Origin of the sequence: Aquimarina amphilecti (genome assembly GCF_900109375.1) — a bacterium.
Classification (GTDB): domain Bacteria; phylum Bacteroidota; class Bacteroidia; order Flavobacteriales; family Flavobacteriaceae; genus Aquimarina; species Aquimarina amphilecti.
In genome coordinates, this window is the sequence record NZ_FOAB01000005.1 from 461,374 (window position 1) to 519,044 (window position 57,671).

The following is a 57,671-nucleotide window of genomic DNA, read 5'->3' on the forward strand; positions in this document are numbered from 1 at the left end:
GAATCTCAATACCTATATTGGTGCAGAATTCGGTAAAACTGGATATATAAGGCAAAGAGAGCAGGAATTTTCTTTAAAAAATGTTTCTAGAATAGAACTACTATCTATGATAGATGATACGATGAAGATTGTAATGGATTCATTAGATATGATAACTAAAGAAGACTTACAGAAAGAATATCCTAGAATACTTATGGATAAGAATCCTAGTACCCATAGATTTCTGGTGCACTTGGCAACTCATTTAACGTACCATTTAGGCCAAATCAATTATCATAGAAGAATATTAGATGTTTAAATTGATAATAATCTGACACCTGATCCAACCGGAAATGTTAAAAAAACTATTGAAAATAATACTTGTTTTGATAATCCTTGTAGGGATTGGTGCAGGGTATCTTTATTTTAGATTACATAATAATATAGATAATGTTTTAGAAGCTGAAGATGATTGGAGAAGCGAGGTTTTAGAATTTCCATTGATATTTGCTGGAGATTTAGAGTACAATGGAGAAGAGCATATACGATTTGCACCAGGTTGGGGAGATACCAATAGTGCAGATTATTTTTCATATGTTTTTTTATGGGTTTTAGAAGAAGATCCAAAATTGAATGCTACAGAACTAGAAAGCATTATGAATATCTATTTTGACGGGCTTATGAATACAGGTGCCGTCACCAATTTTAGTTTTTTTAAAGATATTCCAGAAACTCAGTCTTCAATACGGCAATTAAATGATGATACGTATAGAGGTTCTATAAAAATGTATGATGAGTTTTTTGCTAAAGATATGACTACCTTAAATGCTGATATCCAATATGAATATTGTACTACTAGAAAACAACATTTTGTATGGTTTTATTTATCACCAAAAGATATGGATCATCTAATTTGGAAACAACTTAAAGAAGTTCAATTAAATATTAACTGTAGATAATAATTAGTTTGTATGAAGATGCATTTTTACAAAAATATAATAATTACAAATACGTGAATTCAGAAAAAGAGTTAAAAAAATATTATGAATCATATCTCGAAACATTTCCTGACTTAAACTCAGAAGAATTAGAGTTTTTAGAATCATACCTTACAATAGAAACGTATGAAAAGAAAGAATTTCTTTTTAAAAGCGGAGAAGTTCAAAAAGAAGTTGCTTTTGTGTGCAAAGGTCTTTTAAGACGTTATTATATTAACGAAAAAGGAAATAAGATAACTACTGGTTTCGTAAGTGAAAATAATTATGCAACAGATTATCCAGCTTTTATTAGACAAATACCGTCTAAGTATTTTATTGAATGTCTCGAACCATCAGTAATTATAAAGTTACCGTATAATAAAATTCAGGAAGGGTATAAAAGGTATAAGACAAGTGAAATGTATGGAAGACTAATCGCAGAATATGTATTGACTTTTCAGACAGATAGAGTAGAAAGCTTTTTATTCAAAAATGCTGAAGAAAGATATTTAGATTTTATAGAACACAATAAAGATATTATCAATAGGATAAGCTTATCTCATTTATCTACCTATTTAGGAATTGAACGTCAATCATTAAGCAGAATTAGAAGTAAAATTGCGAAAAGATAGTTTTTGTCACATATGTGTCAGGTATATCATTTAATTATATCTCATTTTTACATTATAATCTTAAACACGGTAAAAATGATTTGTTATAAAGCAGTATTGAATACAACATTCCTCATAGTATTTCTTTTTTGTGGATTGGTAGCTTTTGGACAAGAAGTTTCAATTACATCTTCTATCCATAAAGGCATACAACAACGAACAGATGATATTTTTGATAGTCTTGTGAAAATTCGTAGAGATTTTCATATGAATCCTGAAGTCTCGGAACAGGAAAAAAGAACAGCGCAGAAAATCAAAGAATATTTACTTTCTATAGGATTAGAAGTTGAAACTAATGTTGGAGGAAATGGTGTAGTTGGTATTTTAAAGGGAGCTAAAGAAGGAAAGAAAATAGCTTGGAGAGCTGATATTGATGCAATGCCTTCAGAAATACCTGATGTGGTAGATTTTAAATCTAAGACAGAAGGTGTACGTCATATATGTGGGCATGATGTACATGCTACAATTGCATTAGGAATTGCTAACGTATTAGCAAGCCAAAAAGAACAATTAGAAGGAACAGTTTATTTTATTTTTCAACCCTCAGAAGAGAATTATAAAGGAGCTAAAGCAATGATAAAAGATGGTTTGTTTGATCTGATCAAACCAGATGAGATATATGGAGCGCATATTGCACCATTGCCAGCAACAATGATTTCCACTAAGCCAGAATGGTTATTTGCTGATTATAAAATGATAGAAGTGGTGTATATGAACTCAACTGATAATGATGCAATGATTGAATATACCAAAACATTGCTTAAAAGTTTTCAGAATGTTAAATCAGGTAGTGAGTTTTTTGACCCGCAAAGTTTATTAAGTCCAACTATTGGATTAGCAAACCCCAATACTATTTTTAAAGATTATACAACGGTAAGTGATAATTTCAGTGTTAAAGAAATAGATGATTTAATATCAATTAAAACGTATGTGGGATCTAGTGTTTTTAATGAATTGGATAAGATTTCACCTCTAGTGCAACAGAAAATCAAGTCATCAAAATATAAAACGAAGTTGATAAATGTATCGTATTCTGGAGACCGTGCAAACCTAATGAATGATAAAAAGTTAACGAATGAGGTTATGAATTCTATTTCTAAACTTTATGGCCAACAAAATGTAATTCGATTATATGGAGAAATGCCAGATGGAAGAGGTGATGATTTTGCGTATTTTCAAGAACGAGTACCTGGAGTATATTTTTTCTTAGGAGGGTCTAATTTTGAAAAAGGAATTATCTCGATGCCTCATGCTCCAAATTTTGCCATTGATGAGAACTGTATTAAAACCGGAGTGAATTATTTTTCATCAATGATTGTGGAAAGATTATATGATTAATTTGTTAGAATTAAGTGAAGGTTTTTTGCTATTATGAATAAAACCTAAAAAAAACAATTAAACTACCTCAATGATACGACCCTATAAATTGAAGGATAAAAAAGAATTAATTGATGTTTTTAAGCAAAATATACCAACATATTTTGACCTCAAAGAGGTAAAAGATTTTCAAGATTACTTACAAAAGTATAGTGCCTCTTATTATACAATCTTTTATAAAAAGAAAATAGTAGGAGGAGTTGGATGTTATTTAGAGGGTAAAAATAGAATAGGTAGAATAACATGGATATTTTTTCATCCAAAATATACTGGATTGGGATTAGGAAAAAAAGCAATAGAGCATTCATTATCTATCTTGAAATTAAGTTCGGAATTAGAAAAAGTAGTAGTAACTACATCTCAACTCGCGTATAAATTTTTTGAGAAGTTTGGATTTGTATTGGAAAAAATAGAGAAAGATTATTGGGGACTAGGATTGGATCTGTATCTAATGGAACTATCGTTTAACAATAATTCTTAAGTGATTAAAAGTATCAAAATTTATAATTGATTCTTTGTGGGATTGCAGGGCAGATACAGTATCTTTATCATAAGGTTTTAAAAATAGATGTCCAAGAAAATTTTTTTTCATTCACACAATGATAGATAAACTCTTAGAAGCTGAATTTTCTTTTAATCAGCCCGAAGTTAAAACGTTGAATGGCTACGATAACGTCAATTATATAGTCAAGAATAATTCCACGAAATATATTTTTAAAACATATTCTTATGATAAAGAATTGTTTTCTATTCTTCAAGCAGAAAATGAATTACTTCTTCATCTTAAGGGTAAAGATGTAGATATGTTTCCTGACCCTATTCCGTTTACGGATGGTACTTTTATAAAAGTAATAGAGGTTGATGGGGTTAAAACTATTTGTCGGATGCTTTCGTTTTTAGATGGAAAGTTTTTAGGTGATGTTGAAGCTACAGAAGAACTATTTTATAGTTTAGGAAATTTTCTTGCTGAAATGAATCTTAAGTTTCAAAAATTTGATAGTTATGTTCTAAAAGCTAGACAATGGGAATGGGATATTCAGTATGCACACTTGAACAAGAAATATCTAAATGATATCGTTGATCCGCATAATCGAAATGTAGTTCGTTATTTTTTTCAACAATTTGAAGAAAACGTAATTCCGTTACTGCCAGAATTAAGAAAGCAGGTAATACATAATGATGCAAATGAATGGAATATCCTGACGGAAAAAGGAAAAGTTTCAGCAGTTATTGATTTTGGTGATTTGGCATATTCACAACTAATAAATGAATTGGCAATTGCAATTACCTATGCGTGTTATGATAAAGAAAATCCTTTGGATTGGATACCTTTTATTTTAAAGGGATATCATAGTGTTTCTCCTTTAAAAGATAAAGAAATGAAAGTGCTGTATTACAGTATTGCAATAAGACTTTGTACTAGTGTATGTAACTCTGCGCATTCCCGAAAAATAAATCCAGATAACATATATGCTACTGTAAGTGAGAAATCTGCTTGGAAAATGCTTTATAAATGGTTGCGGATTAACCCAATTAAAGCAGAGAATACTTTTAGAAAAGCGATAGGACTTTTACCAGTTCTAAAAACACTCACCAGTGAAGAAGAAATAAAGAGAAGGCATATGTCTATAAGTTCTGTTATGTCTTTAAGCTATGAAAAGCCTATTTCTATGAGTGGTTCCGCTTTTCAGTTTATGTACGATACAGATGGGAATACTTTTTTAGATGCATATAATAACATTCCTCATGTCGGTCATTCTCATCCAAAAGTTGTGCAAGCAGGACAAAGACAAATGGCAAAACTTAATACGAATACAAGGTATTTATATGATTTGTTACCAACATATGCAGAAACGTTATTGTCAAAATTTCCTGATACTTTGAGCAAAGTGTTTTTTGTAAATTCAGGAAGTGCAGCCAGTGATTTGGCTATGCGAATGGCATACGCACATACCAAGTCTCAAAAGATAATGATTATGGAACATGGGTATCACGGGAATACTCAGGTTTCTATTGATATTAGTGATTATAAATTTAATAGCCCAAAAGGACAAGGTCAAAAAGAACATATCTTAAAAAATCAAATTCCGGATATCTATAGAGGTAAATATACAGGACAAAATGCAGGTGAGCTGTATGCAAAAGAAGCAGTGAAGCAAATAGAGGATTCTAGTAATCCTATTGCTGCATTTATTTCTGAACCTATCGTAGGATGCGGAGGACAAGTTCCTTTGGCTGAAGGGTATTTAAAAAATGTTTATCCAGCCATTAGAAGACAAGGAGGGATTTGTATTAGTGATGAGGTACAAACAGGTTTTGGTCGTTTAGGAGATTGTTTCTGGGGATATGAAGCTCAAGATGTTGTTCCTGATATGGTGATTGTCGGTAAACCCATAGCCAATGGTCATCCAATGGGAGCGGTGATAACAACCAATGAAATAGCGGAATCTTTTAGTAAAGGAGTAGAGTTTTTTAGCTCTTTTGGTGGGAATCCAGTTTCTTGTGCTATTGGATTGTCGGTTTTGGAGGTAATAGAAGAAGAACAATTACAGAATAATGCTACACAAGTAGGAGATTATTATAAATCCCTTTTAACCGAACTTCAAAACAAATATGATTGCGTTGGAGATGTACGAGGATCAGGTCTTTTTTTAGGAGTAGAAATTGTGAACGAGAAAAATCAGGAAACTAATAGAACACTTGCGCATTATATTAAAAATGAATTAAGGAATAAATATATATTAATTAGTACAGATGGGCCGGATGATAGTGTCTTAAAAACAAAACCACCTTTATGTTTTACCAAAGAAAATGCTAAGGAAGTAGTAGATGCTATTGATGAAATATTAAAAATGTATTACAATAAAAATTGAAAGGTGCTAAAAGCTATTTTTATAAAATTTCAGAATTTTAAGTTTAACGTTTTTATAATTATTCTTTTGGTTGTAAGCGGATGTAAACAACCAAAAAGAAATGTAATTAGAATTGCTGCTGCTGCTAATATGCAATATGCAATTGAGGAGATTTCTAATGCATTTACGGAAAAAACAGGAGTATCTTGTGAGTTGGTTGTCAGTTCTTCAGGAAAATTGACAGCCCAAATAATAGAAGGCGCTCCCTATGATATTTTTGTTTCTGCAAACATGAAATACCCAAATGAAATTTATAAGAATGAATTAGCCCTTGAAGCTCCCAAAGTCTATGCATACGGTCAATTAGTATTATGGTCTATGTATCAAGAAATGGAACCTTCTTTAGAAATGTTGACGAATGATACTATTGTACATATTGCTATAGCAAATCCTAAGACAGCACCGTATGGTCAAGCGGCGATAGAGTTATTAAAAAAGAGTAATGTATATGATTTAGTGGAAGAGAAGTTGGTTTACGGGGAAAGTATTTCTCAAACGAACCAATTTATAACATCTAAATCTTCTGAAATTGGTTTTACAGCAATGTCAGTAGTTCTGTCTGCAAAAATGAAAGATAAAGGAGGTTGGATATTATTAAATAAAAAAGAATATACACCAATTGAACAAGGAGCAGTTATTATAAAAAGAGAAAATCAAGATTCTACAAATAGTAGAAAATTTTATAAGTTTCTTTTTTCTAAAGAAGCTAGAGAAATACTAGAAGATTTCGGATATTTAGTAGCTGAATAATGAATGTTTTCTCAGGTCATATATCCGATATACAGATAAGTAAAAATTTATCTATGGTTTCTGTGCAAATAGATGAGCGTATTGAACTCAAAACTATTTTAGTCGAAACTCCTAATACAGCTTCTTATCTAAAGAAAGGAAGTGCCGTAGATGTATTGTTTAAAGAAACAGAAGTGATAATTAGTAAAGGTGATCCCTCTTTTATTAGTATACAAAATAAAATTCCGGCGGTAATAAAAAAATGTGATAGTGGAGTTTTGTTAAGTAAGATTCTCTTAAATACAGCGATAGGAGATATTGTAGCAATAGTTACTACAGAAATTTTAAATGCACTGGTATTGAAAGAAAATGAAGAAGTGATTGTGATGATTAAGGCAAACGAAATAATGCTTTCTAAATGATAGATTGGGCACCAATCATATTAACCACTAAGCTAGCTTTAGTAACTACAATTGTTTTGCTAATAATTTCGATACCGTTGGCTTATTGGTTGGCTTATTCTAAATCCAGAATTAAACCAATTGTAGAAACTCTAGTAAGTATGCCTTTGGTATTACCTCCAACCGTGTTAGGGTTTTATCTGCTTATGGCATTTAGTCCAGGAAATAGTTTTGGGAGTTGGTTACAAGATGTTTTCGGAATTCGATTAATTTTTTCGTTTTCTGGATTAGTTATAGGATCTGTTATTTATAGTCTTCCTTTTATGGTTGGACCTATTCAGTCTGGTTTATCAGGATTGCCTAATTCATTACAAGAAGCTTCGTATGTTCTGGGTAAATCGAAACTAAAAACACTTTTTAGTGTTTTATTGCCTAACATAAAACCTTCATTATTAACAGGGCTTGTGTTGGCTTTTGCTCATACCGTAGGCGAATTTGGTGTTGTTCTAATGATAGGAGGAAATATTCCTGAAAAAACTAAAGTTGTTTCAATTGCTATTTATGATGAAGTTGAAGCGCTGAATTACAGCAATGCAAATATGTATTCTTTATTATTATTCATTATCACATTTATAATTTTATTATTTGTGTATTTGATTAATGGAGGGTACCTAAAACGGTTTTGGAAATGATAAAGGCTACTATTCATAAGGCGCTCAATACAGCGGTAGGAAGCATGAAACTTAATGTCCAATTAAGTATTGAAAGTGGTCAATTGGTTACTTTATATGGACCTTCTGGAGTAGGAAAAACATCAATTCTTAGAATTATAGCAGGATTGCTTTCGGCAGATAGTGGACAGATAGAAGTAGACGGTGTATTTTGGTTAGATCATGAAAAAAAGATTGATTTTAGCCCGCAACAACGTAAGATAGGATATGTTTTTCAGGACTATGCATTGTTTCCAAATATGACAGTTCGAGAAAATCTAGAATTCGCTTTAGAAAAAGGTCAAGATAAAAACATTATTGAAGAATTAATTTCTATAGTAGCTTTAGATGAGCTTCAGAATAGAAAACCAAATACCTTATCGGGAGGTCAGCAACAGCGTGTAGCATTAGCACGTGCATTGGTTCGTAAACCAAAGGTTTTATTGTTAGATGAACCACTATCTGCACTTGATATAAAAATGCGTAGCAAACTACAAGATTATATATTGAAAGTGCATCGAGAATATAAACTCACAACAATTTTAGTTAGTCACGACATAGGAGAAATTATTAAGATGTCGGATAAAGTATATTGCCTTGAAGATGGTAAGGTAACCAAAGTAGGAGATTCGTTATCCGTTTTTACGGATAATCGACTAAGTGGTAAATTTCAGTTTACAGGAGAAGTGATTAATATAGAATCGGAAGATGTTGTATTCATAGTTACAGTTCTTATAGGTAATAATGTAGTTAGGGTAATCGCTCAAGAATCAGAAATTGTAGACCTCGCTATTGGAGACAAGGTTATTGTAGCTTCAAAAGCTTTTAATCCTGTGCTTTTAAAAGTTTAAGAAACATATGAAAGTAGAAAAAGTTAATTTACCAGAGACCTCATTACTTCTTAAGAATGAGTATGATTATTCTGATAGCTTTATAAGTGAGTTTATCGATAAAGAAGACACCATAGATATCTTAGTGGTTACAAAGGCTTTTTTCTCTACCTCCCCAAAATGGATTGAAAAGTTGTTTTTATTAAGAAACAAGATAGTTGCAATTTTTGGTCTTAAAACAGGAGATAGCTTAGAAAAGAGAAAAGAAACATTGAATAATTTTAGAGGAGATATTGGGGATAAAGTAGGAATCTTTAAAGTATTTGATAAATCGGAGAATGAAATTATTCTGGGGGAAGACGATATGCATCTTAATTTTAGAGTTTCTCTACTCTTAGATTCAAAACCTAATTCGAGTAAAAATCTTACTATTTCGACAATTGTAAATTTTAATAATTGGTTCGGGAAATTGTATTTTTTACCTGTAAAGCCATTTCATAAACTCATTGTTCCAACCATGCTTAAAAGTACTATTAGAGGATCAATTGCTCCGAATCAGTAATAGAATTACCTTTATAAACTAGTTTCCATCCTAAGGAATTAGTAAGAATGTAAATCTTTTGTAGCTCACTAATTAAACGATTTTCCGCATTAGTTTTTAGTGTAGAGGCTTCTATTTTCTTGTTAAGTTGTCGTGTAACTTCTTTCTGTATTAGGTTGTGATCTTCAGGATTAAACTGATTAAAAAAATCTTCTTCAAGATCGTGATATTTTATATCTGGGTTGATATTGATTTCAGCTTCAGGAATACTAGTGATTGTAAGTGTTTTGTTATCTTGATTGATATCGTGTCTAATCTTACTTAAGTCGTAAGAAACGGTGACACTAGCATTTACCACAACAATTGCTTTTTTCTCAGCGGTTAACATGTCTAAGTAATATTTCTTAGCATCTTTATAGGTAATAACCTCAGAGAAATGCCCTTCCGTAACAACCAATTTCCCAACATTTTTTATCTGATCTAATATAAGATCAGAGGATTGTAATTCAGTTTTTTGGGATGTAGCTTGATTGATAAAATAATTAATACCTACGGCGATAAATGCGGCAATTAATGCACCAAGAAGAAAATTACGCATATTTTTATAAGTCAGGTTTTGTATAAAAATACATAAAAAAATAGCCTCTCTATTATAGAAAAGCTATTATGGTATTATTAAGGGTAAAATAATTATTCTAATTCAGGAGGGTATTTCTCTAGTATCGCAGACACAATTTGATTCATTTTCTCCTGCTTTTTATCTACTTTTTCAGTTAATGCGGCCGTACCCATCCCTTGCCAAATTAGTTCATTTTTCGAAGCGTCAATAAGATCGATATACAAAGTTCCTTCTGTTGTCCTTGATACGGTGTTAAAACCACTGTTCCAGAACCAAGGGTTCCATCCCCAACCGTAACCAAAACCAAAATTGTTTTGATAAATATTTACATTTTCTTTAGTTTTAGTAAAGATACTTACCAAAACATCCGGATTTTCAGACTTTGTAAAACCTTTAGCAGTCATATCAGATTCGATAGCTCGTAGAATACGTTTCTTGTCCAAATCGCTGATTTCAGCTTTATCTATTCCTGGTTTAAAAAAAGCATAGCTTTTGTAACCGTTAAAATTAGTTTGCTTATCATAATCAGATGCCACTCTAACAGTAGAGCAGGAACTAAGTGTTATGATAAGGATTAGTGATAAAAGAGAGAAAAATTTCATAATCCTGTGTATTAAGTGTTCAACAATATTTTTAAAAAATATGCACAACAATCATACCATGAGTAACATAGAATTACTCTTTAGTATATTTATTTGTTTTTTTATCATAGCCATAGGGACAATGCCTACAACCGCTCTCACAACAATATCCTCTTTTTAGATGATATTGTTCTGTAAAACATCGGTACCCTTCAGGAGTAAGATAATAGTCTCCTTCTTCGGGTTTTAGTATTCTTTTAGGATTGCTCATCGATACAAAAATACTATCTTGCGCTAAGATGCCAATTGTAGTTAACAAATATTTGATAGGTCGTCATTTTGTGGGAATCGCACTTTGGCCTTTTATTGTGGTGAAAAATCGCCATTTGAAAGATGATGTTGTTTTCATTAATCATGAGAAAATTCATTTAAAACAACAATTGGAACTACTGGTAATACCATTTTACTTCTTTTATCTAACGGAGTATATTGTTCGATTGTTCCAGTACAAAAACTCTAAAGAGGCTTATCGTAATATTTCTTTTGAAAGAGAAGCATACGAAATGGAAGCGGAACTTTCTTATCTAAAGAACCGAAAACTCTGGAGTTTTACCAAATACTTATAACTTACTATGAATTTTTTTTCTTCTGAAGTAAGAGAATCAAAAAATGAAGAAATAGTGCACCCTGTTTTAAAACAAGCAGGAGTGTCTATTCACATGAAAAGAGAAGATCTTATTCATGATCACATTTCCGGTAATAAATTCAGAAAGCTTAAATACAATCTTTTAGAGGCTAAAAAAAAGGGTTTTAATACGATACTTACGTTTGGGGGAGCATATAGTAACCATATTGCAGCTACAGCGGCAGCTGGAAAATTAGTTGGATTGCACGCTATTGGTGTGATCAGAGGTGATGAGTTAGGCCATGATTTAGATCATACATTATCAGGGAATGATACACTTCGTTTCGCTTCGGATAATGGTATGCGATTAAAGTTTGTTAGCAGAAAAGATTACAAAGAAAAAGCATCAGAATCTTTTTTAAAAATGTTAAAAAAAGAATTTGGTTCCTTTTATTCTATTCCAGAAGGAGGTACTAATGAGTTAGCAGTAGAAGGATGTAAAGAAATTTTAACTGGTAAGGATGAGATATATGATTATTTATGTTGTGCGGTAGGAACTGGAGGGACTATTTCTGGTATTATAAATGCTAGTCTTGAGCATCAGAATATTATTGGATTTCCTGCCTTAAAAGGAGATTTTCTTTCTGATGAAATTAATAAATATGCTAATAAAGCAAATTGGAGTTTGACAAAAGAGTATCATTTTGGGGGGTATGGTAAAATAAATCCATCATTAATTGAGTTTATTAATAGGTTTTGCAAAGAACAAAATATTGCTTTGGATCCAATCTATACAGGAAAGATGATGTATGGCCTTTTTGATAAAATACAGAAAGGGTTTTTTACAAAAAATACTCGTATTTTAGCCATCCATACTGGAGGATTGCAAGGCATTTCGGGTATGAATAAGAAGCTAAGTAAAAAAAAGCTTCCGCTTATTAGAATTTGATATGAACGTGAGGAGAATTATAACGTTGTTTTGTGTTGCTACATTCATTGTTTCCTGTGGAGGTAGTAAAAAAGCAACTACTTCTAGAAGAACCAAAACTGTTTCTAGAAAAACTGAAGTAAAAAGAGAAGTAAAAGAGGTTAAAGAAGAGGTAACAAAACCGAAAAAGCCGCTTACTACGGTTTCTTACAAAGAAAAAGTTCAGAATTATATATTTGAGTATGTAGGTATTGCCAAGCACGAGATGACCCAGTACGGTATTCCTGCAAGTATAACATTAGCTCAGGGGATTTTAGAATCAGGTGCTGGTTACGGAGATCTTACCAGTAAGGCAAAAAACCATTTTGGGATTAAATGCCATGATTGGACAGGTGATAGAGTGTATCACGATGATGATCGATCTCAGGAATGTTTTAGAAAATATGAAGAAGCAAGTCACTCCTTTAGAGATCATTCTTTGTTTTTAAAGAATAGAAAACGCTATGCGAAACTTTTCACCTACAAGCAAGATGATTATAAATCTTGGGCATATGGATTACGTGCAGCTGGTTATGCAACAGATAAGAAATATCCGGTTAAGCTTATAAGTATTATAGAGCGGTATGAATTGGATAAATACGATGCAGAGGTTTTAGGAAAATCGTATACTGTTACAGAGAAGAAGAAACCTAATGTTAGAACAGCTACTAAATCAAAAAATGGTGAGTATGTGGTTCAAAAAGGGGATACTCTATATTCAATATCTAAGAGGTATAATATGAAAGTTACTGAACTTAAGGCGTTTAATAATTTAAAAGATAATGGGATCGCTATCGGACAAGTGCTTAAGGTACAAGAACCAAGTGAGGATTCTGAAGAATTTTAATCCAATATGATTTATAAAAGAAGTAGTACTCTATTTAGAGAGGCTCAAAAAGTAATTCCGGGTGGAGTTAACTCTCCTGTTCGTGCATTTAAAGCAGTTGGAGGAGATCCAATTTTTGTAAAAGAAGCAAAAGGAGCTTATTTGTATGACGAAGATGGTAATAGATTGATAGATTATATCAATTCTTGGGGTCCAATGATTCTTGGCCACGCGCATCAGCCAGTTGTAGATGCTGTAGTCGAAAAAGCTAAGAAAGGAACCAGTTTTGGAATGCCAACAGAAATTGAAACTAAGATTGCTGAGTTGGCAGTATCGATGGTTCCTAATATAGATAAAATACGTTTTGTGAATTCTGGCACAGAGGCTTGTATGAGTGCGGTAAGATTGGCCAGAGGATTTACTAAGAAAGATAAGATTATTAAATTCGCTGGCTGTTATCACGGTCATAGTGATTCTTTTTTGATTCAGGCAGGTAGTGGTGCAGTTACTTTTGGAAGCCCAAACAGTCCTGGAGTTACAGAAGGTACGGCAAAAGATACGTTGCTTGCTAGATATAATGATCTAGGTAATGTTGAAGAAATTATTAATTCTAATAAGAATGAAATAGCATGTATCATTATAGAACCGGTAGCTGGTAATATGGGGTGTATTCCTCCAGTTAAAGGTTTTTTAGAAGGATTAAGATCCCTTTGTGATGCTCATAATATTTTGTTGATTTTTGATGAAGTAATGACCGGCTTTAGGTTGGCAAAAGGAGGCGTGCAAGAGCTATATGGAATTAAAGCTGATATTGTAACTTTTGGTAAAGTAATTGGAGGTGGACTTCCGGTTGGAGCTTTTGCTGCTAGAGAAGAAATTATGAATCATTTAGCGCCTTTGGGCCCAGTATATCAGGCAGGAACTTTAAGTGGTAATCCATTGGCTATGGCTGCAGGATTGGCTATGTTGACTGAGTTGCATGAGAATTCAAATATCTTTGATAGTATCGCAAAAAAGACTGAATACTTACATGAGGGTATTGCTAAAGCATTAATAGAAAAAAATATTGTGCATACTATTAACAGAGTAGGCTCGATGATTTCTGTTCATTTTTCTGAGAATCCTGTAATAGATTTTGAAAGCGCTGCAGAAGGTAATAATGATACGTTTAAGAAATTCTTTCATGGAATGTTAAACCAAGGGATATATATAGCACCGAGTGCATTCGAAACCTGGTTTATAACCGAGGCCTTAACTTACGAGGATTTAGATACTACTATAAAAGCAGTTTCTGCAATAGCAGAAAATTTATAAAATAAAAAGCCGATCTTATCTAGATCGGCTTTTTATTTTATAAATTATATTTTAATCTATTATTTTTTCGGATCCAATATTAGCGAGATTCTTTCGGCTGCATCCTGTAAGTGATATCTAGTCATTCTATTAGATGTTCGACCTATAGTACTATTTATATTTCTTTGTAAATTCTTTAATTCTGCTCTTACGATCGGTCTGATATCACTTTGTGATACATCCACATTAGTACGTCGCACGAAACGTCTAAAATTAGCAGGAATTGGTGTTTGCTCTTTTGTCATCAAGAATTCTAACCTTTCTAAGTATGCACGTTGTAAATTACGACGATATACATCAATTGTGGTTCCCGTTCGTAACTCTTTCCAAATACCAGATCGTAATTCTGTCATCATATCTATTAACGAATACGCATTAGTTGTATTTAAAGCTTCGTTTTCTATTAATCGTGCCATTCTACCTTGATCCAGTAAATTGTTTAATGTTCTAGTCTGAAAACTACGAACACGTTCTACACTACCTGCAGATTCTATTTTATTAAATATAGTCGCATCTAATAACCAGTTTGGAGTAGTAAATAACTGCTCTTGTAAAAATTTCATCGCACGTTTCTGATTTTCTTTAGTTACGTGTGTGTAAACAGCACCTTCTTGATCGTAGGTTTTGTAATATTCGTATACTCCACCAATATTAGAAGAAACATGCCCCATATATCTGTTGTATTGACTTAAAACTTGCCCATACATGGTTTGTAGATCATTATAATTTTTGCCATCTTCTGCTGTCCATTGGATTAGATTAGGGATAATTCTTTTTAAGTTAGCAATACCGTATGTACTTGCTTTTACAGCATCATCACCAAGATCTTCGGTTTGTGAGCTAGGGTCAATTACGCCAAATTGCTGTCTTCCAAAACGATATTTTGGATCATCAGCATGTTTTAATATCCAGCTATCTAAGGTTTTCTTTTCCTCTTTGGCAGTAGTTTCAAGAATTGGTCGGTACCCCCATTTGATAGAGTATTTGTCATAAATTCCGATTTCTGGCATTAATGCCACATCTCCATCACCTGGCTGTGCAATGTAATTAAAACGAGCATAATCCATAATGGAAGGTGCTGTTCCATACTTTTTTGTAAATGCAGGATCACGTAGTGAATCTACAGGGTATGCTACACTACTACCCATGTTATGAGGTAATCCCAACGTATGACCAACCTCATGTGAGGATACAAATCGGATTAATCGTCCCATAACTTCATCTTTAAAAGCGACTCCTTGGGCGTCTGGATTAATTGCTGCAGTTTGTACAAAAAACCAATTGCGTAGTAATGTCATTACATTATGGTACCAATTAATATCACTTTCTAAAATTTCTCCTGATCTTGGATCACTTACATGTGGTCCATTGGCGTTAGGGATAGGAGAGGCTAAATAGCGAACTACTGAGTATCTTACGTCTTCTGGACTCCAATCTGGATCTTCTTCTTTTGTTGGAGGATCTTTAGCAATAATGGCTTCTTTAAAACCAGCTTCTTCAAAAGCTATTTGCCAATCTTCAATACCTTGTTTAATATATTTCACCCATTTTTTCGGAGTAGCACGATCAATATAATAGACAATCTGTTTTTTAGGAACTACTAATTCACCTCTTTTAAATTTTTCGATATCTTCATCACGAACTTCTAATCTCCATCGATCTAAATATCGTATAGTTTTACTTTCTTGTGCATCTAGTCCATAATCAGTTTGTCCTCTTGCAAACCACCCTACTCGTTGATCAAACATTCTGCGTTTCATCTGTGTTTCTGGAAGTAAAATCATCGAATTACTCATTTCTAATGAAATAGTTCCTGTACTAGCATTAGAAGGAGGTGCTCCAGCATTATATGTTTTTACGTGTCGTGTTTCTATATTAAGAGGATAACTTCTTATTGAGTCGATATATGAAAGGCTAGCGTCTAGTCGAGTAATCTTAAATCGTTTTCTTCTTGAAGCTGGAAAACCAATGGCTTTTACATCTTTCTTAAATAAGTCTGTAACATCAATTACGGTTGCATTATTAACGGAATCTTTATGAAAAGCTTTTATTGGAAAGGAAAACAAAACAGGTTCGAAGTTAGAATTTTCGACTGCTTCATGAATTGGTAAAGAGTCCGCAGCATAAATCTGATGTGATACCACTCTTAGTAATACTTTTTTGTTCTTTCTTTGCCATCTAAGTACCTGTGTATTCTGTTTTCCGCCACCAAAACCAATCCCTGTAGCGGTTTTAGCAATTCTGGTTACCATCAACATCTCTCTGTTAAATAGTGAATCCGGGATTTCATAAAAGTATTTGTCCTCTATGTTATGAACAGTGAAAAGCCCTGGATCACTTTTAGCTTTTTTCGTGATAACCTCTTTATAAGGTTTAATAGCATTTTTGTCTTTACCAGGTTTTTTAGCTGCCGCGGTAGCAGGTTTTTTATTTTTTTTGTTTTGTAATGAAGAGCAACTGGAGAGAGTTACTGTAAATACCAATAAAAGGTATAATGTATTTTTGAGCATGAGTTAATTTTTATCGGCCGAAGATAAAGAAATAACTATGGCATAGTAGTGAAAGGAAAGTTAAAGCCTAAAATCAAGGCAATTAGTATTTTTTCGATTGCTAATTTCTACTTTTCACAATTAGAATAATTGCACTACATTTAATCCGGAATTATAAAATTGTTTATGCAGTACACTTTGCTTCATCGTTTGCTTAGAATATTTTTATATTTATTTGTTTGCATCTATGTTGTTTGGGTTGGAGTAGTTGTAGAGCCAGATACTATGAGTTATGTCGGCCTTTCTTTGATTACACCGCCGGGATATGGAACTTTTCTTTTCGTTTTTAGAAAATTATTTGGTGAAGATAATTATTACTATATCATTGTATTTGTTCAATTAATTCTGTGTTTTGTTTCCTGTGTATATGTGGTCAGAACAATCAAAAAAGTATTTGATTTAGATTATCGATTGATATTGTTGATTGAAGTTATGTTATTGGCTCCTGTGATTATTCCGGAATATTTGACTGTAAATCGTATTGTGACACAAGGATTGGCTTATCCTTGTTTTTTAATGATCTCTGCGTTTTTGATACAATATTTATTTTTGAGCGATAAAAGAATGATCACGCTATTGTTTTTAAGTGTTTTTGCGGGATTATTGATACGAACGCAGTTTTTCTTTATACTACCGATATTATTTTTAATTCTTGTTTATCGATGGTATATAAGTAAAAATTTCAGGCAATATTTAATTCCTATAATATTCTTATTACTGATGCCAATACTGGTTTCTGTAACTCAGAAAACCTTTCATTATGTGGTACACGGTAAATATATTAATATTTCTAGTACAGGACTTCAGGTAATGATTATGCCATTTTTTGTAGCTGATGAAGAGGATTATCAAATTTATGAAGATTCTAAAGTTCAGGAGTATTATAAACATATGTACTCTATAGCTTACGAACGTAAACTTTTAGATGATTTTTATATGCCTGTAAATGATAATGTATTCCATCATTTTGATTATAATTTTGTGAATATATCCTATGGTGTATTTTCAATCGAAGGTAGGAGGTTTTTAATGCCATCAGACCCGGATTCTCTTGAAGCTTTAATTGCTAATGATGTAATATTAAAGAGAATGTGGTTGCCGTTGTTATTTGATAATTTTTGGAAATGTGTTGATCTTTTTTATAAAAATGTAGCACATGCTTTTGGGGGGTTTTATATGATATGGTTATGTCTTTTATTATTGATAAGTTCATTTTATATTTGGATAAAAAGAAAAGAAAAACTTGGTTTGCTTGCTTTCGTATTCCTGTTGTTAACTTTTAGTAATGTGTTGTTGATTTGCGTTGTTCAGCATAGTATTGGTAGATATTTGATATATCATCAATGGATGTTGCCTGTACTATTTATTTTGTTGTTAGATCTAATTATTAAGCATAAAAATAAAGTTCAAGTCGAGGGTGAGTCTTTTTGAGGTTGATGCACAACTTGTAATGTAGTTTTATATAAATCTAATTGTAATACTTTTGCTTTTAACCAGGCATAAAAACTCATTACAAAAATATCCTCTTGATCTGGGTTATTTTGAATTAAAGAATGTTCTATTTTTAATAAAAACGCTTCCGTTTTTATGGTGTAACTATTGAAATAGAAGCTGGTTGCCAAAGATAAAAACTCCAAAACTCTATTTTCGTTATTGTCCATTAAGTAAGAACGGTGTTTTTTTCTAAAACTTTTCATTCTAGAAGTTACTAAATCGAGATGATCTAATTCTATGTGTAATAATATTTCTGTTAGATTTTTTCTGATAACCCAAAGGGTTCCAGCCTTTTCTGTATACCAAACATCGCTATGGTGTAGTTCGTTTAGAAGCCTTAATGATTCTTTAAATCTAGATTGTTGGAAGTAAAAAACGACTTGTGTTAGTTTTAGATCTAAAACATAAGTAGTTTGATCTTTAAATTGGTTATAATTAAAATCTTCTAAAGATATTATTGCCTTTTTTGCTTCACCTGTGTAATTATCATTCAATACTTGTAATAGTTTTAATTGGGGAAGAAATCTTTTGTAATATTTCTCTTGCTGTTTTAGCATCTGTATTTCCATTTGTTTCAAGTATGTGTAAGAAGCCGTAAAATCTTTATTTCTGAAATAAGAATTTGCAACATAATATAATATCTGAATATGGTAAAATAAGTGTTTATCTGTAAGTTGTTCTTTGGAATCAATTTGTTGGTATGTTTTCTCTACAAAAGAAAGAAGTGAGTGAAAGTTCTGAGTAACATTTGCTGCTTTATTAGTAATGTCAAGAATTTTAAATAATGATCTAAAAGTTAAATCATTTGTAACTGATATTTCAAATGCTTTTAAAGATTCTTTAATGATCAGAGATATATTGTTACTATTTTGAGAAAGTTCTTTTTGGATATTGGCGTAAAAGAGATTTAGGTTTTCTTCTTGTCGTAATAAAGTTTGGTTTTCTTTAAGATCTTGTATTAAGGATGCTAAAGTTGTGTTTGGGTCTACGTGAGCATACTGAATTTTTGTGTAATGAATTTCGTGTAATACACTAAAAAGATCAAAGGTTTTTGCTTTTAGTTCGGCTTTTTTTATCGTTTTTAAAGCAATCTTATACTGTTTTTGTTCAAAGAAAATTCTACTTGCTAGTAGTAGTTTGAAAATCTCCATCTCTTCAGAAGTTTCGGTTTCAAAACTTTTGGTAGCAATGAAGTCAATAAGATTATCGTGTAACCTTTTGCAAAGCGCATGATAAGCACCTTTAGCACTTTTTCCATATATTTTTACATCTAAATCTTTGTGATTAGTTGATGAGTCTATAGCCCTAAACAGTTCAATGTTTTTGGTGTCATTTCTCTTGTTTTTGCTTTTTAGATAGTTGATAAAACTCTTTTTTTCTTCTGTAGATAAAGTAGCGATTATAGAAGAAATAGTATTCATTATATCGTAAGTGTGTTGTGGGTGAATATACTATAAATAAAGTATAAGATAATTAGAAACAACAAATATATCGTAAGTTTTTTGTGAAATTTGAGTTTTTAAATTCATCAAGTCGTCGCAAATTTGTCCTGTTCAAAACAAATAATTGAAATAAAATTTAATCATCAAAATTAATTATTATGGATTACAAGTTTAGCAACGAAGTAACAGAAGAAATTGTAAATGATCAAATTGATAAAAATGAAATCAAAGTATATGATCAAAAACCAACATCAGCTTTTATTGGGGCTTCTTGGGTAGCACTGTTTGCAGGTATGGTATCATTCTGTACAGGTTTATGGAATGCAGATATGTTACTAAATGAGAAAGGTTATTATTTCACTATCTTACTATTTGGATTGTTTTCAGCAGTATCTGTTCAGAAAAATGTACGAGATAAATTAGAAGGCTTACAGGTAACAGAGATCTATTATGGAATTAGTTGGTTTGCAGCGTTAGCATCGATTGTTTTATTAATTATAGGATTGTGGAATGCAGATCTAGATTTGAGTGAAAAAGGCTTCTACGGAATGTCATTTACGCTAAGTTTATTTGCAGCGATTGCGGTACAGAAAAATACGAGAGATAAAAAATTCATTGAGGCAAAAGAAGTGTAATTGGAGAGTAAATCAAAAGGAGGGACTACAATATTGTAGTTCCTTGTTTTGATGATTAGAAAAGGCAGCTACGGCTGTAGCTGCCTTTTTTTAGTATAGTTCGATAATGAATTAATAAGTTAGAAATGTATAAAAATATAGTAAAAGGAATTGTGTGTTTAATGTCAATAGCAGTTTTTTCACAAGATAAAGGGACCGCTATATACTTAAAAGGGAATGAAAATTTTAAAAAGGGGAAGTATAAGAAAGCGATAAAAAATTATACTCAGTTAATTGAAAAAATTGATGTAGATCTTGTTAAGAAAACGGGATATATTAATAGGGGATTATCAAGAGATAAGTTAAAGGAATATGATCTTGCTATTCTCGATTTTACAGAGGCTATAAAACTTGATAGTACCGATATGGCTTCTTTTGTTGATAGAGGGTTGTCTAAAATGCATGCAGGATATCTAGATCAAGCCAAAGAAGATTACAAGTATGTTATTGATAAAAATAGTAATAGTAAAATGATGGAAGCATCAATTTATTGGATAGCGAGAATTAACTATTCCCAGGGAAAATATCAAGAAGTGATTAAGAACTGTGATGAATACTTTAAAGTTAATTCTACGGACCCTGAGCTTTATTTTATTAGAGGAACTGCCAATGATGTACTTGGAAATTTTGAGCAATCAATTATAGATTATACAAACGCGATAGAATTTTACCCAAATTATTTTCAGGCATATGCGAATAGGGGTACTGCTAAGATTAATTTGTTAACCGGGAACGGCAATATTCAGCCTTCAAAAGAAGAAACAAAAAGTGCTTGTGAGGATTTAAAGAAAGCCAGAGACTTAGGTGATACTTCTATTGAAGACCTGATTTATATTTATTGTAAAAAGAAATAGAGTAAAGAATAAGTCATTTTTATCGATTCATAATGCAGAACTCCAAACAGAATTTAAAGAATAAACCAACTTTGTTTTTTATGATAGGGATTATTGTTTTTGTCCTAGGAATACCTTCTGTAATTTATGGACTAACTCTTAATGGCGGTGCTAGTTTAGGAGGAGTATTAATTTTAAGTGGAGTTATTCTTTTTATTCCTTTTTTTATAATCGATCGAATTTTGGTAAAGTGGATAAAGCCTCTCAAGCTTTCAATTTTAGAATTAATCTTTAGTTTAATTATTCTACTCTGTTATAATATTCAACAGATTAGTATCTAAGTAATAAGGTCATTTTGAGGGAGGTAATTTTTTATAAAATTAATTATTCCTTTTAAATAATTACAACTTTTTAATCATCAAAATTATGAGTTCAAAATTTAATAAAGAATTAAAAGAATTGGTGAGTGATCAAGTGATCTCATCGGAAATTGCAGATAAGATATCTCGATATTATGGTCAGAAAGAAGGAACTAAACCTAACAAACTGTTTACCATATTTGGGATTTTTGGTGCATTACTAATTGGGGCAGGTATTATTTTAATGTTAGCTCATAATTGGGATGATTTTTCTAGGCTAACAAAAACTATACTGGCATTTGTTCCTTTAGTTATTGGTCAGTCTATTGTTGGTTTTTCTATTTTAAAAAATAAAAGTCGCACTTGGAAAGAGGCTTCAGGAACTTTTCTGTTTTTTGCAGTAGGAGCTAGTATTTCTTTAGTAAGCCAGATTTATAATATATCAGGTGATCTAGGTTCGTTTCTAAAGACTTGGACTATACTATGTCTTCCATTAATTTATTTGCTTAGATCACATGCAGTAACACTTCTAGTAATCTTATCAGGTACATATTATGTAGCTGAGGTTGGTATATGGAGTTATAGAAACTACAGTATTCCTTGGTGGTATTTTATTTTTATGTTGGGAATCATACCGCACTATTGGTTAAAGATCAAGAATAATATATCAAGTAATGCAACGACAATTTTTAATTGGATTATTCCTTTAAGTATTACCATAGGTTTAGGAGCATTTATTAGAGGTAATGAGGAGTTGGGTTTTGTGATGTATATGACTCTTTTTGGGATTTTCTATAATATTGGTAGATTATCAATATTCAAAGAATTAAGGACACTTAGAAATGGATTCTTAATAATAGGCTCTTTGGGGACTATCATTTTACTAATGATATTTACATTTAAATGGACCTGGAAAGAGATGTATAATATAACTATGTATCAAGCACAAGAATTCTATGTTTCATTACTTTTAGTAAGTATAGCAATTTTCACTTTGGGATATATTGTTGTCAAAAAAGGTGTTAGATCTATAAATCTATTTCAAATTTCATTTCTAATATTCTGGGGATTATTCTTCTTACTTTCTGGTGCAGAAGTAATTCCTGTGATTTTAACTAATATATTGGTTTTTACTTTAGGAATTACAGCAATTAAGATTGGAACGGATAAGTTTAATTTCGGAATCCTTAACTATGGACTATTGATTGTTTCCATACTTATTATTTGTAGGTTTTTTGATACAGATATGAGTTTTATTATAAAAGGTTTACTATTTGTGATTGTAGGGGCAGGTTTTTTCCTTACCAATTATATGATGCTAAAAAAACAACAGAAAAAATCTAATTTATAAAAATTAAACCTATGAAAATCATTTATTTATTTATCCTTTTCGTTGTGGTGGCATTGGCGCAGATTTTTGTTCCAATTCATATGATCGTAGATAATGAGGATGTATTAATTTCAGGAACAGAGTATAAATTTAAAACACGGCCTATTGATCCTACGGATCCATTTAGAGGAAAGTATATCACATTGCAGTATGAGATGAATCACTTTGATACAAACGATACTACCTATGTAGTAGGGGAAGAGATCTATGTGTATCTTAATAATGATAATGAAGGATTTGCTGAGGCTTCGGAGATAAGTAAAGTACCTGTAGAAACTGAAAAAGATTATGTGACCGCTAGAGTAACATATTATTATAATGGTCAAGTGAATTTTCAACTTCCATTCAATACTTATTATATGGAAGAAACAAAAGCATATGATGCGGAGATGGCTTATGTCGAGGCAAATAGAGATAGTTTATCTAATAATATATATGCTTTAGTGTATATCAAAGATGATCATGTAGTTCTTAAAGATGTTTTGATAGATGATATGCCTATAAAAGAATATGTAGAAAAATAAAATATAGAAATTAGATTAAACCTTTCTTCATAATCTGGGTCATATTAATGAAAAACATTAAAAGAAGATTATTATGAAGACATTATTGAAAACATTAGTAATTGGCATTATGTTATTTACATTATCAACCTCTTGTGCGACTACGGTAAAAGTTAGTCCAGTGAATAATGCGGTGGTGACTAAGGTTCATAAGCCTAGAGTTTTAGTACATAAAAATGTAAGGTATTATAGAAATAATGGTGTCTGGTATGTAAAAAAGAATAGAAGATATGTAAAAGTTACAGCTCCTGCAGGTATACGTATAAGTACTTTGCCAAATGGATATAGGACCGTTAAAATTAGAGGAGTACGATATTATAAACACAAAGGGGTGTACTACAAAAAATCGGGAAGAACTTTTGTGGTAGTAAATGTGTAGTAAGTTTTAGATTGAGTTGGTTAGTTTAGTTAAGAAAATTCCTTGAGGTTTATTAGTAAAAAACCTCGAGGTTTTTTTGTTACCAAGCTTCTTCAATTTTTATGCGTTTTCCATTCTGATATGAGGCAATAAATGCTCCTCTAAAACCTAATCCAACTAATTCTCTACGGAATTTTTTAGCTTCAGATAAAGAGGCAAAATTACCAAGTGCATATTTATTAAAGCTTCCTGATTTGATTTGTTTGAAATTAACAAACTTATCAGAATATAGTGATAAATCTTTTTCTTCAAAAGCTCCAATCTGAACAGCGTATACTAGCTCTTGTTGTAAGGATGCTTTATTTTGTTCGTCATTCGTGTCACTCCCTGTTCCATTAATCTCTTGATCCATAGATAGATTCTTAATAGTCTCTTCGAGTTCAGCAATCTTATTCTTAAGAATGTCAGATTTTGCTTTAGATTCGCTTTTAGTGATTAGATTGTCAGAGGTGTTAAATTTCATGAAGTAAATCGTTCCCGCGACTCCCAAAAGGGCAATAATTCCAAGGATTATTGTAGCAATTTTAAATTTTCGACTACTTTCTTGTTCATCTCTAAGAGCTTTATTATGAGTGTAGTTAGTGGCTCTTTTTTCTTCTTTTGCATTGTCTATTTGGACTTGAAAATCCAGTAGTTCATCATCACTAATATAAGGCATGAGTTGTGGTTTTAATGTGTTCAAATATAGTTGATTATTGTTTTACCCAAAAATTAAATTACTGATAAACCGTAATCATTAGATTACATAGATGTGTTTTATAGATTTTTATCAAAGAAATCTAATCATAATAGATCTTGCGATTGGTGTAGGATTTTTTGTCAAAAAATAATAATAAATAACACATAAATGTGCTCCTGACGGTAATTGGTTACACGATGTCGAATACTTTAAAGATGTAGAAATATTATAAGCAATAGTGCGTTATCCTTTTTTCGGTAGTCTATTTCAATGATCTTCCCACCCTACCATTGAAGTAAGTTCCGGAACTATTACTATACACTAAACTTAACCATCGTGAACACAAATTTATCCTTATGGGTAGTGCATTTATTTTCCCCCAATTTATGGTCTAAAAAATACTTGTATTCCTTAATTATTCTTAAGGAATGTAGGATAGAATTTGAAAGTATACCCAGTACCCAAATCCCTATGAATACGTTTTTTGAATCCTTTAGTTCGAAAATTTGTTGCGGATTACAGTATATCTCTGTTGATGATGCTTTTATCAAAACCAACTTAATAAATGCCAGCAACTATGATGCGTATACTATTTTCTAATTGCGTAGCCCTCTTTTTATTTACATTTAGCTATGGTCAAACTGTTACTTTTCAAACTGATGATGGTTTAACAGCAAAGACAGTCTGTAAAGGAACCGAAATTCAATTGAATTTGGATATAGATCCTCCAAGACCTTCAGGAGGAACTAGTACCTACAACGTTCAGTGGGAAAAAACAATCAACCCAACATTTATAAGAAATTGTCCATTCCCTAGTGGTGATGGTTCCTGTTCTTTTTATCGGGAGACACCTTTAGAAACAACGACATATACTGTTACTGTTAATGGAGGTTCTTCTGGCTCAGTTAGGAGTACTGTAACTGTAACAGTAGAAGAAGTACCTAATCCAGGTTTAAATACAACGATGTTTCTATGTGGTAGAACTGGTGTGATTAATTTATTTGATGAATTAGATGGGGGACCAGAAGCTGGAGGTGTTTGGAGTAATGGGACAGGAACATATGATACTGCAGATCCTAATGGAGGAGCTTTTACGTATACTATTGATAATGGAGCAGCGTGTCCTCCTGTTAGTGCTATAATAACTGTAAAGCCATGTGGAAATAATGATTCGGATAATGACGGAGTTCCTGATACAACAGATAATGATGATGACAACGATGGTATTCCTGATACAATAGAGGACGGTTTTTGTACGGCAACTACAACGACACCAATTTTTGTTTTAGAAGAAGATTTTGGTTTTGGAGGTCCAACCCGAAGCAGATATGCAGAAGGGTTAGGGTTAACTTATAATCCTGTGTTGCCACAAGATATTAATGGAAATGATGGAGAATATAACGTTGCTACTTCTACTCACTATCGAACAAATGTAGGTTTTGATGCTACATTTCTGGCCACAGATCTTGTTGGAGATATTGATGCCGATGGAAACACAGATGGTAGGTACTTAGCAATAAATATGAAATCAAGTGCTTTTGCAGATTTACCTGTTTTTGTGGCAGAAAATCTACCAGTTACTCCTGGTCTTGAATATAACTTTAGCATGTCTATTGCTAGTTTAAATAATAATGCTGGTGAGTTACCTGCGAACTTAACTATAGAAGTTTTAGATCAAGTTGCTGGGACTCCTCTTTTTAGTGAAAATTCTGGTGAAATAGCGAATGGCTCCGATGCTTGGATTCTGGTAGAAGATACTTTTATTGCTCCTGCCGGTGTTAATATTGTTACAATACGAGTAATTAACAGACAAGGAACGGATGGTAATGGTAATGACATTGGTATTGATAATATTTTTTTATCGACAAATGCTTGTGACTTTGATCGTGACGGAATCCCAAATTCTCAAGATTTGGATGCTGATAATGATGGTATTTATGATATTGTAGAATCTGGAAACGCAGCAGCTGATGTAAATGGAGATGGACGTTTTGATGGAGCGATTAATGCAGATGGTACATCTACTACTGTAGTTCATAATGTTATTAATTCTGATACAGATTCTAATCAAAACTTTCTCGATATCGATTCAGATGGCGATGGGATTATTGATAATATAGAAGGACAGTTAACAGTTGGATATATTGCACCAAGTGGTGTGGATGGAGATTTTAATGGAGTAGATGATAGTTATGATACGAATGGTACTGTAATAACTCCAGTAAATTCCAACACGAATGCAGCTCCTGATTATATAGATCTAAACTCGGATCCTATATCAGGAGATTGTTTAGAGGATACTATAGAAGCATATGATATAGATCAGGATGGAATCCCTAACACTATAGCGGATGGTTCTGATATAGATGGTGATGGTTTGGATAATGCATTTGATACAGTTGTATTAGATAGGCTAACTGTCGGAACAAATGCTAATAATGGAGGTACAGTTCCTACTGATTTTCCTAATAACCATAATCCCTTAACAGTAGAGAGAGATTGGAGAGAAGAAATAGGGGACGTTGATGTCGACCCTCTAACTATTACTATATGTGATCCTGTCAATTTATTTGATGAATTACCAGTAGGTACATTAACCACAGGAACCTGGAGTGTTCCTGCAATGGGTACAGCGCTTACAGGAGGACATTTAGGAACATTAGATCCTACTGTTACCGGTATTTTAGATGGAGTATATATATATACGCTACCTGTATTATCTGCTGGTTGTCCACCAATTAGATACTTAATAGATGTTACAATTGATGATGTTTGTCAATGTCCAGATATAGATGAACCTATTGTACCAGCTGGACCAATAACAACGTGTATAGATGCAACACCATTACCTTCTGTAACAGTTACACTTGCTCCAGGTTTAGAAGGACGTTGGTATCTTGCGGATGGAGTAACTCCTATTGCTCGAGCCCAAAATACAGATACATTTACACCAGAAATTGGCGAATTAGTATTAGGAGATAATATATTTAGAGTAGAAGCCTATGACCCTGTTGAAATGTGTACGAGTGATTTGGTAGATGTTATATTTACGGTTACAGCTCCACCAGAAGCAGGAGAACCAAATGATACACCTCCGATACCAGTTGCTTTGTGTGAAGGAGATACTACTGTTGTTAATCTGTTCGATGAATTAACTGGAGAAGATGCGGGAGGCGTATGGACTGATGCTATGATGACGGTAATTCCCGGTGGTACAATTACCGCGGATACTAATATTGAAGGTGATTATACATATACAGTAACGAGTAATGGGTGTACCGATACTGCAGTAATATCTGTAACTATCAGTACAGTGCCTACACTAGTGTTTGGATCTACAACATGTGCTACTAACCGAACGACCTATGATGTGTCATTTACTACCAATGGTACTTGGGATATTTCAATAGACCCAGTTAATGAAGGTACTATTGATGTTACTAATTCAATGATTACTGGAATTACAGATGGAGTTGATGTAATAATAACAGCAACAAATCCTAGTAATACTGATTGTGTAGCAACTTTAATGGTTACTGCTCCGGATTGTAGTTGTCCAGATATTGTGGAACCTACAAACCCGAGTAATGAAAGTATTTGTATTGGTTCTACGGCGCCAGTGTTATCGGTAGATGTATTACCGGGTCAAACGGCAAACTGGTATGATCAAGACGGAAATTCATTACTAATGAATAGTACCACTTATACTCCAACGGATACTGCAGCTGGTGATTATATATATAGGGTAGAAGCTTTTGATACAACAGAAAATTGTGCCAGTGATCGTATTGATGTTTTTTATCAGATTTTGGATATTCCGGTTATTGATCCTATTGATCCAATTGCAGCCTGTGAATCTTATGAACTACCGTCACTGATAGTTGGAAATTACTTTACACAAATGAATGGTGCAGGTGCTCAACTTAATGCTGGAGAAATAATTAGTGCGAGTCAGGTGATTTATGTATACGCAGAAACAGGAACAACGCCTAATTGCTTTGATGAGGAAACCCTTGATATTACCATAAATCCCTTACCTAATCCAGTAGCTCCAACTAATCCAGGAGATCGTTTTTGCGAAAGCTATACGTTGCCTACGTTACAAAGTGGGCAAAGTTATTATACGGGATCTAATGGGAATGGTACACAGTTAAATGCGGGAGATGTTATACAAGAAAGTCAAACAATTTTTTTACGAGAAGTTGATGGGAACAATTGCGAAAATGAAGTTCAGTTTTTTGTAGAAATTATAAATATTGAAGAGTTAGAAATTGAATCAGGAGTTATATGTGTAGGACCAGCTACGATTACTTCTTTTATAATTAATACAGAATTAAGTGAAATAGACTTTTCATTTGAATGGAGTTTTGAGGGAAGTATAATTCCCGGAGCTACTCAATCTTTTTACGAAGCTACACAACCAGGAACATATGCAGTAACCTATACAGATGTAGTATCCATGTGTACAGAAACGTCAGAGGTAATAATTATAGGTGTTAGTGATCCAGAAAGTTTAGATCTTCAATTATCTGCAGGAGCATTTTCCGACAGTACTGATATTATCGCCACAGTTGTTGGAGATAGTATTTATGAGTATGTATTAGATAATGGAAGCCCTCAAGAAAGTAACATATTTACGAATGTTTCGCTAGGGTTGCATGAAGTAACTGCAATAGATATAAATGGATGTGGTTCAATCACAGCATCCATATTTGTAGTAGGTTTTCCAAATTTCTTTACTCCTAATAATGATGGGATTAATGATCAATGGGGTGTAATAGGAAATGCGGATACACCAGAAATGGACATTTTTATTTTTGATAGGTATGGAAAACTACTTCAGCAACTAAATAGAGATAATCAATGGGATGGAACTTATGGCGGTAAGCCTCTACCAGCTAATGATTATTGGTTTGTAGCAGAATTTAGAGATGGATCAGCTACTTACAGAAGACACTTTACACTAAAACGATAATGAGAAAATTGTTTTTCTATTACAAAACAAGCAAAATGAAATTTATAAAAATATATCTAGCAGCGATGATGACATTGTTGTTTATAAGATTTGGGAATGCCCAAGAGGGGTTATCTATATATTCAGATTATCTTACAGATAATTATTATTTATTACATCCATCAATGGCTGGAGCTGCTAACTGTTCTCAGGTTCGACTAACAGGTCGAAGAAATTGGGTCGGGCAAGAAGATAGTCCAGGATTATATACGGCAGCATATAATGGAAGAATAGGTGATTCTCAATCAGGAATTGGCGCTATTGTATATAATGATAAAAATGGTTTCTCTTCTCAAACAGGAGGATACGTTACTTATGCACATCATTTGATGTTCTCTAGAAGTGAGGTAGATCTAAATCAATTATCTTTTGGATTAAGCGCAGGAGTAATTCAATATAGGTTAGATCAGACTAGATTTGATCCTAATGACCCTTTAGTCGGACCGGGATCTATAAGTGAAAGTGAATTTAATATGGATATTGGATTTTCTTATAATTTATATAATTTTTATACTCATTTTACTGTAAAGAATCTTTTGAAAAATTCTGGAGTTAATAATGATTTGCAGGTGGCAAATAACCTAAGAAACTATCTGGTGTCTGTAGGTTATGTAATTGATCGTCCAGGGAAAACCTTTTCATATGAACCGTCTATTTTATATTCTTATAGAGAAGGAATTGGACAATCTACTATTGATTTTAATATGAAAGTTTATAGTGATCTGAACTTTGGTAAACTATGGGGAGGATTATCATATAGAAGAAGTTTTGATTCTATAGATTTTATAGAAGGCGAAGAGATAAAAAGTCAAAACCTAAGTTATGTGACTCCTTTTGTTGGGGTGAATTTTGGGAAATATATGGTTGCATATACCTATTCTTATCAATCAAATCCTATAACATTCAATAGTGGTGGTTTTCATCAAATAACATTGGGGATAGATTTTTCTTGTAGAGCAAAAAAATATGCTTGTTATTGTCCTTGGGTAGAATAAAAAGAGTGTTTTCTGATAATTTTTTAGAGAAATGAATGGTAAGAATTTAGTTTCTTTCTATCAAAATATTGCTTGTCGAATTTTAGGTGATATTTTAAAACACCAAATAAGAAAGGTTGAATATTATGTTATAGTTAACTTCTTTACTTGGGATTAAAATAGTTTGATCTTTATTTAAAGAAGGGGTAACATCAAGTTTATTGTGGTAAAATATTTTTGAAGAAAAATAAATACACACAATGAATAGAAGAAGTTTTTTTGAAAAATCTATGTTAGTTGCTGGAGGTTTTATGATTGCTCCTATGTACATCAGTTGTAATAACGATGATGATATGGAGATCAGTATTCCGGACCTTAGTACAGATAATTTTTTTGAAGGAGTAGCAAGTTTTGACCCCACAGATTCTAAAGTTATTATATGGACACGATTCACTCCGGATACTGGTAGTTCTAATATTACAATTAATTGGCAAATTGCTTTAGACCAAAATTTTGATGATGTATTAAGAAGTGGAGAGTTTGTAACTGGAGCAGATAGGGATTATACCGTAGCAATTGATGTTCAAGAATTACCCTCTAATAGTAAATTTTATTATCGATTTTTTGACTTAGGAACGCAAACAACTTCAGTAATCGGTGAAACAATTACGCTTCCTGCGTCTGGGGATACAGTGACGGATGTGAAACTAGCTGTTTGTTCATGTGCAAACTTTGCAGCAGGGTTATTTAATGTATATGGAGCGATGGCTAATTCGGAGGCGGACGTAATAGTTCATTTGGGAGATTATATCTATGAATATGGAGAAGGGGAGTATGGAACTAATGAGAATACTGTAGCCTTAGATAGAGTTCATAATCCAGCAAATGAAATTATATCACTTACAGATTATCGAGCAAGGTATAAGCAATATAGAAGTGATGCTCAACTACAATTAGTACATCAAAAAAAACCATTTATTTGTGTGTGGGATGATCACGAAGTTACCAATGATGCGTACAAGGACGGCGCAGAGAACCATCAAGATTCTGAAGGTTCTTATGAAACAAGAAAACAAACGGCAATACAGGTGTATAGCGAATTCTTACCATTACGATCTACTGATCCATCTAAGATCTATAGATCATTTGATTTTGGGAGTGTGCTAAGTTTACATATGCTAGATACACGAATTATAGGAAGAGATAAACAACTTTCTTACGATGATTTCTTTAGTCCAACTACAGGATTGGATGCTGTTGCTTTTCAAGCAGCACTTCAGGATCCAAGTAGAACGTTATTAGGATCAGAACAGTTAAGTTGGTTGTCTGGAGCAGTTTCTGCAAGTAATGCTAACTGGCAAGTTTTAGGGCAGCAGGTATTAATGGGTAAGATGTTTATGCCGGCAGAGCTTTTAATTTTAATAGGGACTCTTGTTGCAGAAATAGGCGCTCTAGGCAGTGCAACTCCAGAAACGGCTTTGGCTTTTCAAACTGCGTTAACGGATTTAACAGCTATAAAATCTAGGCTTTTAGCAGGTGATCCAACCCTAACACCAGAAGAGATTGCAAGGGTGCAAACAGTTATTCCTTATAACCTAGATGCATGGGATGGATATTTTATAGAGAGAGAGCAACTTTTTGCTATGTTAGGAGGAAAGAAAACAGTTTGTCTTGCTGGTGACACGCATAATGCTTGGTATAGTAAGTTAAAAGATGTGAGTGGTAAAGAAATAGGAGTAGAGTTCGCTACATCTTCAGTTTCTTCTCCAGGGTTTGAGGGCTTTTTAGGAGTTGATGCAAATCAAACGGTAGGTTTTCAGCAAGCGCTAGCGTTATTAATAGACGATTTACAATATATGGATGCTACGCAAAGAGGATTTTTACAAGTTACCTTTTCGTCAAGTAGCAGTGAGGCGCAATGGAATTTTATAAATACCATAGCTGCTGAAAATTATACTGTAACTGTTGGAGAAACAGTTTCGTATAGCTAAGAATGTTTTTGTTTATAAGTAAGAAGTAAAAACGCAACCTGAGTAGGTTGCGTTTTTTATAAGACTATTAGAGAAGATAGAATGTTATTCTACATTACAATTCGTTAACTCTTTGCAGAAACGAAGTAAATCTTCTTGATTGTTTTTATACTCTTTGTTAGCTATTTTTTCTTGCACTACAGTACATCCTTCAGCCAATTTGGTAAGATTTTTTTTAAATCCAAAAACATAACCAGTAGACATAGTAGATTTACCTTTTTCACTTCCCGCGGGAAGAATAACTAGTTCCTTATTATTAAATAGATATAAATTTATCTTTTCAGATTCGAATAGAACTTTACATAACTTATCAGTTGCACCACCAAGTATCATTTGACCAGCATCTACTTCACCATTCTTAATTGAAGATTCTTTAAATTTAATATTTCTGTAATGATCTCCATCTATGAATACAAGCTCTTTACATTTTTTAGCTTTTCGAACTCTAGTTCCAAAAGGTTTTCCGTTCTGATCGTATTCTACGGTTTTTAGACTGTAGGCAATTTTACTGATATCTGAGGTTTTGATGTCTACAAGGGTAGTGTCATTTTCCTTTGTAATTAGATACGCCTGATTAACCTCTATGTCTTCACTTAAGTCACTTTGTTCTTTTTGACTGCTTAGATCTTCAGTTACAACCTCAAAATGTCTAGATTTTGTTTCATTTGCCTTAAATTTCTCAATAAGTTGGTCTGCAATTCTATTAAAGTACTTACCATCACTTTTGTCATAATCATTGTCGATTATTTTCTGCGCATATTCTTTAACTTTTTCAGGCTCATCTAGGTAATAATAGATTTTTGCGATGTTGTAGTAACTTGCATATCGTACTTTACGTATTTTTCTTTTCTTACCTTGATAATTTGGAATTACACTATTAAAATAATCGATCACCGGCAGTACTTCTATTTTGAGAGAATCAATAGATGTATTGTATTTCATTTTCTCAAAAGCTGATTTTAGTGTTTGATATGCTTCCTGATGTTTTGCAAATTCTGGATGTTTTTTAGATCTTAAAATCCAGAAAAATTCTCGTTCATGAGATTCAATATCATAACCATATGTACTAGTAAGATGACCTCTAGCAGAGCTTAGAAACTGTGACTTATGACTGCTCTTATATTTGTCTCTAAGGTTGTAACGGTTATTGTTATAGTAGTCTTGTGCTTTTTTATAAGTGCTAAACTCGCCACTGCTATGAGTTTCACTTTCAGAATAGCTTTTTTCGTAAGCGTTTGCATTTGTCGCATTGTTAACTGATAACGTAGCTGACGAAGAATAATTTACATTGGCGGTATAAGTGTAACTTACAGATAATACTTTACCGTCTTTGTCCTTTTTTTCGTGTTTTTCTTTCTTAATGTCAACAGTTCCGATTTTGGTGCCATGAAATTTATAGCTGATGTCTAGAGTTCCTCCTGTTTTTACTTTAGAGAAACCTGGAATAGTAATAGAACTGGTATTAATAGAATACGTTCTTTTACTATCATCAAGAATGGGTTTAGAGGGTAGATTTACATAAGAAGTCCTGAAGTTTTCTCGATCTATATTAGCACTTTGTGCAATTGATATAGTACATACGAGTGACGCGATACAAGAAAGTAGAATTTGTTTCATTAAATAGGGGCTTTTTTTATTAAAAGCGCGAAAATAGTTAAAAAAACGTTAATAAAACTACGCGTTTGTGATTTTTAGAGTTTTCATAAAAGCAAAAAGCGTGTTTATTTTTTAATAAACACGCTTTCATATATAATTAAATGATCTATTCTGCCATCTCTACAATTAGGCTATCATCTGTTTTAGTAACTTTAGTAAGACCTAGTTTAGAAAGTCCTTTCATTCCTTTATCCCATGCTTTATTACTTAATCCAGAAGCAGTTTTTAGATCAGCTAAAGGCATGCTTTGTTCTTTCTTGATAATTTCAAAAATAGCTTTTTCATTATCATTAAGAGATTCTATAATATTTGCTTGTGCGGTTCGCACCTCTGGTCTCATCTGCGGGAAGAATAACACCTCTTGTATCGATTGATTATTGGTTAGATACATAATCAACCTGTCCATACCAATTCCCATTCCAGATGTAGGAGGCATACCATATTCTAGCGCTCTGATAAAATCATTATCTATAAACATCGCTTCATCATCTCCTTTTTCGCTTAACTTTAATTGTGCTTCAAAACGTTCTCTTTGATCAATAGGATCATTAAGCTCAGAGTATGCATTAGCTATCTCTTTACCACAAACCATTAGTTCAAAACGTTCTGTAAGATCAGGATTGTCTCTGTGTTCTTTACATAAAGGACTCATCTCTTTTGGGTAATCAGTAATAAATGTTGGTTGGATGTAATTTCCTTCACACTTTTCACCAAAAATTTCATCTATTAATTTTCCTTTACCCATGGTTTCATCTACTTCGATACCCATTCCTTTGGCTGCTTCACGAATTTCTTCTTCAGATTTTCCTGTAATATCAAATCCAGTAAAATGTTTTATAGAATCGGTCATCGTTACACGAGCATAAGGAGTCTTAAAGTTGATTTTATGTTCTCCAAATGTAGCATCTGTAGTTCCGTTTACTGCGATAGCACAATGCTCTACTAGATTTTCTGTAAACTCCATCATCCAGTTGTAATCTTTATAAGCTACATAAATTTCCATGGCGGTAAATTCTGGATTATGCGTACGATCCATTCCTTCGTTTCTAAAGTTCTTAGAAAACTCATAGACACCTTCAAAACCACCAACGATTAATCGTTTTAGATATAACTCATTAGCAATTCGCATATATAAAGGAATATCTAATGAATTGTGATGTGTTATAAATGGACGTGCAGAGGCACCACCTGGTATCGGTTGTAGGATAGGTGTTTCTACTTCAAAATATCCTTTAGTATTAAAAAACTCACGCATAGCGTTAAAAAGCTTTGTTCTTTTTACAAATACATCTTTAACGTGAGGGTTTACTACTAAATCTACATAACGCTGACGGTATCTCAATTCTGGATCTGTGAAAGCATCATGAACTTTTCCATCAGCATCGGTTCTAGGTTGAGGTAATGGTTTTAGTGTTTTACTTAATAATGTAAAGTCTTTAACCATTACAGTTTTTTCTCCTACTTGTGTAGTAAAAAGTTCTCCTTCGATACCAATAAAATCCCCTATGTCTAATAATTTTTTATAGACCTCATTATACTTAGTTTTATCATCATCGGTACAAATTTCATCTCTATTAAAATATACCTGTATACGACCATTAGAATCTTGCACTTCTGCAAAAGAAGCTTTCCCTTGTATACGTCTAGACATCAATCTACCTGCAATAACTACCTTTTTTCCTTCTTCATATTTCTGTTTGACATCTTCAGAAGTATGGTCTACCGGAAATAAAGCTGCCGGATATGGATTAATCCCTAAGTCACGTAGGGTTTGTAGTTTCTCTCTTCTTACAAGTTCTTGTTCTGATAATTGCATAATGCTGCCGTTTTAAGCGTGCAAAGATACGAAGTATGAGATAATCTTTCAATTGATTTTTAAGTATAGTATTGCTTTAGTTTTTCTATTTAAAAATATAGAGGTTCTGAATACCGAAATATAGGATTGATGTGGTTAAACAAGATTTTTTTTCAAAAAAAGTAAAAAGTAGAGGTAACATATCGATTTAGAATGACACATACTTATGGAACGGTGAATTTTATGCCTTTATAAATTTACATTTTAACATTGTAAGTTGATTGGATACAAACTTTTAATGGATAAAAAGATGTAGAATTTGTATTGTTTGTAAAAGTAAGATTCGAAAATAAAAGGGTAAAGAATTTTACGAATCTAATGAGAGCTTTTTAGTAAATTCGCCGCCGAAAAAAAAGTAAGTGATTAATTAGTAAGTATTATTTTATGAGGAAAATTGTATTATTGTTTATAATGCTGGTCAGCATTGTTGCTCTAGGGCAAGATGATTATTATGGAGGGTATAGTCCATCGGCTACTACTACACCCACAGCTGCAAAAATTAGTGGAGGAGGAAGCGCTACTGTAAGCCTAACAAGTGGAAGTGCGCAGCAGTATGTGCCTATTTACAATATCGAACAAAATGGTGTTTCTTGGAGTACAGGATTACAGTACAGTTATTCTGGACTTAGAGTTATGGAAGAACCATCACCTATTGGTTTAGGTTGGGATCTGGCAGCAACCGGAATGGTGTCTAGAGAAGTAAGAGGTTTACCAGATGATCATCCTAAAGGATATTATGGGTCAGAAAATCTACGAAGTACGATTCTGGATCCATATTATTATTTTGATCCTAATGCAAATAATGCTGCGACCAATGGCAAGCAGGTTATAAAAGAACACCATGCATATTTATTAGCGCAAGGATTAATGGATGGAGAGCCAGATGTTTTCCATGTGAATGCCGGAGGAATTAATTTCTCATTTAAATTAGGAGAAAACCTACAACCTGTTTTATTATCGCATCATAACGTAAAGGTAACTTTTACCTGGAATCAAATAACGGTTACGGATTCTGAGGGTGTACGTTATATTTTCGGAGCAAAAGAGGTTTTTACACCAGTACCGGAAGACGATATTGTACAAACGTTTGGAAATGGACAGACCACAGCGTTGTTACCTATTGAGCCTAATTATCCATATACTCGTAGTTGGTATTTAAGCAGTATACAACCACCAAATACTACACAGCAAATAAGTTTTACGTATCAGAATCACTTGTTTAAAACCAAAGCTTTTTTACCAAAAATTTATTCTTATAAAGGATTACAAGCACAGTTTTTAGAAGGATTGTTAACAAAATTTGTATTCACTCCTTTTGGACAACAATCAGGACCAGCAGAGTTACAGGATGGTCAGGATCCTAATGTGTATACCCATACACGATTAGATGTAGATGTAACGGTACCAGTGCTTAAACAAATTACGTTTGCAGATGGATCTTTGCATTTTAATACTGCTTCTGTAACTTCTGGGGCGCATCATAAATACACATCTATTGATTTAAAAGATTTTAATGGGCAATTGATTAATAGCTATGATTTCTATACCCAAGGAACTAGAGATTTATTAAAAGAAATACAAACTAATAATGAATTTGCTTTTGGTTTTGACTACTATTACGAGGATATCCCATCAGCGATTCCAGCTTTTGAATATAGTGATAAAGAGGTGAATTCTACCATGGATGCTTGGGGATATTATAATAGTTCTCAAACACCTGTTGATCAATTAAAAGAAGAAGCAAGTGTAGCACCTATTTTGAGAAGCACAGTTGCTGGAGCTTTACAAAGAATTCGTTATAAAACAGGAGGAGAAACGAATATTCAATATGAATTGAACCGAATCCCACAAGAGTATGAAAATAATAATACCACAAATGGTTCTTTTACGGTTTTTAGTAGAAATACCAATACCATTGGAACGTCTAGAAAACAAATACGTTCTGGTACATTTACTTCAGCTACACAGATAGAAATAGAGCACAAGGCTACGATTAATAAATATGGATCTCGCGTCCAGCTTAAAATTTTTAAAGAAGGATATACGGGAGATTACACTCCATATACGGATTGTAATAATAATAACGGTATAGCCCAATTATATATCAATGCGGTAGGAGAGCGAGAAGAACTTGCCGAAGGTTTGGTACAATATGATAGTTATGGAAAGTGTACGTTTACAATCCAACCAGGAACATATACATTTTTTGTAGAGACTGAGGCTAATACAGAAGCAGAAATATCAGTAAAGATCACAAGTCCGCAAAACTACAAGGAAGAAACGTATGATCAATTGTATGGTGGTATTCGTGTAGCTAGTATTCGCAGTTGTCCTATAGATACCGATCAATGTACGGAAAAAGTATATCAGTATACCAATGATCAATTAGGATCCAGTGCCAAAGTGTATACCGCTTTAAAAATGGAACCTCAGAAATATTGGTACGGCACTACAAACAGTTTTTACATTCCTTTTTATGTAAAAGGAAGAGGATTACCTATTTATTACTCTCAAGTGAGTGAATCTGTAGTTTCTGCGGATCCTTTGAGTAATGCTAATAATGGAAAAACGGTGTATAGATATGAAGATCCGTATTTTTTTAACGAACCATATGATTTTAGAACTAGAGAATACTATGATCGTGCACCCAAAGGAGTAAATGAGGGTGGTCTTAGGATAAGTACAGTAAAAACGTATAAAACAGATAATGATCAAACGATACCTAAGGATGAATTAATCTCAGAACAGTTATATGAATATGAGTCAGTTATAGCACCTTCAGATTTTTTTGGAAATGCAACTTCTAGTGCATATCCATATGGAATTAAGGTAATTGCAAAAACTCAAATCAAACGTGAGATGCATTATGATAAATTGATACCAATTGTAATGCAGCAAAATAACATGAACGTACTTCCTCTGGGGTTACAAGATTTTCAGGAATATTATGAAAATAGAACACAGGCAGAGTTCGAGGATTTTGCAGAACGTATGATTCGATATACTGGATTTAATATTAATTCTGTGGGTGGACAAGATTTGTTTAGAATGGCAAAAGGAGTAGGTAGCGTAGAATCCGATCAAGCTGAGCCAGCTGGTGATAGAAATGATATGTATGCCATTGTTAGCTATAAAGATACCAACGTGCAATACCAACGGAAAAAAGTGATTAGTAAAATCTATTCGGATATGGATTCGGATCAGTTCCAAGAAAGTATACAGGAGTTTGAGTATGATAGTAATCAACAAGTAGTTGAGCAAAGAAGTACTTCTTCTAAAGGAGCTACCAAAAAGGCAAAATACTATTATCCATATCATAGTACAGTAAACAATACCACTTTGGTATCTGGTAATCGTATTGCCTCTCCGGTAAAAACGGAAACTTTTCACGGCAGTCAAAAACAAAGCACTGCTTTGGTTAATTTCGATTCTTGGAATCCCGGGGGATATCTTCCTAGAACCATACAGTCAGCGAAAGAGAGTGCGCCTCTTCAGGATCAAACCATTTTTCATAAATATGATACTTATGGTAATCCATTGGAGACTTCTGTTAGAGAAGGTATCCATACGATCTATGTGTGGGGGTATAATAATACCACGCCTATTGCGGTGATTACCAATGCCACCTATGTAGGAATGTCATCTACAGTTCAAAATTTAATAAATGCAGCAATAACGGCATCTAATAATGATACGAATGCATCTTCAGAAAATCAATTAAGAACCGCATTGCAAAATTTAAGAAACCATAGTTATTTTTCTGCATCACAGATGGTAACCTATACATATGATCCATTAATAGGGATGACTAGTACTACAGATGTTAGAAATAGAACCGCCTATTATGAATATGATAGTTTGCATAGGTTATACCAAGTAAAAGATCAAGAAGGGAATATTCTATCAGCAAATGAATACAATTATAAAAATAATTAATACAGCACTAAGATGAAAACATTACAAAAGATAGTAGTTGTGGTTGCTGTATTAGTAACTACGATAGTAAGCGCACAGACGCAAACTGAGAATTACGTAAAAACAACTACGTATCAGACAGAAGTACAAGAAGGACAACAATCTCAGGTATTGGAGAGCGATAAGATCGTTACCGTTGGATATTCTGATGGATTGGGTAGAACCAAGCAATCCGTTGCTGTAAGAGGCGGAGGACAGAAACAAGATACCAATATCCTAGATTGGAAAGATGATTGGACAGTGGGAATAGGGCCGACTCCTTTATTTAATAGATGTGGAAAAGTTACCGAAAATGAAAGAATATTTGGGAACAATCCTTTCGGAGAACAATCCTTATTATGGAAATGTGTTAATGATGCTGATAGGGATGCCGATGGTGGATGGAACACAGACTATTTTGCTATAGATAAAAATGTGGGATATCGCTATATTGTTTGGGTAAAACGAACTGGATCACAAGATGGAACAACATATCACGGAACGCAGAATGTAAACAACCTTAATGGTACAGCTAATAACAATCCTTATTTTTGGTATGGAGATTTACCAAATTTAGACACATGGTATTTATTAGTGGGAATAGTGCATCCATACACGTATACAGGTGGTAATAGTGGAATCAGTGGTGTATATGATATTAACGGGAATAAAGTAAAAAACGCTAATGATTTTAAATGGCGAAGCAATACCACGACTTCTAGATTTAGAAGTTATTTATACTATAGTACCGATGTAAATACTAGTCAATATTTCTGGAATCCTGTTATTACAAAAATCAATGGTAACGGAGAGGCGATTAGTCAATTAATCGAGCAATCTAAGCCAAAAGATATCGTAGCACATTATGAGTATGATGAGTTTGGTAAACAGACCAAATCATATTTACCATATGCTTCTGATCAGACTGAGAATGGAGCTATACATACGGATGCATTATCAGCATTAAAATCATTTTATAACACCTCTAAATATGAAAATACATTAAATCCATATAGCGAGACGATAACAGAAGCCTCGCCTGCGAATCGAGTGTATGAACAAGCGGCGCCAGGTGGTCCGTGGGGATATGACAAGGAGAATATACAGTATAAAAACCCTGTGTATACATCGTATCCTACCAATGTTACTTTTAATAAAAGATGGGCGGCAAAAGGGATTTTTTATGTGCCTGGACAAGGAACACCACCAGATGAAACGATAATTACCAATCCATTATTATCCAATAGTTATTTGTGGTTGTATTTTGATGCGGGTAAATTAAAACTTAAAATCAAAACGAGTACCGCAGATGGACTGAAAAAATTAGCTACAGGAAAATTACGAAAATTAGATGTTGTTCCGGCAATCGAGTACCTAGATATGGGGTATATTAAGGATGCAGCTGGCAATAATACTGATTATAAGATTGCTATAGAGGATAACTATGTCGTAGTTACTGCAATCAATCAGAATCCAAGATTAATCAATGCAGGAATTAATACTAGTAGTGATCATAACTTAAATCAGTTACAGGTACTTACTGGATATGATGAGATATATTCTACGAATACCACGACAAAGGCTGCTTATGGATTAAACACCAATGCAGAGGTACATCGCTTTGATGTAGTGATGCTTAATGGGAATAGCCAGACACCTTCATTAGTATCTAATGGAACCTATGCAGCTGGTCAATTAACCAAAAACATCACAAAAAACGAAAACTGGACTGTAAACGATGGTAATGATAAAACTGCAGAAACGTTTACCGATAAAAACGGGAATGTAGTGCTTAGCCGAGGATATAATAACAGTGTAGCCCATGATACATATAACGTATATGATGACTTTGGGAATCTTACCTATGTTATCCCACCAAAAGTTACGGTAAGCAATGGAGTCTCATCTACTGAGCTTTCTGAACTATGTTACCAATACAAATATGATGATCAAAATCGATTAATCGAGAAGAAAATACCAGGAAAAGGATGGGAGTATATTGTTTATAATAAGCTCAATCAACCGGTGATGACGCAGGATGCTAACCAAAGAGCAAAATCCCCAAAAGAATGGTTGTTTACTAAATATGATGAATTCGGGAGGGTTGCTTTTACTGGAGAGCTAAAAAATAATGCCTCTAGAGTAAGTTTACAAAATAGTGCTAACTCTAATGCATATACGCAGTCTGTAAGTAAAACAACTTCACCCTTATCTCTTGCCGGAACACCTGTTTATTATACTAATGACGCTATACCACATGTATTTACACAAATCCTTACCATTCACTACTATGATGATTATACTTTTGATAGAGATGGAATGGATAAACCAACTAGTGTATTAGGTGTTGCTACTACGAATGCTACCAAAGGACTATCTACGGGTTCTAAAGTACGAGTTTTAGGAACCAATAGTTGGATAACCAGTGTGATTGCCTATGATCAAAGAGGGAGAAATATTTGGGGAGGAAGTAGAAATCGTTATCTGAATACGATCGATAAGTCTGAAACCCAATTGGATTTTGTAGGGAAACCTTTAATGGTAAAAACTACACATAACAAGGATAGTAACCTTGCTATTGTGACTACAGATACCTTCACCTATGATCATATGGGGAGATTGTTAACCCAAAAACAGATAATTAATAATCAACCAGAAGAGTTATTAGCTAAGTTAGAATATGATGATTTAGGACAATTGGTACAGAAAAAAGTAGGGAATGCAGAACAAGCTCCACTACAAACCATTGATTATACCTATAATGTACGTGGTTGGATGACCAAAATCAATGATCCTAGCGCATTGGGCCATGATTTATTTGGGTATAAAGTAAATTATAACAAACCTACGCACGGTGCTACTAGCTTGTACAATGGTAACATCTCTGAAGTAGAGTGGAAATCAGCTAGTGACAATGCATTACGCTGGTATAAGTACACTTATGATGATATGGATAGGATTACTAGTGCATTAGATAATACAAATCGCTATAATCTTAATTTTGTTGATTACGATAAGAATGGAAATATTACGGCGCTAAGACGCCAAGGGAATAAAAATACTCAAGCTACCAGCTTTGGTACGATGGATAATCTTACTTATTCATATGATGTAGGAAATAAATTAAACAAAGTAACCGACACAGGTTTTGCAGGCTTTGGTTTTAAAGACGGCACCAATACCAACAATGATTATACGTATGATGCCAATGGTAATATGAAGTTGGATCATAATAAAGGGATATCCAGTATTACGTATAATTATCTAGATTTACCTAATAAGGTGACTATTTCTAACAATCAGGGAACTGGAAATATTACCTACGTTTATGATGCAACCGGAATGAAGCAAAAGAAAATTGTTTCTGGAGGGAATTCTTTAACAACAGCATATGCTGGCAACTATATATATGAAAATGAACAATTAAAATTCTTTAATCACTCAGAAGGGTATATAGAACCAGAAAGTGATGGAACTTTTACTTATATTTACCAATATAAAGATCATCTAGGCAATAACCGATTAAATTATGCGGATAAAGATAAGGATGGTCAGATAGACGTTCTTAGAAATAACACAGATATAGATGGTGATGGAGATTATGCCCGCGAGATTTTGCAGGAAAATAACTACTATCCTTTTGGCCTGCAGCATAAGGGGTACAATAACCAAATAATTGGACAGGAACATAAGTACAAATACAACGGTACAGAGTTAACTGAAGAGTTAGGACTCAACTGGTATGAGATGCCGTTACGTTCTTACGATCCGGCAATCGCCAGATGGAACCGTATTGATCCTGTAGTACATTTTTCTTTATCTACCTATAATGCTTTTGATAATAATCCGGTGTTTTATAGTGATCCTTCTGGAGGTAATAGCCAATATTACCATATGGATGATCAGATATTTTCTGAAGGTCGCCATATGGGCGTACAAGAAAGAAGAGCTATGGGTGGTTCTGGATATGGTGGTTCTACGGCTTATGATTTTGCTGCTACTTTTAATGGATCATTTGGAAGTTTATCCGCTAGTGATAATAACAACAGATCAGGAGCAGGAAGTTTGAACATAAGTATCGATTGGGATTTTGTGCCTATTGATGGTTCTATTTCATTAGCTTTTGGCAATGGGGGTTACAATCTGAGTTTTGGATATTATAAAGGTCTTATGGTAGGAGATCCCATGATTTATGGTATTGAACATGGTAACGGTCCCATGACATTTGCTAGTGGATTATCAGAAGATAGTGCTTGGCGTGATGTACCATTTGCAGGAAGTGGTATAACTTCTTATGATTGGTTTGCAAAAGGTGATATTGGTAGAGGATCTTTCTATGCAGCGATGGCAATATCGGATGCAACAGGAATAAAATCATTAGTAACAGGAGTAGGAAAATATCTTCTAAAACAATCTCTAAAGCAAACAGCTAAAAGTTTTGCGGACAATGCGGTTAATCTTTCAAGAAGTGCGGCTTCAAATAGCTCAAAAGTTGCTGGTTCAGAAGGACTTTTACATATTTCATCAGATCTTTATGCATTAAAACCAATAAATGGTTTTACTGATGTTTTAGTTCACGGTAACGCAAGTTCATTAAAAACAAGTATAAGTGAAATAACTAATTCGTTAGCTAAACAAGGCTTATCGAATACGCCAATTAGGCTTTGTGCCTGTAATGCTGGTGCATTAAGCAATGGTATTGCTCAGAGATTATCTAATGCAACTGGTCAATTGGTCATTGCGCCAACAGGTTATTTACATACATTTAATAGTGGTAAGTATAGTATTCAGTCATTTTCTAAACCATTATTAAATTGGAGACCTTCAACTGGAAGATGGAGAGGTTTTATTCCTAAATAAATTTCTTAAATTAAACGTAATAAATATGAAAAAGCATATAGTTAAAGATATTTTGAATTACATTTTAACTGAAAATGATATAATAAAGCCAGATTTAATTAATGCAAGTAATTATAAAGATGCCAATGAAGTAATTAATTATTTAAAAAAAGGAGGTAAAATATCTACTGTCTCTAGTGAAAGACAATGTGAGTATTGTGGGGAATTAGCAGGGTCAATAAATTATTATACCGATGGAACTTGGGTTTGGCCCGAATGGTTATCTCATTATGTAATTAAGCATCAAATAAAATTACCATTTGATTTTGTAGAACAGATAATAAATAATAATTATGATGGAGAATTAGTCCAGAAAATAGTAAATCAAGAATTGGAAATACAATTTTATGAGGAGTGATTATACCCCTGTCTCGTCCTAAAAAAAGTTTACATATTTTATATTAATCCTAAAATAGATTTACAACTTGGCGGGTATGAGTAAGAACTATTAGATAATAAATAACCAGTTACGATGTATGTTGTGGCTGGTTTTTTTATTGAGCTAGTTTTTGTACTTTTCTTTTGGTTAAAAATGCATCAATAAATGTTTTGACCAGATGCTTATCTTCTTTGTCTAATAACTGTACTTCTTTAAATTGTTGTAAAAGTTCTTTGTCGGTAATCTGCTCTTCATTACCACCACTGATTAAATAATCAACTGTAGTTCCTAGAGTTGTTGCTATTTTTTGCAACCCCCGCTCCCGCTAGTTTGTAACTAGTGGCGATAAAGATTGGCTGGTAAAATTAAATAATAAAAAGATAAAGCAAAAAGCTACTACACTTATAATAGTAGCTTTTTGTATTTTGGTAAAGTGAGTAGAAACTATAAATTTCATAATAAGTCGGGGTTATATTTTGTAAGTTTTGCTACCGTTTATTGGATAGATGTTTTTACTAGAGAAAAATACCTATCTATTCTTGCACAAAGTATTGATTATTGTAGAAAAGAAAAAAGTATGGAGGTATATGCATATTGTTTTATACCCAGTCATATTCATTTAGTTTTTCGTTCTGGTAATGATGATCCTTCTGGGTTGATACGCGACTTTAAAAAATATACGGCTAAAAAAGTAATACAAGCAATAGAAAATAACCCACAAGAAAGTAGGAAAGAATGGTTGTTATGGATGTTCGAAAAAGCAGGTAAGAATAATGTTACAGTTACCAATAGGCAATTCTGGCAGCAGCATAACAAACCTATAGAGCTATGGACGGATAAGGTGATACAGCAAAAAATAGATTATATCCATACTAATCCTGTGGGGTCTGGTTTTGTAAGCGATCCTGTAGATTGGAAATATAGCAGTGCCAGAAATTATCAGGATGATCATACTATCCTAGAAATTGATAGTGATGGTTTTCTGTTAGGATTAACTAAATATGTCTCGTCCTAAAAAAATAAATAGTAAATAACCAGTTACATTGATTTGTACCTGGTTTTTTGTTTTGTGAAGGATTATTTTTATTAAAGAATATCGGACTTTGGCTGCGCTCAGCCCTCGAATTACGGTTTATTCCGAACCCTGAGCAGAGCCGAAGGGAGAAATATAAATATTCATACGAAATTCGATAATGATTTTATGGTACTAATTTTAGGGGTTAAACTTCTCTTAGCTATTGTGCCAGTCATAGAATAACTAAGATTATAAAAGGCAATTTCTTGTAGTTGTTAACAACAATATTAATATTGTAAACTATTTTCTTCTTTTTTAACATTTTATTTAATTAAGGATCAGTACATTGCATTGTGTAACACAAAAAGTGTACAACGAATGCTATGGGGATAGCAGCATTGTAATTTTTATAAAAATCAAATATTTGTTTATCGTAATACAGTAGAGAAGGACGTCTACTGGTACACAATAGTTTTATAAAAGTTGACAATATAGTTGTATTTAACCAACAAAAAAGTAATCAATGACATTGCAAAAAAACCTTTTGGGGCTGGTTTTTTTCTTTCTTTTGAATTCAACATTTTCTCAACAAAAGCAATTAGCAATCGCTAATGAAACTCAATACGAATATGCTTTTGCAGAAACAGCCAACTTAAAAAACAATAACGCTACTCCTATGGTAGCCGTATCATCAATCCGTTCAGAAAGCTCATTAGAGACTAAGGGGCATAATTTTGTATCAGAGGATTTGCCTACAGAATCTAGTACTTCGGCAAATTTTATCATAGAATCATTACCGATTAATTCTAAAAACTCGGATTATGCACCTAGTTTTTATAAAGGTGAATTAGTGTTTGCTTCTTCTCGTAATGCTAAGTCTATGTCTGTTATTCTACAGGAAAAAACGAATGAACCTTTTCTGGATTTATACAGAACCAGTAAAAACATTCCTGACAAAGGGATAGAGAAATTAAAAGGCGCTATTAATACTAAGTTTCATGAATCTTCGGCTGTTTTTAGCCCAGATGGAAAAACGGTATATTTTACTAGAAACAATTACTCTAAGAGAAAATTTAAAAGAAATACCAAAGGCTGTGTATTATTAAAAATATATAAAGCAACGTACGAAAACGGTAAATGGAAACATGTAAAAGAACTTCCATTTAACAGCGATGAATACTCTACTGCGCATCCAGCATTATCTCCAGATGGTAAATACCTTTACTTTGCCAGTGATATGCCAGGAAGTTATGGTAAATCAGATATTTATGTAGTAGCAGTTAATGAAGATGGAAGTTACGGCACTCCAGAAAACTTAGGAGGTCTTATTAATTCTGCCGGGAGAGAAACGTTTCCACACGTGAGTGACACAGGTAAATTGTTTTTTGCTAGTGATGGACACGTAGGTTTTGGTGGTCTTGATATTTTTATGGTATTACCGAATCGACAACGTTCTGGTTGGCAAGTGTATAATATGGGAGCACCAATCAATAGTGCAGCGGATGATTTTACCTTTATTATTGATGAAGAAAACAAAATGGGATATTTTGCTAGTAATCGTGGAGGTGGTAGAGGAGGAGATGATATCTATGGTTTTAGACAGATGATCTCATTAGAAAAGTATAGAGATTATATGCCTAAGGTTAAACATAAGATTAAAAGACATATGGATATCAAACCTATTTCTGAGGAGATTACATCTTTCTAATAAAAAATAATCAAAACCAACTGTTCTTTAAGAATTGTTAAACAGGGAATTTTTCTGTTAAAAAATAACAATTAACATAGATTGAAATTGTAAACATAATATATTGTTGTTATTAACCTTAACAAATATATTATGTTCAAAAAAATTTCAAAGATCGACGGCATTCAAGTATTAAACAAATCTGTACAAAAAGGGATTAATGGTGGATTCTATTTTGATGGAGAGTATGGAGAATGCCCTACTCCTAATTCCTTTTTTTGTGGAGTTCCTGATCACATTTGCTGTAACGGTCTATGCGTATTACCAGAGCATCCAGCTTGTGGTCTTTTTTAAAACAATCAAAAAGTAAAGCGAACTAAGTTCGCTTTACTTTTGTCTTAATAGGTACTTTCTTTTTTTAAGAGTGTATTTTACTATAGTGATTTTTTCAATTCTTTGACTTTATCCACAATTCTTTGGTCCTTATTAAAATCCAGAGAACGTTCATAGTTACGGATAGCATCTGGTAGTTTATTGGTTACTGCTAGTTTATTGGCGAGACTTATATACCCATCCGCCTCTTTAGGAAATAATAAAGTATTAAATTTTAGTATTTCTATAGCATCCGTTTGTTTACCAGCAAAAAACAACACATTAGCGTAGGTATTTAATTCATACATGCTTTCTGTGATATCCTTTAACTCCTTTACTACGCTTTCTGAATTCTCGGATAAAAAATCAGATCCTTTTGTAGTAATAATAGTATTCATTTTAGTTACGGAGTAGTAGTTCGGAGTATAACTTCCAGATAGGATATTTTTAATATCTTCCTCAATGGTTGTTTTAGGAGATTCTACAATACGCTGTACTTCTTTGCCATCTTTATAAAATATAAATGTTGGCACTCTATGAATGTTTAAACCTTCGTGCTCACCTCCAGCACTCTGTTTGTAATGTTCGCGATCTGCATCTACCGCGATTGTAGTTAATCTGTTTAGCGGAAAGTTAGCTGCTTGTAGAACTTTATAAAATTTAGGCACTTCTCTCTTGCTATCTCCACACCAGGTTCCCATAAATATTTTGATAGTATAGTTTGGCAAGTCTGTTTTTATAGAGTTTATTACTTGTTCATTAGGAGTATAGGACTCATAATTTTTAGAGAACCAAGTGCCATATGGAGCTGTGTTTAATTTTTCGAAATTAATTTTTCCCGTGAGATTAGAGGTTCCTTTAGCGTTCGTTATTTCTTGATTAAATGATTGCGAATAGGTATGCGTAGTGATTGATAATAAAATCAATAATTGTATGATTATTTTCATTAGAGTAGGATTATAGGATGTATTCTTTATGATAATATATGACCAACCCAAGTTTTTATAGAATTTGATTATTATCTATGATACTTGGGTTGGAGATATAGTGTTTTATTTGCTTAAAGGGATGCCGCTAACAGCATTTTTAATTTTAGGAGTTACCATAGCTTTTATTTTTAGGATTTGTTTTCCTACAGCCGAGTTGGTTGTGATCGTTACCTGTTTATTTTGTTGATTAGGTTTACCATTCGTGTTGAATTTTACCAACATTTTTTCGGTTGCTCCAGGCGCAATTGGTTCTTTTGGCCAATTAGAAACAGTACAGCCACAACTTCCCTTTGCATTCACAATAACCAAAGGCGCATTACCTGTATTGGTAAATGAAAATGTATGCTCCAGAATATCACCTTCTGCTACAGTACCAAAATCGAATTCGGTTTCTGAGAAGGTCATCACCGCAACAGCAGTATTGCTTTTTTGCTCGTTTGGCTCAGTATGCATAGCAAGTGTTTCTGCTGTATTATCTTGGTTTGAATTACCACAAGATGATAGTGCAAAAGAGAAAATAATGGAGGCTAATACATAAGTAATCTTGGTTTTCATGTCTTTAGAATGTTTTAGTTATTACTATTTTTTTGAATTTTGATTCTGAACCAAAACTCTAGACATGTGAGCAAAAATCCAATGAAAACAAGGTGGAAATAGGGACTAGACCCCCGATGGAATTTTGAAATCTAAAAAATAAAGAAATGAGAATTACCTGTTTTTATACAGTGTTTTCGCCTCTTCTCGGCTTTCGACCTCTATTTTTTTATAAAGGTTGTTGATATGTGTTTTAATAGTGCTTACGCTTAAAAATAGTAAAGAAGCGATCTCTTTATTCGTTTTATCTTGTAGAATTAGATCTAAAATCTTCTTCTCTTGTTGGGTAAGTTTACGTTCAGCTAGTTTATAAGAACTCTGTTGTTTTTTTAACTTCTGAAATAGATAAAGGTTTAATGCTATGGACCCAATTAATAAAGATAATATAATCCATATCCAATACGAAGTAGTTTTTTCTGGGGTGATTTCTACAGAAAATTTATCAGCACCTAACTCTGTTTTATATTGTTTTACATAAGGACTATCAGGATACTTTTCTTCTAATCGTTCTAATAGTTCATCATAATAAGTATTCTGCTTCAGATCCTGTAAATAATAGGTGTATAAATTATTAGATTTATTGGATAAGAATGAATAAATGTATAACTCTGTCAATGGTTCTTGCTGGCTTTTTCCGAATTCCTGTAACGTATTAAACCATTTTCTAGAATTTACTTTTCTATTAGCTTCACTTCTATACGAACTAAAAGAATACCGCATATCCTCTACAATAGAATCTACTTTAAGAAACATATTACTCCGCTCATTAGTAGAAACAACTTCGCAGAACACTTCTTCTTCTATAGTAAATGGGAGTGAGATCGTATCTTTATTTTGTGCAATAAAAAGAATTTCTTTACTATTTAGACAAATCCCATTAAAATGAATGGATTCTTTATCTTCTTCTGAGCAATTTTCCGTGTGTATTCTATATATCCTGTTTTGAGTAGGGAGATTATTTTCTGTAAATACAAAATATCCCATAGAGTCCGGAATTACTTTTTGGATAATTTGTTCTGGATAGATACCAGACATTTTTCTGTAATCTTCTATAAGTGATAAATAGACATTACTGTCTTTATTACTGTTATCAACATACCCTGAAAATTGATATTGACTCCAAATTGTAGGAGAGGAGATTAAAAAGGAGATCCAAAGGATAATTTTGATCCATTTCATAGAATAATGTCAAACTTTTTAGAAACTAACCCAATATAAAAATAATTTTAAGATAGAGGTGTAACATAATGAGATATAAGACTACCTATAATTATATTATTTAATCTATTTTTGTTTATGAGTATTTGGAGAGTTTTATTATCGATTTTTTTTCCGCCATTGGCTGTCTTAGATAAAGGATGCGGATCAATTATAATCGTACTTTTATTAACTTTGTGTGGATGGGTTCCTGGTGTGATAGCAGCATTGGTGATCATAAATAATCCTAATAAATAACTTTTAGTTAATTTCTTAAAATTAAAAAAACGAAACATATGAAAAAAGTTTCCCTGTTAATACAGGCATTTTTGGTGACAATTCTATTGGTGGGATGCCAATTTTCTGAAGATTTACATATTAATGAAGATGGAACAGGAAAGATATCTTTCAATTTTGACGGTTCCGAAATTATGCAAATGGGAGGTGATAAAATCACTGAAGGAAAAGAAGAAGTGATCGATTCTACCTTAGTTTTTAAAGATTTTTTAGAAGAGAAAAAAGATAGTATTGCGCAATTACCAAAGGAGGAGCAGGAAAAACTCAAAAAACTAGAGAGTTTTAAGATGCATATGCTAATGAATCCACAGTCCAAGGAGATGAAATTCGATTTGTACTCAGAATTTAAAAAAGTGGAAGAATTAGGGGATGTATTTAATAGTTTTAAGACTGCATCTACCATTGGTAATCAGAAAAAAGCGAGTCCTGCAGGTGATCCATTGGCAGGTTCTAAAGGAGAAGATCCTACTGAAGTGATTTATTCCTATGGAGAAAATAAGTTTAAAAGGATTACCAAAATCTTAGATAAGGATAAACTAGAAATGAGCTTGGATAGTTTAGAGCAAATGAAAATGTTTTTAGCAAGTTCTAAGTATAAAATTAATTATCATTTTCCGAAAAAAATTAAGAAGATATCGTCAGAAAAAGCAATGTTTAGCCAGGATGGAAAGAGTTTTACACTAGAAGTTGGTTTCCTAGAATATATGGCTGACCCTACCGTATTAGATGTAGAGGTAGAGTTAGAGAAATAATTACTGTAGAATAGTAAAATATAAATACAAAAGGTGCTGTTCCGAGAACAGCACCTTTTGTATTATAAGATAAGAAACGATTATATTTTTCCTCTTTTTATAAGTTCGCGAACCATTTCTTTTATGGCTTCACTTCTTTTACTTCCCATAGATAGTTTGATATCATGATCCATAATCCCTAATTCTTTTTTGTTTCCGTATATCTTAAAAGTCATAGAATGATAAGAGGCCAATGGGAACTTTTTAGTGTTGAAGATAAAAAAGTACTCACCACTTACAGTACCTACCTCGCGAATAGCAGAACCAATTAATGTATGATCGCCTTCTTCTACATGAGGATCACCAATATAAATGTTATACTTTACCTGATCAACCATACTTTTATTTAGTTGACTATACGCTTTCTCAGAAGGAAAAGCTATTAAGTGGATATCTAGATCATTAAAATCACGTTCTACTCTATGTCCTTTTCCACTTAGCAGTTTACGTTCTTTGTCTAGTTTTTTTAGTATTCTTTCTGGTCTTTTAGGTGTTTGTTCAACAAGTTCTTCAAACTTTGTTGTCTGAAAACCTTCTGGAGTAAAAATACCCATCTCCATTGCAAGTTTAAAGATTTTCTTCTTAGATAGAAAATAGTGGTGTTTAGAATTTATTAATAGGGTATCTTTCGCTTCATCTCTAAAAAATGCATTGTAGGGATATGACTTATCAGAATGAAAAAGTAAAGACGCTACTTTTAAATCTCCGGCTCTAAATATAGGGTTTTTGTCTAAGTCACTTATCTGAAAATGTCTTAGTCCTTTTGCTTTTATTTTTTCAATGTGTGCAACTTTTACTTTGTCAATAAAGACTTCTCCTTTTTTGACTTTTATTTTTTGGCCAAAAGAAAATACGGAAATGAAAAGAAATACTAAAAGTAATGAATGCTTCATATTTTGGGGTTTATATATTAAAAAGGTGGCAAATATAGTTATAAATAAGTAGATGGTTTTTAGTGTTTTAGAATGTAGAGAAGAACTTTTTTAATCTCGTATCTTTGCATTGATGAATAAGAAGATAGAACTACAAGAATTAGGGTTAAAAGATTTTAAGGACACTTGGGAATACCAGGAGGTGCTTTTTAAAGGAATCTTGGACACAAAAATTAAGAATAGAAGGGAAGATGCTAATCTAGATACCAGTAATTATTTTCTTTTTGTAGAGCATCCACATGTATATACGTTGGGTAAAAGTGGCGATATTAGTAATTTACTATTAGATGAGGAGCAGCTAAAGCAAAAAGGAGCTACTTTTTATAAAATAAATCGTGGAGGTGATATTACATATCACGGACCTGGACAGATTGTAGGATATCCTATTCTGGATTTGGATAATTTTTTCACAGATATTCATAAATATTTACGTTTACTGGAAGAGATGGTAATCCTAACTTTAGCGGAATATGGAATTACTGGAGTGAGAAGTGATGGAGAAACAGGAGTTTGGTTAGATGTAGGTACTCCTTTTGCTCGTAAAATTTGTGCACTTGGAGTTAGAGCTAGTAGATGGGTTACTATGCATGGTTTTGCATTTAATGTAAATGCAGATCTTGGGTATTTCGATAATATTATTCCTTGTGGGATTAATGACAAAGCAGTTACATCTCTAAATGTAGAATTGGGGGTTGAAAAAGTGAATGTAGAAGAAGTGAAAGAAAAATTATTGAAACATTTTATAAAATTGTTTGAAGCAGAAATGATATACCAAAAAACCGAAGTATAAAATACCTCGGCTTTCTTTGACTAAAAACTAAACAAATCAAATAGGTTGGGGTTAATTGATTTTATATCCTTCGAACCAGCTACCAGTACCATCTACTCTAACGTCGCCAGCTCCAAAATTTCTTAGGGATACAAATACTTCTTGTCCAACATTGAGGAAATAGATACCACTTACATCTATTTTTACATCGTCTCCATCCACAATTTGAGTAAAATCGATACCTGTATCCACATTAAAGCTAATTCTAAAAAAAGAAGTTGTAACAGTATTAGATTGTCTTACTACGGCATGTAGATAATAATATCCGCTTTCTGGAACCACAAATCTTTTAGTAGTTGTATTAAAAGCGTTGCGCGTATCGTAGGTTCTGATATCCCAGATATCGGTTTCTATCGTTGTATTGGCATCTAGATCTTTTACAGCAAAACCATTACCTCTAACTTTAAAAACTACGGGTGTAGTAGTTGCAGTGGCATTATCAACGTAGGTTTTTACGGCTCTCTCTGTTGGGATGGCATTATTGCTATTGCCTCCTAAAGTTGGATCGATAGAAATTTCATTTGCAGAAGTTCCATTTTCTAATTTTAGATCTCCATTGATGTCCAGTTTTGCGGTTGGAGTTCGATCGATACCTACATTACCACTATTGATGTTTTCAATATCATTTCCGTTAGATACCCATCTAGTGTCACCGGATGTTATAGCATAAGGAACTGCCATTAATTCGTTGGTTCCAATTTCTGCTCCGTTTAAGGATACAGTTACATAAGATGCAATTCCTCCCCATTGCAGAGTGTCGAAGTCACCTGTAACAGCAGTTCCATTACCAATTAATAATGCGAATACACCATTTGTACTGGTAGTAATTGTATGGTTTTCTACATAACTCGCAGCGATATCTGGTGCTCCAAATTTGATGGCTATTTGTATATTAATAGATTCTTCGGAGAGAATATCACCACTATCGCTTTTAGCCACTCCTTGGTAGTTGATAAAGTTTTTTTGCACGGATTGTGCGGAGATTAATGTGCACAATAATAGTGTACTGATTATTATAATATTATTTATTACTTTTTTCATGATTTTAAAATTTATAAAATGAGGTTATTTTTTGATGATTTTAAATACTTTGTTTTCGTTAGTTTCGGGAATCGATAGTCTCAGTATATATGTTCCTTGAGCTAATGAACTAATGTTAATTTGATGACCAATTAGTGTTGCATTGACTTCTTTAGTAATTACTTCTTGTCCATTAAGATTGTATAAAGAAATCGTGTAATTATTAATATCTGGAATACTAATCGTAAAGAAATCTGATACAGGATTTGGGTGGATTCTAATGACTCCAATATTTGTAAGGAACTCTTCTGTAGAAAGTTGGTTTAAAGAACCAATACCTGACCAAAACCCTTGATCTATAGATTGTGAATTAGAAATCGTTTCTGTAAAGGTTTCTCCGATAGTAAAAGAAAGTATGTTTGATGTATTACTTTCTGTACCGCCAGCGTTAGATATTACACTAATGTCTATAGATTGTGCCTGAGTAGCCATAACGATCCATACCATTAGAAATGTACTGATAGTTTTCATGGTTAAAATGTTTAAAATTGTTCTTTTTCGAGATTGATTGAAAAGTAGAATGGTTATACTAATCTTCTTGAATACTCCATATTTTTCCGGTTACACCACCATCAATTCTACCACCAAATACCCACAGAGCATCGTTATAGAGTAAAGTGCTATGAGCAACTAATGGATCTAAAGGATTAACCCCATCATATTGGATCCAATTTTCTAAATCTGAGGAGGAGTAGATATTATTAGTGAATAAATCGGTAGCTGTTCGTCCCCCGATAATCCAAACCTTATTATTATATACAGTGGCAGTATGTCCATTAATACCAGGGAAGATTGAACTGTTGTTAGAAAGTAATGTCCAATCTCTTCCATTAGTACTTCTCCATATTTCATTAAGTTTTGTACTGCTAATATTTTCACCTCCGATTACATACATAGCATTGTTTAAAACAATAGCTTTATGTGATACACGACCAGAAAATGCATTGGCAGTTTCTTCTACCCAAGATGCACCATCTTCTGTAGACCATACTTTGGTATTTTCTGTAATTGGATCAGCCGCTATCACATACATTCTGTTATTAAAGACGATTGTTTGGTGGTAGGCAACAGCTCCAAAGGGTGCTGTGCTAGAAACTTCATCAGAATTTCCAATATAATTTTGCCAATCACCAGCATTGTTTTCTCCGCCAATAAGCCAAAGTTTGTTGTCAAAAACAGTAAGTGTATGCCCACAAAGTTGTTGTGTTAAATTGTCTGTCTCGGATACCCAAGCGATACCATCTGTGCTTGTCCACACGTCATCACTATAGTCCATACCGTTGGTGTAGCTATTGTCACCACCAGTTGACCAAATTTTTCCGTCATAAACGGCCATAGAATTACAAAAGAAATCCCCCATTTGGTCTTGGTTGGTTTCTAAATTAAAGGTTAATCCTGATGTAGGAGGACCGGTAAAAATACTATCATCATCAGTATCACAGGAGAACTGTAATAATGAGAGTAGAAATAAGAATAAAATTTTTGAAGTTTTCATGACATTTTAATTACGTTATTTCACATTAGTGATACGTACTATTAAAAAGTCAACATAAAATCTTTATAAAGTTTAAATAGATGTTAGTTTATCTGATAAATTAGAACACTATTTTCTTCTCCTTGAACCACAAATTCTAGATTCTTATCTTTATCTATATTACCGAGACTAATTATAGAGTTTCCATATACTGGGAAATTAGGAAACAATTCTGCGTTACTATCATATAAATATACTTTCTTGGATTGTTTATCAGTGATTGAAACATATATTTTGTTATTGATATAAAAGATCTGAGGTTCTGTATAAACTCCGAAATCTAGCTCTAACGTTTTTTCTTTAATTGATAATTTGTTTTCAGAAAAAGTAACTAAGGTTTTATTAGTAGAAACTAATGAACTATTTGCGCTTAATTCTTTATCGACTAAAGTAACTGAGCCATCAGTTTGAACCTGTATTAGTTTACCATCTTTAGCTGTTGAGGTAAATTTATTTTGATATTGTTGCCATTGATTTTTAGAAAAATCTACATTTTGTTTTACATCTACTCGAGTTCTACCTAAACGATCTAAAATGTTTAATTTTCCATTCTCTTCCGATATAAGGATATAGTCTTTACTTCCTATTCGAATATGTTTAGGAGGCAATATTAGATTCGTCTCTGTAGCTTTAAATCCAAAACCAGTTACCACTTTTCCTTCCGCATCTAGCATTGTAATTTCATTACCTTGTGTAATAAGAATACGATAGCGTTTGTTTTTATCATAATCAAATAATGATAACGGTTGTGTAATCGCTTTTTCAAACTTTTTAGGATAAGAAGTAACATCTTTTCCATCTCTGTCGACTAAATATAAAGTGTTTTCGGTATTAAACAATAACTGATATCTGCCATTTTTATAGATGTCGATTTGCTGGACATCCCCCATAATGGCTCCATTAATTTGTTTTTTCCAAAAAATAGTTCCTTTGTCAGAGATTAAATAAAGGTTGTTGTCCACATCTTGAACAGCAATATCCATCCCTTTGGTTCTATGGTTTTGTACTAATGTAGGTGTATTAAGAATTTTATTCTCTAATGTAGTAGATGTTGTTTGCGTTACCGAAGTAGCAGATCCTTTAGCAATATTTTT

Annotated in this window: 51 protein-coding genes (2 of these 51 only partly in view); 34 read left to right on the forward strand and 17 right to left on the reverse strand. The window is 33.0% G+C overall.

Translation table 11 applies throughout. The annotated features are described in order from the left end of the window. From BMY33_RS15475 to BMY33_RS15525, 11 genes are all read left to right on the forward strand, one after another. Positions 1–298, forward strand: the 3' portion of a protein-coding gene (locus BMY33_RS15475) for a DinB family protein (RefSeq protein ID WP_091410211.1). The gene continues 158 nt to the left of window position 1, outside the view; 298 of the gene's 456 nt are visible here — the last part of the coding sequence; the start codon falls outside the window, past its left edge; its stop codon occupies positions 296–298. 49 nt (positions 299–347) lie between these two features. Then, positions 348–938, forward strand: a complete 591-nt coding sequence (locus BMY33_RS15480) for a hypothetical protein (RefSeq protein ID WP_139195674.1) — start codon at positions 348–350, stop codon at positions 936–938. A gap of 53 nt (positions 939–991) precedes the next feature. Then, positions 992–1,588 carry a Crp/Fnr family transcriptional regulator gene (locus tag BMY33_RS15485; RefSeq protein WP_091410342.1) on the forward strand — a complete coding sequence of 199 codons (597 nt, stop codon included), beginning with the start codon at positions 992–994 and terminating at the stop codon, positions 1,586–1,588. A 75-nt stretch (positions 1,589–1,663) separates the two neighbouring features. Next, positions 1,664–2,965 carry a M20 metallopeptidase family protein gene (locus BMY33_RS15490; RefSeq protein ID WP_170837094.1) on the forward strand — a complete coding sequence of 434 codons (1,302 nt, stop codon included), beginning with the start codon at positions 1,664–1,666 and terminating at the stop codon, positions 2,963–2,965. Positions 2,966–3,035: 70 nt separating this feature from the next. After that, entirely contained in the window at positions 3,036–3,485 is a 450-nt protein-coding gene (locus tag BMY33_RS15495; RefSeq protein WP_091410216.1) for a GNAT family N-acetyltransferase, read from the forward strand. A 118-nt stretch (positions 3,486–3,603) separates the two neighbouring features. Continuing rightward, a complete protein-coding gene (locus BMY33_RS15500; RefSeq protein WP_091410218.1) occupies positions 3,604–5,877 on the forward strand; it encodes an aminotransferase class III-fold pyridoxal phosphate-dependent enzyme in 2,274 nt (757 codons plus the stop codon). Positions 5,878–5,880: 3 nt separating this feature from the next. Further along, on the forward strand, positions 5,881–6,666 hold the full coding sequence (gene modA / locus BMY33_RS15505) for a molybdate ABC transporter substrate-binding protein (protein ID WP_244543037.1): 786 nt from the start codon (positions 5,881–5,883) through the stop codon (positions 6,664–6,666). After that, complete coding sequence (locus tag BMY33_RS15510; RefSeq protein ID WP_139195676.1) at positions 6,666–7,067, forward strand: TOBE domain-containing protein; 402 nt, start codon at positions 6,666–6,668, stop codon at positions 7,065–7,067. The genes modA and BMY33_RS15510 overlap by 1 nt, the downstream gene beginning before the upstream one ends. Then, positions 7,064–7,738 (forward strand): molybdate ABC transporter permease subunit, encoded by a 675-nt coding sequence (gene modB / locus BMY33_RS15515; RefSeq protein ID WP_091410222.1) that lies wholly within the window; start codon positions 7,064–7,066, stop codon positions 7,736–7,738. The genes BMY33_RS15510 and modB overlap by 4 nt, the downstream gene beginning before the upstream one ends. Beyond that, a complete protein-coding gene (locus tag BMY33_RS15520) occupies positions 7,735–8,607 on the forward strand; it encodes a sulfate/molybdate ABC transporter ATP-binding protein (protein WP_091410224.1) in 873 nt (290 codons plus the stop codon). Before modB ends, BMY33_RS15520 begins: the two co-directional genes overlap by 4 nt. A gap of 7 nt (positions 8,608–8,614) precedes the next feature. Continuing rightward, the gene (locus BMY33_RS15525; RefSeq protein WP_091410226.1) at positions 8,615–9,148 is read left to right on the forward strand and encodes a DUF2867 domain-containing protein; all 534 of its coding nucleotides are present in this window, start codon (positions 8,615–8,617) and stop codon (positions 9,146–9,148) included. Here BMY33_RS15525 and BMY33_RS15530 read toward each other — a convergent pair. The 3 genes from BMY33_RS15530 to BMY33_RS23535 all read right to left on the reverse strand — a co-directional run bounded on the left by BMY33_RS15530 (position 9,120) and on the right by BMY33_RS23535 (position 10,598). Further along, positions 9,120–9,725, reverse strand: coding sequence for a DUF4230 domain-containing protein (locus BMY33_RS15530; protein ID WP_091410228.1), 606 nt, complete (start codon positions 9,723–9,725; stop codon positions 9,120–9,122). The two genes, BMY33_RS15525 and BMY33_RS15530, sit on opposite strands and share 29 nt — an antisense overlap. A 92-nt stretch (positions 9,726–9,817) precedes the next feature. After that, positions 9,818–10,348, reverse strand: a complete 531-nt coding sequence (locus BMY33_RS15535; protein ID WP_091410230.1) for a DUF4136 domain-containing protein — start codon at positions 10,346–10,348, stop codon at positions 9,818–9,820. Positions 10,349–10,421: 73 nt separating this feature from the next. Further along, complete coding sequence (locus BMY33_RS23535; protein ID WP_158594409.1) at positions 10,422–10,598, reverse strand: C1orf53 family protein; 177 nt, start codon at positions 10,596–10,598, stop codon at positions 10,422–10,424. A 28-nt stretch (positions 10,599–10,626) separates the two neighbouring features. Here BMY33_RS23535 and BMY33_RS15545 point away from each other — a divergent pair, with 28 nt between their 5' ends. Genes BMY33_RS15545 through hemL form a run of 4 tightly spaced genes read left to right on the forward strand, consistent with a single transcriptional unit; the run spans position 10,627 to position 14,059 of the window. Further along, the gene (locus tag BMY33_RS15545; RefSeq protein ID WP_091410232.1) at positions 10,627–10,953 is read left to right on the forward strand and encodes a hypothetical protein; all 327 of its coding nucleotides are present in this window, start codon (positions 10,627–10,629) and stop codon (positions 10,951–10,953) included. Positions 10,954–10,959: 6 nt separating this feature from the next. Then, on the forward strand, positions 10,960–11,901 hold the full coding sequence (locus BMY33_RS15550) for a 1-aminocyclopropane-1-carboxylate deaminase/D-cysteine desulfhydrase (protein WP_091410234.1): 942 nt from the start codon (positions 10,960–10,962) through the stop codon (positions 11,899–11,901). Position 11,902: 1 nt separating this feature from the next. Continuing rightward, the gene (locus BMY33_RS15555) at positions 11,903–12,766 is read left to right on the forward strand and encodes a glucosaminidase domain-containing protein (RefSeq protein WP_091410235.1); all 864 of its coding nucleotides are present in this window, start codon (positions 11,903–11,905) and stop codon (positions 12,764–12,766) included. 6 nt (positions 12,767–12,772) lie between these two features. Then, positions 12,773–14,059 (forward strand): glutamate-1-semialdehyde 2,1-aminomutase, encoded by a 1,287-nt coding sequence (gene hemL / locus BMY33_RS15560; RefSeq protein WP_091410237.1) that lies wholly within the window; start codon positions 12,773–12,775, stop codon positions 14,057–14,059. Between the two features lie 59 nt (positions 14,060–14,118). On the opposite strand, the gene BMY33_RS15565 is transcribed toward hemL, so the two are convergent. Then, the gene (locus BMY33_RS15565; protein WP_091410239.1) at positions 14,119–16,608 is read right to left on the reverse strand and encodes a zinc-dependent metalloprotease; all 2,490 of its coding nucleotides are present in this window, start codon (positions 16,606–16,608) and stop codon (positions 14,119–14,121) included. Positions 16,609–16,773: 165 nt separating this feature from the next. On the opposite strand from BMY33_RS15565, the gene BMY33_RS15570 reads away from it, so the two are divergent. Then, positions 16,774–18,078 (forward strand): glycosyltransferase family protein, encoded by a 1,305-nt coding sequence (locus BMY33_RS15570; RefSeq protein ID WP_091410241.1) that lies wholly within the window; start codon positions 16,774–16,776, stop codon positions 18,076–18,078. Here the strand turns inward: BMY33_RS15570 and BMY33_RS23805 are convergent. Further along, entirely contained in the window at positions 18,054–19,562 is a 1,509-nt protein-coding gene (locus tag BMY33_RS23805; RefSeq protein WP_091410242.1) for a hypothetical protein, read from the reverse strand. The two genes, BMY33_RS15570 and BMY33_RS23805, sit on opposite strands and share 25 nt — an antisense overlap. A gap of 179 nt (positions 19,563–19,741) precedes the next feature. On the opposite strand from BMY33_RS23805, the gene yiaA reads away from it, so the two are divergent. The 6 genes from yiaA to BMY33_RS15605 all read left to right on the forward strand — a co-directional run bounded on the left by yiaA (position 19,742) and on the right by BMY33_RS15605 (position 23,781). Then, positions 19,742–20,218, forward strand: a complete 477-nt coding sequence (gene yiaA, locus BMY33_RS15580; protein ID WP_091410244.1) for an inner membrane protein YiaA — start codon at positions 19,742–19,744, stop codon at positions 20,216–20,218. A 125-nt stretch (positions 20,219–20,343) separates the two neighbouring features. Continuing rightward, complete coding sequence (locus BMY33_RS15585) at positions 20,344–21,111, forward strand: tetratricopeptide repeat protein (RefSeq protein WP_091410246.1); 768 nt, start codon at positions 20,344–20,346, stop codon at positions 21,109–21,111. A gap of 32 nt (positions 21,112–21,143) precedes the next feature. Then, positions 21,144–21,431, forward strand: coding sequence for a hypothetical protein (locus BMY33_RS15590; RefSeq protein WP_091410248.1), 288 nt, complete (start codon positions 21,144–21,146; stop codon positions 21,429–21,431). A gap of 85 nt (positions 21,432–21,516) precedes the next feature. Further along, on the forward strand, positions 21,517–22,800 hold the full coding sequence (locus BMY33_RS15595; protein ID WP_091410249.1) for a DUF2157 domain-containing protein: 1,284 nt from the start codon (positions 21,517–21,519) through the stop codon (positions 22,798–22,800). Positions 22,801–22,811: 11 nt separating this feature from the next. Continuing rightward, on the forward strand, positions 22,812–23,363 hold the full coding sequence (locus BMY33_RS15600; RefSeq protein WP_091410251.1) for a GDYXXLXY domain-containing protein: 552 nt from the start codon (positions 22,812–22,814) through the stop codon (positions 23,361–23,363). A 73-nt stretch (positions 23,364–23,436) separates the two neighbouring features. Further along, positions 23,437–23,781 carry a DUF6515 family protein gene (locus tag BMY33_RS15605; protein ID WP_091410252.1) on the forward strand — a complete coding sequence of 115 codons (345 nt, stop codon included), beginning with the start codon at positions 23,437–23,439 and terminating at the stop codon, positions 23,779–23,781. A 79-nt stretch (positions 23,782–23,860) separates the two neighbouring features. Here BMY33_RS15605 and BMY33_RS15610 read toward each other — a convergent pair whose 3' ends face one another. Then, positions 23,861–24,478 (reverse strand): SPOR domain-containing protein, encoded by a 618-nt coding sequence (locus tag BMY33_RS15610; protein ID WP_091410254.1) that lies wholly within the window; start codon positions 24,476–24,478, stop codon positions 23,861–23,863. A gap of 586 nt (positions 24,479–25,064) precedes the next feature. Between BMY33_RS15610 and BMY33_RS15615 the strand changes: the two genes are divergently transcribed. From BMY33_RS15615 to BMY33_RS15625, 3 genes are all read left to right on the forward strand, one after another. Beyond that, complete coding sequence (locus BMY33_RS15615; protein ID WP_091410256.1) at positions 25,065–29,474, forward strand: T9SS type B sorting domain-containing protein; 4,410 nt, start codon at positions 25,065–25,067, stop codon at positions 29,472–29,474. A gap of 35 nt (positions 29,475–29,509) precedes the next feature. Beyond that, positions 29,510–30,508, forward strand: a complete 999-nt coding sequence (locus BMY33_RS15620; RefSeq protein ID WP_091410347.1) for a PorP/SprF family type IX secretion system membrane protein — start codon at positions 29,510–29,512, stop codon at positions 30,506–30,508. A gap of 239 nt (positions 30,509–30,747) precedes the next feature. After that, positions 30,748–32,478: an alkaline phosphatase D family protein gene (locus tag BMY33_RS15625; protein WP_091410258.1), complete on the forward strand. Its 1,731-nt coding sequence runs from the start codon at positions 30,748–30,750 to the stop codon at positions 32,476–32,478. An 84-nt stretch (positions 32,479–32,562) separates the two neighbouring features. On the opposite strand, the gene BMY33_RS15630 is transcribed toward BMY33_RS15625, so the two are convergent. After that, positions 32,563–34,134 carry a hypothetical protein gene (locus tag BMY33_RS15630; protein ID WP_091410259.1) on the reverse strand — a complete coding sequence of 524 codons (1,572 nt, stop codon included), beginning with the start codon at positions 34,132–34,134 and terminating at the stop codon, positions 32,563–32,565. Between the two features lie 145 nt (positions 34,135–34,279). Next, a complete protein-coding gene (gene lysS, locus BMY33_RS15635; RefSeq protein ID WP_091410261.1) occupies positions 34,280–35,989 on the reverse strand; it encodes a lysine--tRNA ligase in 1,710 nt (569 codons plus the stop codon). Positions 35,990–36,412: 423 nt separating this feature from the next. Between lysS and BMY33_RS15640 the strand changes: the two genes are divergently transcribed. From BMY33_RS15640 to BMY33_RS15650, 3 genes are read left to right on the forward strand one after another with little or no spacing between them, the layout of a single operon-like run. Beyond that, entirely contained in the window at positions 36,413–39,964 is a 3,552-nt protein-coding gene (locus tag BMY33_RS15640; protein ID WP_091410262.1) for a hypothetical protein, read from the forward strand. 12 nt (positions 39,965–39,976) lie between these two features. Then, positions 39,977–44,842, forward strand: coding sequence for a DUF6443 domain-containing protein (locus tag BMY33_RS15645; protein WP_091410263.1), 4,866 nt, complete (start codon positions 39,977–39,979; stop codon positions 44,840–44,842). Between the two features lie 25 nt (positions 44,843–44,867). After that, positions 44,868–45,239 carry a hypothetical protein gene (locus BMY33_RS15650; RefSeq protein WP_091410265.1) on the forward strand — a complete coding sequence of 124 codons (372 nt, stop codon included), beginning with the start codon at positions 44,868–44,870 and terminating at the stop codon, positions 45,237–45,239. A 136-nt stretch (positions 45,240–45,375) separates the two neighbouring features. On the opposite strand, the gene BMY33_RS15655 is transcribed toward BMY33_RS15650, so the two are convergent. Beyond that, a complete protein-coding gene (locus tag BMY33_RS15655; RefSeq protein WP_211482403.1) occupies positions 45,376–45,573 on the reverse strand; it encodes a hypothetical protein in 198 nt (65 codons plus the stop codon). Positions 45,574–45,693: 120 nt separating this feature from the next. On the opposite strand from BMY33_RS15655, the gene BMY33_RS15660 reads away from it, so the two are divergent. From BMY33_RS15660 to BMY33_RS15670, 3 genes are all read left to right on the forward strand, one after another. Further along, positions 45,694–46,275, forward strand: coding sequence for an REP-associated tyrosine transposase (locus tag BMY33_RS15660; protein WP_091410349.1), 582 nt, complete (start codon positions 45,694–45,696; stop codon positions 46,273–46,275). A gap of 523 nt (positions 46,276–46,798) precedes the next feature. Beyond that, a complete protein-coding gene (locus BMY33_RS15665; RefSeq protein ID WP_091410267.1) occupies positions 46,799–47,983 on the forward strand; it encodes a TolB family protein in 1,185 nt (394 codons plus the stop codon). 132 nt (positions 47,984–48,115) lie between these two features. Further along, positions 48,116–48,316 carry a hypothetical protein gene (locus BMY33_RS15670; protein WP_091410268.1) on the forward strand — a complete coding sequence of 67 codons (201 nt, stop codon included), beginning with the start codon at positions 48,116–48,118 and terminating at the stop codon, positions 48,314–48,316. Positions 48,317–48,396: 80 nt separating this feature from the next. On the opposite strand, the gene BMY33_RS15675 is transcribed toward BMY33_RS15670, so the two are convergent. The 3 genes from BMY33_RS15675 to BMY33_RS15685 all read right to left on the reverse strand — a co-directional run bounded on the left by BMY33_RS15675 (position 48,397) and on the right by BMY33_RS15685 (position 51,096). Beyond that, on the reverse strand, positions 48,397–49,281 hold the full coding sequence (locus BMY33_RS15675; protein WP_091410270.1) for a thioredoxin family protein: 885 nt from the start codon (positions 49,279–49,281) through the stop codon (positions 48,397–48,399). Positions 49,282–49,386: 105 nt separating this feature from the next. Further along, positions 49,387–49,878, reverse strand: coding sequence for a DUF1573 domain-containing protein (locus BMY33_RS15680; protein WP_091410272.1), 492 nt, complete (start codon positions 49,876–49,878; stop codon positions 49,387–49,389). A gap of 153 nt (positions 49,879–50,031) precedes the next feature. Next, a complete protein-coding gene (locus tag BMY33_RS15685; protein WP_091410274.1) occupies positions 50,032–51,096 on the reverse strand; it encodes a response regulator transcription factor in 1,065 nt (354 codons plus the stop codon). Between the two features lie 117 nt (positions 51,097–51,213). On the opposite strand from BMY33_RS15685, the gene BMY33_RS15690 reads away from it, so the two are divergent. Together BMY33_RS15690 and BMY33_RS15695 are read left to right on the forward strand one after the other, a co-directional pair. Continuing rightward, positions 51,214–51,372 (forward strand): YqaE/Pmp3 family membrane protein, encoded by a 159-nt coding sequence (locus tag BMY33_RS15690; RefSeq protein WP_081415682.1) that lies wholly within the window; start codon positions 51,214–51,216, stop codon positions 51,370–51,372. A 38-nt stretch (positions 51,373–51,410) separates the two neighbouring features. Continuing rightward, entirely contained in the window at positions 51,411–52,163 is a 753-nt protein-coding gene (locus BMY33_RS15695; RefSeq protein WP_091410275.1) for a hypothetical protein, read from the forward strand. An 80-nt stretch (positions 52,164–52,243) separates the two neighbouring features. Here BMY33_RS15695 and BMY33_RS15700 read toward each other — a convergent pair whose 3' ends face one another. Beyond that, positions 52,244–53,095 carry a hypothetical protein gene (locus BMY33_RS15700; protein WP_027395374.1) on the reverse strand — a complete coding sequence of 284 codons (852 nt, stop codon included), beginning with the start codon at positions 53,093–53,095 and terminating at the stop codon, positions 52,244–52,246. Between the two features lie 112 nt (positions 53,096–53,207). On the opposite strand from BMY33_RS15700, the gene lipB reads away from it, so the two are divergent. Further along, entirely contained in the window at positions 53,208–53,924 is a 717-nt protein-coding gene (lipB, locus tag BMY33_RS15705; protein WP_091410277.1) for a lipoyl(octanoyl) transferase LipB, read from the forward strand. A gap of 51 nt (positions 53,925–53,975) precedes the next feature. Here lipB and BMY33_RS15710 read toward each other — a convergent pair whose 3' ends face one another. The 4 genes from BMY33_RS15710 to BMY33_RS15725 form a co-directional block, all read right to left on the reverse strand. Continuing rightward, complete coding sequence (locus BMY33_RS15710; RefSeq protein WP_091410278.1) at positions 53,976–55,004, reverse strand: hypothetical protein; 1,029 nt, start codon at positions 55,002–55,004, stop codon at positions 53,976–53,978. 24 nt (positions 55,005–55,028) lie between these two features. Continuing rightward, complete coding sequence (locus tag BMY33_RS15715; protein ID WP_091410280.1) at positions 55,029–55,514, reverse strand: T9SS type A sorting domain-containing protein; 486 nt, start codon at positions 55,512–55,514, stop codon at positions 55,029–55,031. A 58-nt stretch (positions 55,515–55,572) separates the two neighbouring features. Continuing rightward, positions 55,573–56,538, reverse strand: a complete 966-nt coding sequence (locus BMY33_RS15720) for a Kelch repeat-containing protein (protein ID WP_091410282.1) — start codon at positions 56,536–56,538, stop codon at positions 55,573–55,575. An 83-nt stretch (positions 56,539–56,621) separates the two neighbouring features. Then, positions 56,622–57,671 carry the 3' portion of a hypothetical protein gene (locus BMY33_RS15725; protein ID WP_091410283.1) on the reverse strand. 1,419 nt of this gene lie beyond the right edge of the window, so the window shows 1,050 of its 2,469 coding nt (coding positions 1,420–2,469); its start codon lies beyond the right edge, outside the window; the stop codon is at positions 56,622–56,624.

Bases quoted from the DNA above. Each gene is read 5' to 3' on its own strand.
- BMY33_RS15695 (WP_091410275.1), top strand. From the start codon at position 51,411: ATGAAAAAAGTTTCCCTGTTAATACAGGCATTTTTGGTGACAATTCTA.
- BMY33_RS15605 (WP_091410252.1), top strand. From the start codon at position 23,437: ATGAAGACATTATTGAAAACATTAGTAATTGGCATTATGTTATTTACA.
- BMY33_RS15545 (WP_091410232.1), top strand. From the start codon at position 10,627: ATGCCAATTGTAGTTAACAAATATTTGATAGGTCGTCATTTTGTGGGA.
- hemL (WP_091410237.1), top strand. From the start codon at position 12,773: ATGATTTATAAAAGAAGTAGTACTCTATTTAGAGAGGCTCAAAAAGTA.
- BMY33_RS15630 (WP_091410259.1), bottom strand. From the start codon at position 34,134: ATGAAACAAATTCTACTTTCTTGTATCGCGTCACTCGTATGTACTATA.
- BMY33_RS15525 (WP_091410226.1), top strand. From the start codon at position 8,615: ATGAAAGTAGAAAAAGTTAATTTACCAGAGACCTCATTACTTCTTAAG.
- BMY33_RS15665 (WP_091410267.1), top strand. From the start codon at position 46,799: ATGACATTGCAAAAAAACCTTTTGGGGCTGGTTTTTTTCTTTCTTTTG.
- BMY33_RS15645 (WP_091410263.1), top strand. From the start codon at position 39,977: ATGAAAACATTACAAAAGATAGTAGTTGTGGTTGCTGTATTAGTAACT.
- BMY33_RS15625 (WP_091410258.1), top strand. From the start codon at position 30,748: ATGAATAGAAGAAGTTTTTTTGAAAAATCTATGTTAGTTGCTGGAGGT.
- BMY33_RS15610 (WP_091410254.1), bottom strand. From the start codon at position 24,478: ATGCCTTATATTAGTGATGATGAACTACTGGATTTTCAAGTCCAAATA.
- BMY33_RS15710 (WP_091410278.1), bottom strand. From the start codon at position 55,004: ATGAAAAAAGTAATAAATAATATTATAATAATCAGTACACTATTATTG.
- BMY33_RS15670 (WP_091410268.1), top strand. From the start codon at position 48,116: ATGTTCAAAAAAATTTCAAAGATCGACGGCATTCAAGTATTAAACAAA.
- BMY33_RS15685 (WP_091410274.1), bottom strand. From the start codon at position 51,096: ATGAAATGGATCAAAATTATCCTTTGGATCTCCTTTTTAATCTCCTCT.
- BMY33_RS15675 (WP_091410270.1), bottom strand. From the start codon at position 49,281: ATGAAAATAATCATACAATTATTGATTTTATTATCAATCACTACGCAT.
- BMY33_RS15510 (WP_139195676.1), top strand. From the start codon at position 6,666: ATGAATGTTTTCTCAGGTCATATATCCGATATACAGATAAGTAAAAAT.
- BMY33_RS15550 (WP_091410234.1), top strand. From the start codon at position 10,960: ATGAATTTTTTTTCTTCTGAAGTAAGAGAATCAAAAAATGAAGAAATA.
- BMY33_RS15590 (WP_091410248.1), top strand. From the start codon at position 21,144: ATGCAGAACTCCAAACAGAATTTAAAGAATAAACCAACTTTGTTTTTT.
- BMY33_RS15650 (WP_091410265.1), top strand. From the start codon at position 44,868: ATGAAAAAGCATATAGTTAAAGATATTTTGAATTACATTTTAACTGAA.
- BMY33_RS15715 (WP_091410280.1), bottom strand. From the start codon at position 55,514: ATGAAAACTATCAGTACATTTCTAATGGTATGGATCGTTATGGCTACT.
- BMY33_RS23535 (WP_158594409.1), bottom strand. From the start codon at position 10,598: ATGAGCAATCCTAAAAGAATACTAAAACCCGAAGAAGGAGACTATTAT.
- BMY33_RS15535 (WP_091410230.1), bottom strand. From the start codon at position 10,348: ATGAAATTTTTCTCTCTTTTATCACTAATCCTTATCATAACACTTAGT.
- BMY33_RS15495 (WP_091410216.1), top strand. From the start codon at position 3,036: ATGATACGACCCTATAAATTGAAGGATAAAAAAGAATTAATTGATGTT.
- BMY33_RS15585 (WP_091410246.1), top strand. From the start codon at position 20,344: ATGTATAAAAATATAGTAAAAGGAATTGTGTGTTTAATGTCAATAGCA.
- BMY33_RS15565 (WP_091410239.1), bottom strand. From the start codon at position 16,608: ATGCTCAAAAATACATTATACCTTTTATTGGTATTTACAGTAACTCTC.
- BMY33_RS15555 (WP_091410235.1), top strand. From the start codon at position 11,903: ATGAACGTGAGGAGAATTATAACGTTGTTTTGTGTTGCTACATTCATT.
- BMY33_RS15640 (WP_091410262.1), top strand. From the start codon at position 36,413: ATGAGGAAAATTGTATTATTGTTTATAATGCTGGTCAGCATTGTTGCT.
- BMY33_RS15720 (WP_091410282.1), bottom strand. From the start codon at position 56,538: ATGAAAACTTCAAAAATTTTATTCTTATTTCTACTCTCATTATTACAG.
- BMY33_RS15700 (WP_027395374.1), bottom strand. From the start codon at position 53,095: ATGAAGCATTCATTACTTTTAGTATTTCTTTTCATTTCCGTATTTTCT.
- BMY33_RS15600 (WP_091410251.1), top strand. From the start codon at position 22,812: ATGAAAATCATTTATTTATTTATCCTTTTCGTTGTGGTGGCATTGGCG.
- lysS (WP_091410261.1), bottom strand. From the start codon at position 35,989: ATGCAATTATCAGAACAAGAACTTGTAAGAAGAGAGAAACTACAAACC.
- modB (WP_091410222.1), top strand. From the start codon at position 7,064: ATGATAGATTGGGCACCAATCATATTAACCACTAAGCTAGCTTTAGTA.
- BMY33_RS15520 (WP_091410224.1), top strand. From the start codon at position 7,735: ATGATAAAGGCTACTATTCATAAGGCGCTCAATACAGCGGTAGGAAGC.
- BMY33_RS15690 (WP_081415682.1), top strand. From the start codon at position 51,214: ATGAGTATTTGGAGAGTTTTATTATCGATTTTTTTTCCGCCATTGGCT.
- BMY33_RS15595 (WP_091410249.1), top strand. From the start codon at position 21,517: ATGAGTTCAAAATTTAATAAAGAATTAAAAGAATTGGTGAGTGATCAA.
- BMY33_RS15620 (WP_091410347.1), top strand. From the start codon at position 29,510: ATGAAATTTATAAAAATATATCTAGCAGCGATGATGACATTGTTGTTT.
- lipB (WP_091410277.1), top strand. From the start codon at position 53,208: ATGAATAAGAAGATAGAACTACAAGAATTAGGGTTAAAAGATTTTAAG.
- BMY33_RS15500 (WP_091410218.1), top strand. From the start codon at position 3,604: ATGATAGATAAACTCTTAGAAGCTGAATTTTCTTTTAATCAGCCCGAA.
- BMY33_RS23805 (WP_091410242.1), bottom strand. From the start codon at position 19,562: ATGAATACTATTTCTTCTATAATCGCTACTTTATCTACAGAAGAAAAA.
- BMY33_RS15570 (WP_091410241.1), top strand. From the start codon at position 16,774: ATGCAGTACACTTTGCTTCATCGTTTGCTTAGAATATTTTTATATTTA.
- BMY33_RS15490 (WP_170837094.1), top strand. From the start codon at position 1,664: ATGATTTGTTATAAAGCAGTATTGAATACAACATTCCTCATAGTATTT.
- BMY33_RS15680 (WP_091410272.1), bottom strand. From the start codon at position 49,878: ATGAAAACCAAGATTACTTATGTATTAGCCTCCATTATTTTCTCTTTT.
- BMY33_RS15615 (WP_091410256.1), top strand. From the start codon at position 25,065: ATGCCAGCAACTATGATGCGTATACTATTTTCTAATTGCGTAGCCCTC.
- BMY33_RS15530 (WP_091410228.1), bottom strand. From the start codon at position 9,725: ATGCGTAATTTTCTTCTTGGTGCATTAATTGCCGCATTTATCGCCGTA.
- yiaA (WP_091410244.1), top strand. From the start codon at position 19,742: ATGGATTACAAGTTTAGCAACGAAGTAACAGAAGAAATTGTAAATGAT.